This is a genomic window from Achromobacter sp. NPDC058515 (assembly GCF_042721735.1).
GTDB lineage: Bacteria > Pseudomonadota > Gammaproteobacteria > Burkholderiales > Burkholderiaceae_B > Achromobacter.
The window spans coordinates 130,794-188,464 of record NZ_JBHXNI010000007.1; the positions used below are offsets into that span (position 1 = coordinate 130,794).

Here is a 57,671-nt window from a genome sequence, read left to right on the forward strand (position 1 = left end):
AATGAGAGGTGTCTGACACCCATGAGAGAGGTGTCTGACACCCATGAGTTGCCGTCGCAAGCTTGAGGGCCGTCTCCCTTGGGTGTCAGACACCTGCGCGGTGTCAGACACCTGCGCGGCAGAGGCACTCAGGCGGCGGGCCTTAACGGCCGCAGGACGCCGCGCGACGGCAGGCGCAGGGAGATCAGCGCCGCCATCATGGGGTGTCTGACACCAATGAGAGGTGTCTGACACCCATGAGAGAGGTGTCTGACACCCATGAGTTGCCGTCGCAAGCTTGAGGGCCGTCTCCCTTGGGTGTCAGACACCTGGGCGGTGTCAGACACCTGCGCGGCAGAGGCACTCAGGCGGCGGGCCTTAACGGCCGCAGGACGCCGCGCGACGGCAGGCGCAGGGAGATCAACGCCGCCATCAGCAGCAGCACGCCGGCCGAGCCGAAGGCCACCCAGTGCGTGCCGAAGGCCTCGAATGCCCATCCGCCCAGCCAGGAACTGATCATGCCGCCCACCTGGTGGCCCAGATAGGTCAGCCCGTACAGCACGCCGACCAGGCGGATGCCGTAGACGTCGGCCAGGATCGCGGACGACAAGGCGATGCTGCCCGCCCACACGATGCCGCCGATGGTGGCCGCAGCATACAGTTCCCAATGCGCACCCACCATGACCAGCGCGAAAAAGCCCAGGCCCCGCACCAGATAAATGGCGGCGAGGATGTTGCGCCGCTCGACCTGGTCGGACATGCGTCCCAGCACCAGCGTGCTGAAGATGGCGACCAGGCCGATCAGGCCGATGCCCAGCGAACTGGTCGTGGCGTCGAAGCCGTGGTCCATCAGCATGGGCATGCCGTGCGTGCCCAGCAGGTTCATGCTGAAGCCACAGGCGAACAGGCCCAGCGCCACCTGCCAGAACGGCAGGGTGCGCAAGGCGTCGCCCAGCCTGGGCGACGCCGCCTTGGCCGCGGGCCGGGCGGCGGCCGATTTCTCGATGATCTGGTGGGGCAGCAGGTCGGTGTGTTCCGGCGCCTCGTCGCGCATGACAAGGAGCGCGACCGGCACCGTCAGCACGGCGAACAGCGCGGCAAAGCCCAGCAGCGTTTCGCGCCAGCCCATCGCCGAGATCGCGAAGGTCAAGGTGGGGGTCATCAGCGCAATGCCCGCCATCGAGCCGGTGGACAGGAAGAATAGCGCCATGCCGCGCTGCCGCGTGAACCAGCGGCTGATCACCGGCGTCAGCGCGACCGGGCTGGTGAAGGCCAGGCCGATGGACAGCGCCACGCCGAAGGACAGCAGGAATTCAAGGGGTCCGCGCGCGAAGACCGTCCAGATGGACGACGCCACGACGATGGCGGTGCCGGTCAGCAGCACGAAGCGCGTGCCGCGCGTGCTGACGAGATAGCCCGCCAGCGGCATGCCCAGCCCGTAGCACAGCATGCCGATCGCCACGATGCCGGACAAGAGGCTGCGCGAGAAGCCCAGTCCGTCCGCCATCGGCAGGAAGAACGGCCCGATGCCCATGCGCAGGCCGACCGTCAACAGGGTGAGTACCGTGGCGGCGCCGACGATGTTCCAGCCGAAATACCAGCCGCCCGACTCTTGCTTGTCCAATTTCTGTTCTCCTCGGTGTCTTCTTATGGCCGCTTGCGCGCCAGGGCTTACAGACACCGCAGGGCAGGCGCGGAGGAGAGCTCCGCTGTCGACACGGGTGGGAAGGACGAGGCGTGAATCGGCTTGTGCGTGCCGGCGGACTCAGGCCGCCGGACGCGTCATATTACTCCTGGCTATATGTTGATTCGAAGCGGCGCCGCAAATCCTGTTCGCTGAGCGGCCGCCACCGCCGTTGCGCGCCGTTCTAGCGCAGCACGTTGCGCACAAACCGCAGGCGGACGTCCCCGTCGTTGAAGTAGGCGTAGGGCTGCGCGCTGCTGTAGATCGCGAAATCGTCCGCGCCGATGCGCTGCGTTTTTCCCGAGAGCTCCAGCCGCAGCGCGCCTTCGATGACGTAGACCATTTCGTGCCATCCCTCGGGGTCGGGCTCGGCTATGTATTCTTCGCCCGCGGCCAACGACCATATCCAGAGCTGCGCCTCGCAGCTGGCGGGCGCGGCGCCCAGCAGCACGGCCTGGCTGCCGGGCAGCTTGCCGCGCCACGCCATCGCTTCGATCCGCCGCCGCTCGCGGGCGGGATCGCTGACCAGGTCGACGAAGCCCACGCCCAGCGGGCCCGCCAGCTTGTCCAGGCTGGCCAGGCTGATGTTGGCCGTGCCGGCTTCCAGCCCGGCGATCATGCGGCGGCTGATGCCGGACGCCTCGGCCAGATTCGTCTGGCTCAGGCCCGCCTGCTTGCGCAGCCGCCGCAGGTTCGTTCCCACATGGGTGAGGACGTCCGGCGTGGAACTGGTGATGTGCAGTATATTGCTCATAATTTCGTCGCGCTCAACATTCAGATAAGCCGTGGATTCCAAGACATCGATGTTCGCCCTGTCCCGCCAGGAAATCGCCCTGGTGCTGGTCACCATGCTGTGGGGAAGCACCTTCCTCATCATCCATATCGCCATGCAGCATAGCGGACCGCTGTTCTTCGTAGGCTTGCGCTTCACCATCGCCGGCCTGATGGCGCTGCTGCTGTTCCGCAAGCACATGGCGGGGCTGACCCGATACGAGGTCGGCGCCGGCATCGCCATCGGCAGCGCGCTGTTCCTGGGCTATTACCTGCAGACCCACGGCTTGCGCACCATCACCAGCAGCCAGTCCGCCTTCATCACGGCCCTGTACGTGCCCATCGTGCCGCTGCTGCAATGGGCGGTGCTGAAACGCCCGCCCGGCCTGATGAGCTGGGTCGGCGTGGGACTGGCCTTCACGGGCCTGATGCTGCTGGCGGGCCCCGAGGCCGGCGCGCTGAGCTTTTCCCCCGGCGAAGCCGCGACGCTGGCGGGCGCCGTGGCGATTGCCGCCGAGATCATCCTGATCGGCCTGTTTGCCCGCAAGGTGGACAGCCGCCGCGTGACATTCGTGCAGTTGCTGACGGCGGGGCTGCTGTCGTTTGCGCTGATGCCGGTGCTGGGGGAGTCGATCCCGGCGTTCTCCTGGCTGTGGGCGGGCGCCGCGATCGGCCTGGGGCTGGCCAGCGCCATCATCCAGCTGACAATGAACTGGGCGCAGAAATCCGTGTCGCCCACCCGCGCCACCGTCATCTACGCGGGCGAGCCCGTGTGGGGCGGCATCGTCGGACGCCTGGCGGGCGACCGCCTGCCGGCCCTGGCGCTGGTCGGCGCCGGACTGATCGTGGCGGGCGTCATCGCCAGCGAGGCGAAGTTCGGGCGCAAGAAAAAGCCGCAGTTAAGCGGTGTCTGACACCTCCCGTCTCCTTCGGTGTCAGACACCGCCGGGCATGCCGCGGCCCTAGGCCGCCTGCTCCAGGAACGCCTGCAAGGCCGGCACGGTGTTCAGCACGTGCTGGCGCATCGCCGCCTCGCAGCGGGCCGGGTCGCGGGTTTGCAGGGCGTCGATCAGTTCCTGGTGCGACTCGCGCACGCGCAGGACGCGGCCGGGCTGAGCCGCCCACAGGCGCATATAGGGTTCGACGACGGAATGCAGTTCGGATATCTGGCTCAGCAGGCGGGGCTGCCGGCAGAAGCTGCACAGGTATTCGTGGAATTCGCGGTGGGCGGTGGTCCAGTCCAGGTAGTCGCTGGAGCCCTGGTCCAGTTGCTCCAGCATGTTGGACAGCCGGCGGATGTGCTCGGCGCCCATATTGAGCACCGCGTTGCGCATGGCCAGGCCTTCCAGCACGGAGCGCATTTCAAAGACTTCCAGCATCTCTTGCTGGTTCAGCCCGCGCACCACGGCGCCGCGATTCGCGCGGATCTCGACCAGCCCTTCCGAGGCCAGCCGGCGCAGCGCGCCGCGCACCGGCATGCGGCTGGTGCCGATCTCGGCGGCGACGACATCCGGCACCAGGCGCTGGCCGGGCGCATAGCGGCCCAGCCGGATCTCGCGCTGCAAATGCAGGTACGCCTCGTCTTCGGCGCTGATGGCTGTCTTTTGAAATTGCAGCACTGTCGTCCCCGGGGTTGGAAAGCCGCCATGATAGATAACGGCAAAAATAACACAAACTGGATCCAATGATCCATGGATGCAAACACTAATAGTCGCGGACGGCGCGGTTGCGTCTAATGCAGGCCGGGGGACGCCGCCGCGCGCCCGCCTTGCCGGAACGGGCAACAGACCCGCCCGGCGCACCGCTTCCATAACGCGATCAAGGGGAATCCATGAAATTTCGTCTCATCCGGGCGCTGGCAGGCGCCGCCGCGATGGCCTTCGCGGCCCAGGCCGGCGCCCAGGCCACGGACTGGCCGCAGCATCCCGTGCGCATCGTCGTGCCCTTCCAGGCAGGCTCCGCCACCGACCTGATTTCGCGCCAGCTGGGCGCGGCGCTGTCGACCGAACTCGGCCAGCCTTTTGTCATCGAAGCCCGCCCCGGCGCCGCGGCCGCCATCGGCAGCGCCTCGGTCGCGCGCGCCACGCCCGACGGCTACACGCTGCTGATGGGCGGCCCGGCGGCCGTCGTCACCAACCGCTTCCTGCAAAAGCGCCTGGCCTACGACCCCGACGCCTTCGCGCTGGTGTCCATGGTGGCCTACACGCCCAACATCCTGCTGGCCAATCCGTCGCAGCCTTTCAAGACGCTGCCCGAAATGGTGGCCTATGCCCGCGCCAATCCGGGCAAGCTGACCTATGCCTCGTTCGGCACCGGCACGACCTCGCACATGGCGGGCGAAATGCTGAAGTCCATCGCCGGCATCGACATCCTGCACGTGCCGTACAAGGGCGCCGGCGAAGCCATCCCGGCGCTGCTGAGCGGCCAGGTCTCGATGTACTTCGACACCATCATGACCGGCCTGCCCCAGGCCAAGAGCGGCGCGCTGCTGGCGCTGGGCATGTCGAATTCGCAGCGCTCGGCGCTGGCGCCCGACATCCCCACCATCGCCGAGCAAGGCTACGCGGGCTACGACATCGCGCCGTGGTACGGCCTGGTCGCGCCCGAAGGCACGCCCGCGCCGATCCTCGACAAGCTCAACCGCGCCGTCAACAAGGTGCTGGCCGATCCGGCATTGCGCGGTAAGCTCGCCGAAGCCGGCGCCGAGCCGCGCGGCGGCAGCCGCGAGGAATTCGCCGCCTTCATCAAGGCCGAGATCCCGCGCACCAAGCAGCTGATCGACCAAGCCGGCATCACCCCGCAGTAATTTCCCTTACGAGTTCCAGCATCCATGTCCTCCCCCTTCGATTGGTCTTTTCCGTACGCTTCCCGAAAAATGCCGGTCCTGGCCGCCAATGCGGTCGCGACCAGCCAGCCGCTGGCTGCGCAGGCGGGACTACGCATGCTGCTGGCCGGTGGCAATGCCGTTGACAGCGCCATTGCCACCGCGATTGCCCTGACCGTCGTCGAGCCCGTGATGAACGGCATCGGCGGCGACATGTTCGCGCTGGTCTGGCACGACGGCCAGCTTCACGGCCTGAACTCCAGCGGCTGCGCGCCGGCCGCGTGGACGCCCGAGTACTTCAACGGACGCGACGCGATGCCGGGCACGGGCTGGGGCACGGTCACCGTGCCGGGCCAGGTCGCCGGCTGGAAAGCCCTGTCCGAGCGTTTCGGCAAGCTGCCCTTCGCCAAGCTGTTCGAGCCCGCCATCGCCTATGCCGAAGACGGCTTTGCCGTGTCGCCCACCATCGCCCGCCAATGGGCCACGCAGGCGCCCAAGCTGGCGGCGGAGCCCGGCTTTGCCGACGCATTCCTGCCCCAGGGCCGCGCGCCGCAGGCCGGCGAGTGGTGGCGCTTTCCGGACCAGGCCAAGACCCTGCGCGAGATCGCCGAAAGCGGCGGCGAGAGCTTCTACCGCGGCGAGCTCGCCAGGAAGATCGCCGACTTCGCCAGCCAGACGGGCGGCGCGCTCAGCGCCGTCGACCTGGCCGAGCATCGCGCCGAATGGGTCAAGCCCATTTCGCAGTCGTTCCGCGACTACGAGCTGCATGAAATCCCGCCGAACGGCCAGGGCATCTCGGCGCTGATGGCCCTGGGCATGCTCGAGCAATTCGACCTGGAAGGCATGGGCCGCGACAGCGCCGACTACTACCACGTCAGCATCGAAGCCATGAAGCTGGCGTTCGCGGACCTGCATCATCACGTTGCGGACCCGCGCCACATGCGCACCGACGCGCGCGCCCTGCTCGACCGCGCCTATCTGGCCGAGCGCGCCCGCCTGATCTCCATGGACCGCGCCAGCGTGCCCACCGCGGGCACGCCCGCCACCGGCGGCACGGTCTACCTGACCGCCGCCGACGCCAGCGGCACCATGGTGTCCTTCATCCAGTCCAACTACCACGGCTTCGGCTCGGGCGTGGTCGTGCCGGGCACCGGCATCAGCCTGCACAACCGCGGCCTGAACTTCGTGCTCAAGCCCGGGCACGCCAACCAGGTCGCTCCGCGCAAGAAGCCCATGCACACCATCATCCCCGCGTTCGTCACGCGCGGCGGCCAGCCCGTCATGTCCTTCGGCGTCATGGGCGGATCGATGCAGGCCCAGGGCCATCTGCAGATGGTCACGCGCCTGGCCGCCTTCGGCCAGAATCCGCAGGCCATGAGCGACGCGCCGCGCTTCCGCGTGGAAAACGGCCCGGTGGTCAATGTGGAATCGCACCTGCCGGCGGACGTGGTCGACACGCTGCGCGCGCGCGGCCACAACGTCGCGGTGGCCCCCGCCGACAGCCTGGAGTTCGGCTCGGCGCAACTGATCTGCCGCCTGCCCCAGGGCGGCTACGTCGCGGCATCCGATTCGCGCCGCGACGGCCAGGCGGTCGGCTTCTGATCGGCGCGGTCATATCCTTGCAGCGACGCCGGCCGATACTGCCGCGTTGCCGCAAGAAGGACCGAAATGCCTGACCTGGCCATGCCGCCCCCTGGAATACTCCGCCGCTTTGCGCTTGGCGCGGCGCTCGCCGCCGCGCTGTTCGCCGCGGCGCCCGCGCCCGGCCTTGCCGCCCTGCCCCTGGCCGTGGACGGCCAGCCCCTGCCCTCGCTTGCGCCCATGCTCGAGCGCGTCACGCCCGCCGTCGTCAACATCTCGGCGCAGTCCGATCCGCGGCAGGCGCCGGGGGCCGGCCCCGTCCAATCCCCGGCGTCCATCCGGCAGAACGTGGGATCGGGCGTCATCGTCGACGCGGGCCAAGGCAACATCCTGACCAACCATCACGTGGTGCGCGGCGCCTCGGCCATACGCGTGTCCTTGCAGGACGGGCGGACCTTCAACGCCACCGTCGTGGGCAGCGATCCCGATACCGACCTGGCGGTGCTGCGCATTCCCGCCCAGAACCTGCAGGCGCTATCGCTGTCGGATTCCAGCGACCTGCGCGTGGGCGACTTCGTCGTCGCCATCGGCGACCCCTACGGCCTGGGCCAGTCGGCCTCGTCCGGCATCGTGTCCGCGCTGGACCGGTCCAGCCTGCGCGCGGCCGGCTATCAGAACTTCATCCAGACCGACGCCTCGATCAATCCCGGCAACTCGGGCGGCGCGCTGGTGAACCTGAACGGCGAGCTGGTCGGCATCAACACCATGATCTACACGCCGTCAGGCGGCAACGTGGGCATCGGCTTCGCCATTCCGTCCAATCTTGCCGGCGAGGTCATGCGGCAGCTGCTGCAACATGGGCAGGTGCAACGCGGCGGCCTGGGCCTGGATACCCTGGACATCACGCCGCGCAATGCGCGCCAACTGGGCCTGGCGCCGGGTTCGACGGGCATCGTGGTGGCCCGCGTGGCGGACGGTTCGCCCGCCCAGAAGGCCGGCGTGCAGGCCAGGGACCAGATCCTGTCGATGGACGGCAAGGCCCTGGGCACCAGCGCACAGCTGCGCAATGCCGAAGGCCTGCTTCCCGTCGGCCGGCAGGTGCGCCTGACGCTGCTGCGGGCCGGCGCCAAGACGGAAGTCCTGCTGCGCATCGAGCCGGAGCAGAACGAACGCTTCCATGCCGGCTCGCTGGATGCGCGCCTGACAGGCGTGGAGTTCGCCGAAATCGGGCGCGAGCAGCGCCTGCAAGGCAACGACGGCGCGGCCGTCAGCGCCACCTATCCCGAGCGCGGCCCGGTTGCCGCAAGGCTGCAGCGCGGCGACATCATCATCGGCGTGAACCAGCGCCCCGTCAGCAAGCTGGCCGACCTGCGCGAGCTTCTGGCCGGCGCCGGCTCGCGGCCGCTGGCGCTGACCCTGCTGCGCGGCCGCAGCGCCTACACCCTGCAGGTGAATTGAGGCGCCTTGCGCCGGCGGCAGTTGAAGATTTTTCCCGGTACGGCGGGGCCGCGCGTGCAGCTACACTGAGGCGGCGCAGCAGCCCCGCGCCCCGCTTTCATACGACCCGTCTTCCGGCCACGGAACACGGGCCATGCAACGCAGTACCGGAGGCAACGTGAACAGCAACAACGATATGATCAATCTCTCGATCGAGCAGGTCCACGACCTGTCCGTCGACGTGTTGACCAGAAACGGTTTTTCGGCGCCGCATGCGGCCGCGATCGCGGAGGCGATCACCGCCGGGCAACGCGACGACTGCCAGTCGCACGGCATGTACCGCCTGATCGCGTGCGTGCAAACCTTGCAGGCCGGCCTGGTGGACCCCGCGGCGCTGCCGGCGCTGACGCACCCCGCGCCCGCCGTCGTGCAGGTCGATGCCGGGCGGGCCTATTCGCTGCTGGCCTTCGAGGAAGGCCTGCCGTACCTGGCGGAAAAGGCCAAGCGCAACGGCGTGGCCGTGCTGGCCATCAACAACTGCTTCCATTTCTCGGCGCTGTGGCCCGAGGTCGAGGCCATCGCCCGCCACGGCCTGGCCGGCATGGCCATGACGATCAGCCATAGCTGGGTCGCGCCCGCCGGCGGCACGCGGCCCGTGTTCGGCACGAACCCGTTCGCCTTTGCCTGGCCGCGTCCGGGCGACTACCCCTATGTGTTCGACTTCGCCACCAGCATGGTGGCGCGCGGCGAGATCGAGCTGCACCGCCGCACGGGCAGGTCCATCCCCGAGGGCTGGGCCATCGACCGCGACGGCCAGCCCACCACCGACGCCGCGGCCGCGCTGGAAGGCGCCATGCTCACGTTCGGCTCGTACAAGGGCTCCGCGCTGTCGACCATGATCGAGCTGCTGGCCGGCCCCCTGATCGGCGACTGGACCAGCCTGCAATCCCAGGCTTTCGACGCGGGCGCCGGCGGCACGCCGCTGCACGGCGAACTGGTCATCGCGCTGGACCCGGCCATCCTCGGCCGCGGCCAGCTTGCCGCGAACCTCAGCGGCGCGGAAGCCATGCTGGACGCAATCAGCGGCCAGGGCGCGCGCCTGCCGTCCGAACGCCGCTTCAAGGCCCGGGCCCGCAGCGAACAGGAAGGCGTCTGGGTCAGCCGCAAGCTGTATGACGAAGTGAAGCACCTCGGCATGCAACCCGAAAAGAACGCCTGAACAGGCGGACTATGCCGGCGCGGCGCCGCTGGACGATCGGATCCCTCGGCACATACGGCCGGCGCCGCATCAGGTCGGCCAGCTTTTCCAGCGCCTGCGCGCCCTGAGCGTCCGCCTGCGCGCGCCTCAGCGCGGCGCCGACATGCCTTGCGTCAATTGCTTGACCAGCCCCGGATGCCTGTCCTTTTCCTCGATCAAGGTATAGAGGGTGAAGGAGGCCAAGCGGGCGCCGGACACCGCGAACAGCGCGGTCAGCAAGGCCGGGCGGCCGTCGAGCTTGCTCGTCGCATCCACTTGGGAGACGCCGATGCCGTCAATCTTGAAGGTGCTTTGCCCGGTCTTCTTGAAGGTGGGCACGGCTTCCTGCTGCTGCAATTGAAAGCCTGCCGCCACGTTTCCCAGCGTAAACGCATCGTCATCGCCCACCGCGGGCTCCAGGGGCATGTTGACCACGATGATGGCCTGCCTGGTTGCGCGGTTCACGTATATCTTGCCGGCGACATCCGGCGTGGCGGGGTCCGCCGGAAATTCGCTTTCGATGAATCCGGCGGGAATGGCGACCTTCAGCTTTCCGTCCAGCACCCGCAGCGATTGCGGCGCCTGCGCCATTGCCGCGGCGGCCTGCGCCAGCGCGGACGCGCTCGCCGCGCCCATGACCAGCGCCAACGCCAATGACATTGCCGAGACCCACTTGCGATGCGTGTTCATAAGATTCCTGTCGGAGATTCGCAAGGATCCGATACTACAACGGCACGACCGCGCCGCCCGGGGGCGACAGTTCGTGATAGAGATCATCCAGATACGCCGCGACATCCTCGGCCGCCACATCCGCGGGAATGACGACATCTTCGGCAGGGACGCGTTTGCCTGATGCGATGCGATATACCAGCCAGCGCTCGGCGGTGCGCTGGATATCCAGTTGAAACCGTCCGTAGATATCGAACTTCATGGCGCCCTCCAGAACGGACAAGGCCCGCGCAACAACTTGCACGGGCCTTCAGTTTGCCATGATCGGAAGGAGCCGACCGGGGTTCGGGTGAGCGGACTGGGAGTGGAGCTAGGGAGGTGGCCGCTTTTTTCGCGTCTGTGGCCGGGTAAGACGCCCAATCCGCTCAATGCAACCGCGGCGCGAGGAACGGGCGGCGCGCTTGCCGCGCGCCGCCTGCTCACATCACGCGCTTAGAAGCGATGACGGACGCCGACCATGCCGACGGTGCTCTTCACGCCGTCGATGAACGCGAAGTCGGTTGCGTACGAACCCAAGGCGTACAGGTTGGTGCGCTTGGACAGGTTGTACGTGTAGCCCAGGCTGTACACGTTCATGGCGGAATCGCCACCCGTCAGCAGATCGCTGTCGGGGTCGGCGCGCTGCCACGAAGCCAGGATGGTGCTGGCGCCGAGCGGCACGGTCAGGCCAACCAGGTACGAGTTGGCCTTGAAGCCGTCGACGGCAACGTTGGTGCCGAAGCTCTTGGCGGTGGGGGTGCCGCTGCCGAATGCGTTGATGCCCTGGCCGGTGAACCAGCCGTCGCGCGTCTGGCCGAAAGCCAGCGCCAGCTTCAGGACTTCAAAGTCGTAGGCGCCGCCGATGCTCCAGGACTTCGGCGTGGCGTCGGTGCCCAGCTGGTTGGCGGGGTTCAGCTGGTCGTAGGTCAGGGCGACGTTCAGCGGGCCGTTCACATAGCGCGCGCCGGCCGTGATGCCGCGGGTGTTGTCGGCGGTGGCAAAGCCCGTCTGGGCGGCGGTCGTGTCGGCAACGTTGAACGAGTAGCCGGCGCCGAACTGGAAGCCGCCGAAGGACGGAGTCGAGTACTGCACCATGTTGTCGTAGCGGACCGTGTTCGCGGCGCTGAAGGCCACGCCGACGTTGGCCTGGCCGTAGCTGGCGGCGAACGGATCGATCGCGCCAAGGTACTTCGACGCAATGTTGGTCTGGCGGCCGAATTCCAGCAGGCCCCACGAATCGCTCTTCAGGCCGACGGTGGCCTGGCGGCCGAACAGGCGGCTGCTTTGGCCCGATTGGCCGTTGGCCGAATTGAAGCCGCTTTCCAGCGTGAAGACCGCGCTCAGGCCATCGCCCAGGTCTTCAGCGCCGCGCAGGCCCCAGCGCGAACCGCTGGACACGCCGTTGCTCATGCCGAACTTGGACTCGTGGTACCCATCGCCCTTGATGCGTTGGTAACCCACGCCGGTATCGATCAAGCCGTACAGCGTCACCGAGGTTTCCGCCTGCGCCGTGCCGGACAGCGCGGCAAAGATGGCAGTGACGAACAGAGTCTTTTTCATTACAGATTCCCATTGATTGAATAGACATGCGCATGTGGGTAGGCACTCAACACAAGCGGCGCACTCGGCGCATGGCAGGAACGAATTCTAGGGACGCTATATGTCAGTTCTTGAGACACAAGCGTAATCGTGTCCAAATCTGGAAATCAAGGAATATCTGTGGCGCGGGGCCGACAGGATGAAGCCGGGAAAGCAGCGCCGGCAGGCTCGTAATCTTGCTGTGCTATTTAAGAAGAAGGCCTGACGCCGGCGCCGAAAACCCCGCGCCCGCGGATCAATGTTCGCGAATCAGGGTCGTCGAAAATTCGTAGCGGCCCGCCGGATGATGCGAGCACGACACCTCGACGATCTTCCCCGCCTGGTCCTTGTAATGGCGCAGGATGAACAAGCCCGGCGACTCCGGCTCCGCCTCCAGCTCGCGCGCCACGGCGGGCGGCAAGGCACAAGCCGAGATCGTCTGCTCGACCGACGCGATGCGGCGTCCGTAATGTTCTTCGATCAGCTCGGAAACCAGGCGGTCGGGATGCTCGCGCGCCAGCTTGCGCACGCCCTTGTAGTGCGCATCCACGTACAGTTCCGTCCACACGACCGGCGGCTGGCCTTCGACGCCGCGCGTGGAAGAGAACTTCAGCCAGCGCGTGCCGGGCCCCACGCCCAGGCGGAGCGCCAGCTCCACATCCACCACCACCTCCTGGATCTGCCGGATGCTGCGCGGGCTGCGCGCCGCCAGCTGGACCAGGTCTTCCAGCGAACGCAGGGACTGGCTGAAACCGGACTTTGGCCGCGCCGCCATGACGACGGTGCCGCTGCCCCGGCGGCGGGCGATGAGGCCCAGGTCTTGCAACTGGCGCAGGGCGGCGCGGACGGTATGGCGGCTGGCGTCGAATTCCTCGGCCAACGCGTTCTCGGCGGGCAACACCGTGCCCACGGGATACGCATCGCTCGCGATCCGTCGCGCCAGTTCTTCCGAGATGCGGGTGTACAGCGTGATGGACATGGCAAGGGGACAGTTGGCGACGCCCTCCATTCTATCTGCTGCGCCCTGCCCGGCTCCGTATACGGGTAATCCCCGGCGTTGACGTCCCCATTCTTGCCTGCTTAAATGTACGTACAACTTTTCAAGAGCGTACATTTATGCCAATCTCCGTCCTCGAATCCGCCCTGTTCAAAGACATGTTCGGCACCGCCGCGATGCGCGCCGTGTTCGACGATGCCGCCACCGTGCGGCGCTACGTGGAAACCGAAGTGGCGCTGGCCCGCGTGCAGGGGCGGCTGGGCGTCATCCCGCCCGAGGCCGCCGGCGCGATCGAAGCCCGCGCCGACGCCGCCGCCATCGACATGGACGAGCTGCGCATCGACACCGAAATCGTCGGCTATCCCATCCTGCCGCTGGTGCACCAGCTATCCCGGATGTGCGGCGCCGAAGGCGAATACCTGCACTGGGGCGCCACCACGCAGGACATCATGGACACCGCCACGGTGCTGCAGGTGCGCGATGCGCTGGAGATCATCGACGCCGACCTTGCCGCGCTGGACGGCATCCTGGACAACCTGGCGCTGCGCTACCGCGATGCGCCGATGGCCGGGCGCACCCACCTGCAGCACGCCTTGCCCATCACGTTCGGCTACAAGGCCGCCGTGTGGCTGCTGATGGTGCGCCGCCATCGCGAACGCCTGGCGCAGCTGCGGCCGCGCGTGCTGATCGGCCAATTCGGCGGCGCCGCCGGCACCTTGGCGTCGCTGGGCGGCCAGGGGCTGGAAGTCCATGCCGCCCTGATGCAGGAACTGGACCTGGGCGCCACGCCCATCACCTGGCACGTCGCGCGCGACGGCCTGGCGGAAACGGTGCAATTCCTGGCGCTGGTGGCCGGCTCGCTGGGCAAGATCGCGGTGGACATCATGCTGATGATGACCAACGAGCTCGGCGAGGCATTCGAACCCTTCGTGAAGGGGCGCGGCGCCTCCAGCACGATGCCGCAGAAGCGCAATCCGATCTCTTGCGAGCTGATGTGGAGCGCGTCCAAGACGGTCCGCCAGCACGCGGGCCTGGCGCTGGACGCCATGCTGCAGGACTTCGAACGCGCCACGGGCCCTTGGCATGTGGAATGGTCCGCCGTGCCCGAAGCCTTTGTGCTGACCGCCGGCGCCCTGCACCAGGCGCGCTTCATGCTGGGCGGACTGGAAGTCGACACCGACCGGATGGCGCGCAACCTGGACCTGTCGGGCGGACTGATCGTGGCCGAGGCAGTGATGATGGGCCTGGCCCCGCACATCGGCCGCCAGACCGCGCACGACGTGGTGTACGACGCCTGCCGCAGCGCGGCCGTCTCGCGCCGCCGCCTGGCCGATGTCCTGAAAGAGGATCCCCGGGTAACGCAGCGCCTGGATGGCGCAGCCATCGAGCGCCTGTGCGACCCGGGCAATTACCTGGGGGCCGCCCCCGACATGGTGGACCGCATGCGCGCCCGCCCTTACACCGGGCCGGCCTGAACGGCAGCCCTACCCTGACTCTCAAAAAAATAGGACGGAGACAAATCATGAAGAACTGGATGGCGGCGCTGGCCGTCGCGGGCGCGTTCGCCCTGCCGGCGGGCGCCCACGCGCAAGACAACTACCCGACCCGGGCCATTACCTGGATCGTCCCCTTCGCCGCGGGCGGCCCGACGGACGCCATGGCGCGCAACGTCGCCAACCGTGTCGCCCAGGAACTGAAGCAGACCATCCTGATCGAGAACGTGGGCGGCGCGGGCGGCACCATCGGCGCGGCCAAGGCAGCCAAGTCCGCGCCGGACGGCTATACGTTCCTGGTCGGCCATATCGGCTACATGGCGGCGGCGCCGTCCCTGTACGCCCGCCTGCCCTACGACCCCGTCAAGGACTTCCAGGCCGTGTTCCGCTTTCCCGACACGCCGCTGGTGCTGCTGGTGGGCGAGTCCTCGCCCTATAAATCAGTGCCCGACCTGATCGCCTATGGCAAGCAGAATCCGGGCAAGCTGAACTTCAGCAATGCGGGCGTCGGGTCTACCTCGCACCTGGTGGCCGCAATGTTCGCCAGCCAGGCCGGCATGAACATCACCCCTGTCGCCTACAAGGGCGCCGGTCCCGCGCTGAACGACCTGATGGGCAATCAGGTGGACGCCATGTTCGACCAGACCAACACCGCCCTGCCCCAGACCAAGGGCGGCAAGGTCCGGGCGCTGGGCCTGACCTCGCCCAGCCGGATGGCCCAGTTCCCCGACGTGCCCACGATGGCGGAAAAAGCGATACCCGGCTTCCAGGTTTCCACCTGGTACGGGCTGTATGCGCCCAAGGGCACGCCGGACAAGGTGGTGCAGACCATGTACCAGGCCTGGCAGAAGGCGCTGGCCGACCAGGCCTTCACCGGCAAGATGGTGGAGCAAGGGATCCAGATGCTGCAGGCCGAGCAATATGCGCCCGCCGCGTTCCAGCAGTTCACCGCCGACGAAGGCCGGCGCTGGGCCAAGGTCATCAAGAACGCCGGCATCACGCTGCAATAAGGGAGCGGGAAATCATGCGCGTCGTGCTAGCCGCGGACATCGAAACCAGCATCGCCGATGCGCTGCAGGCCATCAGCCACACGCATCCCGCGGACTTCGTGCAGGCCTTGAAGGCGGCGCATGCCCGCGAAAGCAAGGCGCCCGCCCGCCACGCGCTGCTGCAACTGCTGGTCAACAGCAAGCTCAGCGCGCGGGCGCGGCGGCCGGTCTGCCAGGACACCGGCGTCGTGCATGTCTACGCAAGGATGGGCATGGACCTGCGCATCCGCCACGACGGCGCCGGGCCCACGCCCAGCCTGCAGACGCTGGCCAACCGCGCCGTGGCGCGGGCCTACGGCTGCGCGCAAAACCCCTTGCGCGCCTCGATGATCCGGGACCCTCTGGGCGCGCGCAGCAACACCCGCGACAACACGCCGGCCATCGTGCAGGTGGAGCTGGTCGAGGGCGACGAACTGGCGCTGACCGTCGTGGCCAAGGGCGGCGGCGGCGACGTCAAGACGCGCTACGCCATGCTCAACCCCAGCGACTCCGTGGCGGACTGGGTGATTTCGCAATTGCCCGGCATGGGCGCGGGCTGGTGTCCGCCCGGCGTGCTCGGCCTGGGCATCGGCGGCACGCCCGAGCAAGCCGTGGCCCTGGCCAAGCGCGCCCTGTTCAATCCGATCGACATGCCGGACCTGCTCGAACGCGGCGCCGCCACGCCGGAGGAACGGCTGCGCATCGACGTGCACCGGCGCGTCAACGCATTGGGCATCGGCGCGCAAGGCCTGGGCGGCGACACGACGGTGCTGGATGTGAAGGTCGCCACCGCGCCCTCGCATGCGGCGCTGCTGCCCGTGGCGCTGGTGCCCAACTGCGCCGCCACGCGCTTCGTGTCGTTCGACATGCCGGCTGCGGGGCCCGCGGCGATTCCCGCGCCCGACCCCGCGACGTGGGACGGCATTCCCGACGCGCTGCCCGCGCAGGAAGGCAGGCGAGTGGACCTGGATTCCCTCACGCAAGCCGAGGTCGCGCGCTGGTCCGCGGGCGACACGCTGCTGCTGTCGGGCAAGCTGCTGACCGGACGCGACGCCGCCCACAAGCGCCTGGCCGACCTGCTGGACCAGGGCGAGCCCTTGCCGGTGCCGCTGCGCGGCCGGGCGCTGTATTACGTCGGGCCAGTGGACCCGGTAGCCGGCGAAGCCGTCGGTCCGGCCGGCCCCACCACCGCCACGCGCATGGACAAGTTCATGCCGCAACTGCTGGCGCAAACGGGGCTGCTGGTCACCATCGGCAAGGCCGAGCGCGGTCCGCAGGCCATCGCGGCCATCAAGGCCCATGGCGCGGCGTATCTGAGCGCGGTGGGCGGCGCGGCCTATCTGGTGGCCCGCACGATCCGGTCGGCCCGCGTGGTCGCCTTTGCCGACCTGGGCATGGAAGCCATCTACGAGTTTGAAGTCCGCGACATGCCCGTCACCGTGGCGGTCGATGCGCGCGGGCGGTCGGTGCACGCCGTGTTCCGGCTGCGGGCCGCGCCCGCGGCCTGAATGCGAAGGCGGCGCTGTCCTCAGCGCTTGGGCAGCACGAACTCCACGCGGCGGTTCTGGGCCCGCCCCTGCGGATTGTCCGCGCCGTTCGCAAGCTTGTTCGGCTGGACAGGCCGCGTATCGCCCAGGCCCTTGACCAACAGCCGCGCCTTGTCCACGCCATGGCTTGCCAGCCATTGCTCCACCGCCTTGGCGCGCCGCAAGGACAGGTCCTTGTTGTAGGACGCGGCCCCCTTGGAGTCGGTATGCCCTTCGATGGCGACCGCGCCGGCGGGTACGGCTTTGACGGCGCGCGCGATGTCAAGCAGCGCCGGCTCGGCCGCGGGCCTGACGACTGCCTTGTCGAAATCGAACAGCACATCGCCCAGCATCGATACCGTCACGGCATTCTTGCCTTGCCGCACCGACAGGCCTTCGTGGCGGGCAGCCAGGCCGTCCACCTGCGCGTTCAGGTCCATGACGCCGCCGCCGGTGTCGGCGGGGAATCCCTTCAGGTCCAGGATCGTGGCCCGGAGGTCCAGGATTTCGGCCTTGTAGGGAGGCTCTTGCGCCAGCGAGCCGCCGGCGGCGGCCAGCAGCGCGGCCGCCAAAAGTGTCGATGCGCCCGGGAAGCCGGCCATGGCTATCGATCGGTGATCTTGATGGCGTCGATGGTCTCGACGCCCGGTATCGTCAGGGAAATCTCAGTGACTTCCTTGGGCGGCGCGGGAAACTTCCCCTGCCATGCCCCGGCGATGGGGGCATCCTTCGAGGTCCTGATCATCAGCTTGGGATTGGTCAGCGGCTTGTCGTTGCTGTCCTTGAGCAGCAGGTGCTTCTTGTTCCCGGCGATGACGTAGAAGCTGCTTTCGTAGGCGTCCTTGGTGATGGACGGATAGATCATCTCTGTCTTGTCCGGAACAATGGGCTTGAAGCGCACCTTGATGGACAGGATGTCGCCGCTGCGCACCGCTTCCACGACCTGGGCCTCCGCGGTGCCGCTCTCGGTCAGGCCGGCCGCCAGGGGCGCTTGGGCAGACGGCCCGGCCGGCGTTTGAGCCCGGGCGATTTGGCTGTATCCCGCCAGCATCGCGAGCGAACCCAGCGCACAGGCGGCGGTCTTTCTGATCGAAGTCACGTTAAGCATCCTTTGCTGTTCAACACCATTCGGGACGATGTGGCATGTACCCGGCCTCATGCTTTCAGCCTGATCCAGGGCCAGCGTAGGATGGTCCGACTTTTACGCGATCATTTCAGTTCGATATTTTTCCAAAAGGTTACGGAACCTAGCAGGGCGCCTGCCGCGCCTTGCCTGCCGCCACCGACAGGGCGCGCGGCACGCGCACGCCGTTCTTGACAGCCAGGATTTCGGCCATCACGCTCACGGCGATTTCGGCGGGCGTCTTGCTGCCGATGTAGACGCCGACGGGCGCGTGCAGACGCTGCAGCGATTCCTCGGTTTCATCGAAATGCTCGATCAGCCGCTGCCTGCGGCTGTCGGTATTGCGGCGCGAGCCGATGGCGCCCACATAGAACGCGGGGCTGTGCAGCGCCTCCAGCAACGCCAGGTCGTCGAGCTTGGGGTCGTGGCTCAGCGCCACGATGCAGGTGCGCGCGTCGGCGCGCATCGCCCGGACGGCGTCGTCGGGCATTTCCGTCGTGGTTTGCACGCCGGGCACCGACCAGGCGCCGAGGTATTCCGCGCGCGGGTCGCAGACCGTGACCGCGAAGTCGTTGAACAAGGCCATGGTGGCGACATACTCAGCCAGCGCGCCCGCGCCGATGAGCAGCATGCGGTACTGCGGCCCCAGCGTGCTGGACAGGATTGCGCCGTCAAAGCGCAAGGCCTCGGGCGCGGCGGCGGGCTCCAGCGTCACCGCGCCGGTGGCGCAGTCCACCGTGCGTTGCACCAGTTTCCCGGCTTCCAGCTGCCGCACCAGGGCATCGAGCGCGGCAAGGTCAGGGCCAAACTCCAGCAGCAATTCCAGCGTGCCGCCGCAGGGCAGGCCGAACCGGTGCGCTTCGTCCGCGCTCACGCCGTAGCGCACCAGTTGCGGCGCTTCCCGCGGAATGCCCGCGCCCCCGTGGACGCGGGTGTAGCGGAAAATCAGGTCGTCCTCGATGCAGCCGCCGGAGACGGAGCCCACGCAGCGCCCGTCCTCGCGCAACGCCATCATGGAGCCCGTGGGCCGGGGCGAGGAGCCCCAGGTCTTCACCACGGTGGCGAGCAGCAGCCGGTCGCCGTTGGCGCGCCAGTCGCGGGCGGCGCGCAGCACGCGCACATCAACGCTTTCCATGCAATGGACTCCTATACGGCATCGCGGACGGGCAGGCTGCGCACACGCTTGCCCGTGGCCGCAAAAATGGCGTTGCACAGCGCCGGAGCCACCGGCGGCACGGGCGGCTCGCCCACGCCCCCGGGCGGCAGCGCGTGATCGTCGTTGACCAGGTGGGTGCGGATCACGCGCGGCGAGGCATTGTGGCGCAGCACTTCATAGTCGTAGAAGTTGCTCTGCTTGACCCGGCCTTTCTCGAACGTGATTTCACCGACCAGCGCCAGGCTCAGGCCCATGATGGCGCCGCCCTCCATCTGGGCGCGGATGCGCTCGGGATTGATCTGCGGGCCGCAGTCCATCGCCATGTCCACCGCCACCACCCGCAGCCCGCCCTTATCGTCCACCGCCACTTCGACCACGGTGGCCGTATAGCTCATGAAGCTGTAGCAGAAGGCCAGGCCCAGCCCGTGCCCCTTGGGCAGCTCGCGGCCCCAGCCCGCGCCGCGCGCCGCGGCTTCGATCACGCCGCGCAGGCGGCCGGTGTCGTAGGGATAGCGCTCGGGCGATTCGGTGTAGTTCCAGGCGTCGCCCATCGTGCCCGGGTCGATCTTGCGCGCCGGGCCGATCAGGTCCAGCGCGTACTGCTTGTGGTCCTGGCCCGCGCGGTGCGCCAGTTCGGCAATGAAGCACTGCGCCGCGAAGGCATGCGGAATATTGGCTACCGACCGGAACCAGCCGATGCGCGCATGGGCGGCGACCTCCGCCGTTTCGACGCGCACATTCGGGATGAGGTAAGGCATGTTGATGGCCGACATGGCGGACTCGAACAGCTGCTGTCCCTTTGCCCCGTCCGAGAACAGCGACGCGATCGTGGGCGCCGCGCTGCGATGCAGCCACGACTGCATCTTGCCTTCCTTGCCGACCACCGCTTCAAGGCGCTCCACCGACACGGTATGCAGATAATCGTGATGAATGTCGTCCTCGCGGGTCCACACCAGCTTGACCGGCGTGCCCTCCGGCATGGCCTGGGCAACGATGGCGGCCTCGTCCACGAAGTCGGGCTTGGACTTGCGGCCAAAGCCGCCGCCCAGCAGCAGCACGTTCACCTTGACGTCCCCGGACTTGAGCTTCAGCCGCCGGGCCACGGCGTCCTGCGCCGCCGCGGGATTCTGGATGGAAGTCCAGACCTCGGCACGGCCGGCCTGGATACGCACGGTGGCCACCGGCGTCTCCATCGAGGCGTGCGCCAGGTGGGGCACGTAGTATTCGGCGGCGTATCGCTCGGCTTCGGGCGCCCGGCTCCAGGCTTGCGGCGCGTCGCCTTCATTGCGCATGACCTTGCCGGGCGCGCGGGACGCGGCTTCCAGCGTCTGCCGGTAGGCCGCCGAGTCATAGCCGCCGTTGGGGCCGTCGTCCCATTCCAGTTCCAGCGCCGCGCGGCCCTGCATGGCGGACCACGTATTGCGCGCCACCACCGCCACGCCGCCCAGCGGCTGGAAGGCCGGCGCGCCGCTCATGGCGGGAATTTCCACCACCTTGATCACGCCGGGCACGGCCAATGCCTTGGCGCTGTCCACGCGGCGAAGCTTGCCGCCCACCACCGGCGGGCGCGCCACCACGGCATAGACCATGCCGGGCAGGCGCATGTCCATGCCGTAGATGGCCTGGCCCTTCCCGATGTCTTCCAGGTCCACCAGACGCACCTGGTTCTTGCCGATGAAGCGGAACTCGGCGGGCGCCTTGAGCTTGAGCGCATCGCCCGAGGGCACCGCAACCCTGGCCGCGTCGGCGGCCAGCTCGCCATACCCAAGCCGGCGGCCGGTGGGCGTGTGCACGACTTCATGCTGCGCGGCGCGCACCTCGGCCACGGGCACCGACCAGCGGGCGGCGGCGGCCGCTTCGAGCATCTGGCGGGCGGCGGCGCCCACGCGGCGCATAGGCATCAGGAAGTGGCGCACGCTGCGCGAGCCGTCCACGTTCTGGTTGCCGTAGCGCGCCTCGTTGGCATCGGCCTGCACGACCTTCACCCTGTCCCAGACGGCTTCGAGCTCGTCGGCCACCACCATGGGAAGGCTGGTGCGCACGCCCGTGCCCATCTCGGCGCGATGCGCCACGATGGTCACCGCGCCGTCCGGCGCGATGGAGACAAAGGCCAGCGGGTCATCCACGGTGCCGCCGGGCATGCCGTCCGCGCCGTATTGCTTTGGCGCCGCGTCGGCCGCCCAGACGGCGCTGATGAGGCCATTGGCCGTCACGGCCAGCGTCAAGGCGCCCAGGCCCCCTTGCAGAAAGCCGCGCCGCGTCATTTGCAGAGAGGTCGTCATCATTGGCCTGCCTGCGCGAGCTGGGCCGCGGCCTGCTTGACGGCGGCGCGTATGCGCGGATAGGTGCCGCAACGGCAGATGTTGCCGCTCATCGCGTCGTCGATCTGCGCTTCGGTGGGCGCGGGCGTGGCCTTGAGCAGGCCGACCGCCGTCATGATCTGCCCCGCCTGGCAATAGCCGCATTGCGCAACATTGTTCTCGACCCAGGCGCGCTGCACCACCCGGCCGACACGGTCGGCCTCCATGCCTTCGATGGTCGCGATGGCACGGCCGGCCGCGGCCGAGACTGGCGTGACACAGGAGCGTATCGGCTGGCCGTCCATGTGGGCCGTACAGGCCCCGCACAGGGCCATGCCGCAGCCGAACTTGGTGCCTGTCATGCCGAGCTCATCGCGCAACACCCAAAGCAGGGGCATATCGTCGGGAACGGCGACTTCCTTGGCCTGGCCGTTGACTTGCAGTTGTGTCATGGCGGAATCCTGGGTTGAGTGGACAGAGGGCGGGCGCCGGCTGGCGGGCGGATGCAGTTCGCGCAGCAGGCACACTACTATCTTCAAGGAATTGATTAGTGCCAGTTATAGCCTTATTCAGTACCCCAGCGTTTTCCATGCCCCGCCCCTAGAGCGGCGAACGCTGCCGCGAGCGCTCGAAGTCTTGAACACTTAAATGAGTCCCCAATAGAAAAAATGGGGACTGCTAAAGCGGGCGCGCATATTCCCATTGACGATAAGCGATGCCTTACAATCCATTCCGCAAGAAAAATAGAATTCAATAGTCGACCTTGGAGACATAATGTTCCGGCAGCTTGCGAAGAAGTTCTTACTTGCAGTACCTGATGTTCGCCGAGTGATTTCCGAACGCGATTCCGCCTTGGCCGAGGTGATCAGGCTTCACGAAAAAATGGGCACGCAACGTGAAGTTATAGGGCAGCTCGAAGGGCAACGCGTGCCAGAACATGGCAAGGTTGTCTTCTCGCACTGGGGCGAAGACAGTATCGCCCAGTTCATATTTCGAGAATTCAAGCTCGGCCGCTATCTGGATATCGGGTGCTACCACCCGGCCTTGTACTCAAACACCATGTCTCTCTATCGGCAAGGGTGGACGGGCGTCAATGTGGACCCCAACCCGTTCATGATTGAGCAATGCCGAGCGCTTCGCCCCAAAGACGTAAGCGTCAACAAGGCGGTCGGCGCCGAGCGCGGCTTCATGGACTATTTCAATTTCCATGACTGGGCATCCAGCAATACGGCAAACAAGAAATTTGCCGAAGAAGTTGCCGCGGTCAGCCAGGTTGATGTCCCCAAGCCCACTTCCGTCGAGGTAATGACGCTTGAAGACATCATCAACGAATACTTCAAGGGAACGGCGCCGGAGTTTGTCAACATCGACGTAGAGGAACTGGACGTCGATGTCCTCAAGTCGGGAAATTGGGAGAAACAGCGTCCCCTCGTCGTTGCGGTGGAAGACATCAAGTTCATCGCGGACAGGCCCGGAGAGTCGCCCACCTACAGATTCATGCGCGACCATGGCTACACCTTGTTTTCCCGGTGCGTCTTCACCAGCTTTTTCATTGAAGACGGTTTCAATGAATCTGCCGCGAACTTTCCTTCGTAAGGAAGTCGCAACCAGAATCGCCACCCGCGGGCGATTGCCGTGCACGAAGAGAAAAGCCCCGCACTGATTACGGTCAGCGGGGGCTTGCCGGCAAGCCACACATTCACGGCCGCCTCGACAGCGGACAGCAGCCCCGGCGACGTTCCGTGTCGCCCTCGATCTCCATTGCGCCTCGGGGCAAGAAAGCCCGCTGGAGCGGGTGGTTCCGAATAGCTCTTACAATTCGGGCCAAATCAAAATACTTGCAGGCAAATGTCGAACATCAAGTACCGGCCCGAGATAGACGGGCTGCGCGCTATATCCGTGTTGGCCGTGGTTCTGTTCCACCTTGGCGTCCCCGGCGTTAGCGGGGGATTCGCTGGGGTGGACGTTTTCTTCGTCATTTCCGGGTTCCTGATCACGACCATCCTGAAGGCCGAGCTGGATAGCGATTCGTTCTCGCTCTTGTCGTTCTATGGCCGGCGCATCCGCCGCATCCTGCCTGCGCTTCTGGTCATGCTGCTGGTGTCGCTAGGGGCCGGGTACTGGCTGCTGGCGCCCGGCGACTACGCCACCATGGGCCGCAGCGCCGTTGCCGCAGCGGCGTCCGTCAGCAATATCTTCTTTTACTTAAACACCGGCTACTTCGACGCGTCGGCATCCACGATGCCGCTGTTGCATACCTGGTCCCTCGCAATCGAAGAACAGTTCTACGTCGTCCTCCCGATCGCGCTGGCGATTATTTACAGACTGCGCAGGGGGAGGTACGCCCTCACCGCCCTCGTCTGCCTGTTCAGCCTGAGCTTTATTGGCGGCTTGCTGGCGCTTTCACACAACCCGAAGGCGGCGTTCTATCTCCCGCAGTACCGCGCGTGGGAACTGGCAGCCGGGTCAATCCTCGCGTTTCTTCCGGTGGCCAAGACCAACCGGTCGGCTGCGGCGGTGGGCCTTGCACTCGTCCTATCCGCCGTTCTCGCCCTGGACAAAGCCACCGCGTTCCCCGGCTTCGCCGCGCTGCTGCCGGTCATTGGCGCATGTTTGCTGCTTCGCTACGGATCGCAGCCCGGGCTCATCCGATCCGCGCTCTCTGCGCCGCCGATGATATTCATTGGGAAAATTTCGTATTCCCTCTATCTTTGGCATTGGCCTGTCATCGTCCTGTGGAAACACTACACAGGCAATGCCTCCTTGTCAGCCCAAGATCAGATCATGCTCGGCGCCATATCGTTCGGGCTAGGCTGGCTATCCTGGCGCTGGGTGGAGCAGCCATTCCGCAGGCAGCGGCATTCAGAACATAGGACGGTGGGAGCCGGCATCGGAGCGTCTGTCCTGGTCGGCATGGCTGCTCTTACCGTTGCCTCCACTCACGGCTTCCCTTCCCGCATCCCCGCCGACCTCGGCAACCTCGGCAACCGGGATGCCATGTGGGCGTGGGATTGCCCCGCAGTAGTTCAGGACGGCCCATGGAAGGGATTGTGCCAAGCTGGAGGGCCATGGGGCCAATCGAAAATGCGCCTTGTGCTGACGGGCGACAGCCACGCAGAGCACTTCATGCCCTATATCCATGAGGCGGCCAAAGCCAACGGCGTATCCGTGGCGCTGTTCCGCGCCTGCCCGCCCATCTTCACCGATACTGGAACAAAGCGATTCGTCCGGCTTGGCCCGGACTACACGGCTGGCTGCACCAAGACGCACGATCAGCTTCTAGCCCAACTCGCGGCGTCCGACGATGTGTCCGGCCTGATCATCGCGTCCGCCTGGGCCGGGCATGCTCTTTGGTCCTTTCGCGGCGACTCGCCACCCGAATCCATTGGGACCCCTGCGGCAAAAAGCGGCGGGCTCCAGGCCTTAAAAGACGGAATGAATGAGTTGCTGCCCGAGCTGGAAAAGCTGGGAAAGCGGGTAATCGTGATCAGCGACATGCCATCCTTTGATGCAGCCCCCATCCATTGCGCGATTGGAAACAGATCCGGATTGCTGCGTCGGTCCTGCGGCGCCGATGCCACAAAGATATCTCCCGCCACATTCGGCATGTGGCAAGCGCAGTCACAAAGGATGCTTCAGGAAGTCCAATCCCGGCATCCTGAGGTTGCGTTCATCTTCCCTGGAGATGCCATGTGCACCGCCTTAGGTTGTGACACCTATCAAGACGGTCGTTTCCTGTACCGCGACACGGATCATCTGCGCCGCGATTTGGGCCCCACGGTAAATCGACATCTGGCCGACCGGATCGGGCTGACTGACGCCCTCGGATTGATCATCCCTCCTGCGCAATAGCCGGCCTGGCATCCTCTGGCGATCGCGAAAGCGGCTGGGACGACCTGGACAAAAGGACACGCATTGGCGACGCTGCACCTGATGGTCGGACTGCCGGGCTCCGGCAAAACAACGCGGGCGAAGGAATTGGAAAGGGCCTTGCCGGCTATTCGGCTGACGCCGGATGAGTGGCATCTTCGGCTCTTCGGTCAAGATCTGGACGATCCCGAGCACGACTCCAGGCACAGCGCCATAGAAGCACTGCTCTGGGAGATAGCCGAGCGCGTACTCATGCAGGGTCTTGATGTGATATTGGACTTTGGCTTTTGGTCTCGGGCTGAACGCGACGAGTTTCGCAGGCGTGCCCTGTCATTGAGGGCCAGCCCCGTCATTCATTATGCGCCAACGACGACCGGAGAGATTCTGACCCGGTTGGCGGCCCGGAACGCGGCGCTTCCGGCCACCGCATTCCGCATCTCGGAGGAGATGATCTTGAAATGGGCGAAGCTGTTTGAGCCGCCTGCGGATGATGAACTCGCTGCATCGGAAGCTTGAAGACTGGCTCACCCGTAACCTGCCGTTCACAACCCGTTGATTTAATTATTAGTTCTGGCGCGGCAGGAGGGGCTCGAACCCCCGACCCCGGGCTTAGAAGGCCCGTGCTCTATCCAGCTGAGCTACTGCCGCGCGGTGTGTAGACGCCCGGAACCTGTCCGGGCGCCGCATTTTACCTTGTTGCGGCGAAAGCGGGGCGGCCCCTATTCTTCGCCGATATCCGTGTGCGTGGAGACCCACAGCACCACCGCGTCTTCCGGGCTCAGGCTGATCACCCGGTGCCCCATGCGGCTGTCTATATAGAAGCTTTCGCCGGCTTTCAGGCGGGCGGGTTCGTAGAACTCAGTGTAGAGCTGGACCTCGCCCTCCAGCACATAGACGAATTCCTCGCCGCCATGGCGGCTCCAGTCCTGGAATTCGTCAAAGGAGCGCGCCTTGACCCGGGTATGGAACGGCATCATGCGCTTGTGCGACAGCGCGGTGCACAGCAGCCGGTGGTCGTAGTATGGGGTTTCGTACTGGCGCCCTTCTCCCTGGCGGCTCAGGCTGCGGCGGCCGGTTCCCATGTGGGCGTCGGATGCCGTGAAGAGCTCGGCCACGTCCAGGTCCAGGCCCGCCGCGATCTTGATCAGGTTGTCATAGGTGGGCGACAGCAGGCTGTTTTCGATTTTTGACAGAGTGGACGCGGACACGCCGGTGGCCGCGGCCGCCTGCTTCAAAGTCCACGCGCGCGCCTGGCGCAGGGCCCGCAGCCGGTGCGCCAATACGCTCTGTTTGTTGCCTTGCATCTGTATACCCTGTCATGCCCGCGATTGACGCTCACGCCACCAATCGCGCGCCTGGTAAGACCAATAAGTCAGTTGAACCGCTGCCGTGCCCACGCCGCCGCCGTTCCAGGCCAGCCCGAAAGGTTCGAACAGCTTGTAGCGCTGGGTGTCGCCCGTGATCCCTTCGGCCACGACGCGTCCGCCGATGGAGGCGGTGTTCATGCCATGCCCGCCGAACGCCGTGCAATACCAGACATCGGGCGACAGCAGGCCGATCTGCGGCATCAGATGCCGCGCGTAGGCCATGCGTCCCGACCACGCCGCCTCCACGCGCAGCCCCTGCAATTGGGGATAGACGCAGAGCAATTCGCGGCGCAGGGACTCGGCCAGATCGGGCGGGTCATCGACACGGGTGGTGATTCTACTGCCCCAGCCGATGCGGCCGCCATCGAGGACGCGGTAATAGTTGCCGGCGCGCCGGTCGTCGCCTATGGCGGCGGTGGTGCGGATGGCGTCCAGCACGCGGTCGCCCAGGGGCTCGGTCAGCATGATGTAGGTGGCGATGGGCAGCATCGCGCGGCGCAGCGCGGGCACGACGTCGCCGGTATAGCCGCCGGTGGCCAGCACCACGGTGCGGGCGTCGATCTGCCCCTGTTCCGTCTTCAGGTGCTTGACCGCGCCTTCCAGCGTGGCCTGGACGACGGGGCAATCCTCGTGGATGCGCACGCCCAGCCGGACGCACTCGCGGGCCAGGGCGCGGGCGTAGTTCAGGGGATGGAAGTGAAAGGACGCGGGGTCTTCGATGCCCTGGTGATAGACGTCCGACACCAGCCTTTCTCGGACCTGGCTGCGGGTCAGGAGACGGACCTCGCGGCCGAAATCGCGCTGCTGGCCGTCGCACCACTGGCGCAGCGCGTCGGTCGCCTCGTAGCGCACCACCCTCAGCCGGCCGTCCACCTGGTGCGCGTCGGCAATCGCCAGCTCCCGGATGTTGGCGCGGATGATCTCGACGCCTTCCATCGACAGGCGGTAGAGCTGGCGGTAGTGGTCTTCGTCGACATGCTTCCTGATGGCGTCGGCGCCAGCGGAAAACGCCGGCGACACCGAGCCGCCGTTGCGCCCGGATGCCCCCCAGGCGATGCGCCGCCCCTCCAGCAGAGTGACGTTGCGCCCCCGGCGGGCCAGTTCCAGCGCGGTGGACAGGCCGGCCAGCCCGCCCCCCACCACGCATACGTCCGCGCTGGCCACGCCGGCCAGCGGCGGGTAGTAGGTTTCGCCGTCGGCGAGCGTGCGTTTGTAGTAGGTGTCGATGTACTCGGAGACCATGGCGTCGGCTCAGTGCAGGCTTGCGCCCTGCAGGCCCCCGGTCAGGCGCTTTTCCAGCCAGTTGGCCAGGCGCAGGAGCGGGTAGCAGTAGATGAAGTAGATGGCGGCGATCATGCCGTAGATGAACAGCGACTTGGCCGGGAAGGTGATGATGAACACCTCGCCCTGGCGCGTCAGTTCGGTGATGCCGACCACCGACAGGATGGCCGTGCTTTTGATCAGCATGACGTAGACGCCGCTCATGGGCTGGACGATCAGGCGCATGGCCTGCGGCAGGATGACCAGCCGCAGGATCTGCAAGGGGCGCAGGCCCAGCGTCATCGCCCCTTCGGTCTGGCCGCGCGGCACCGCCTGGATGGCGCCCATGACGATCTCGGCCACATAGCAGGACGTGTAGACCGACAGGGACACGAAGGCCGCGGTGCCTGAGTCCCAGTGCAGCAGCTCGATGCCGGAGCTGGGCAGCACGAAGTAGAAGATGTAGAGCTGCACCAGGAACGGCGTGCCGCGCAGGATGTGGATGTACAGGCCCAGGACCTGGTGCACGCCGCGGATGCGGTAGCTGCGGATGACCCCGATGACGAAGCCCAGCAGGGAGCCGGCGATGATGGCCACGAAGGAAATCTTCAGCGTTTCCCAAAAGCCCTTCAGCAGGAAGGGCAGCACGACGCCGGCGGTGGAAAGATAGGAATCCAGCATGCTTACCTCGCGTTCCAGGCCGGACCCGCCAGCCAGAGGCTCACGCCCCGGGACAACAACAGCATGACGCCGTAGATCAGCAGATAGCCCGCGGCGATGGTCAGGAAGGCTTCGTTGGGCACGATGCGGTCGCTGTTCATCTGCACGCCGGCCGCGACCAGTTCAAACACGGTGATCAGCGACAGGAGCGAGGTGTCCTTGATGAGCACGGCGGTCTGCCCCAGCAGGGGCGGCAGCGTGTTGACAAAGGCCTGCGGCAGCACGACGTAGCGCAGGCGCTGCTGGTAGTTCATCCCGCAAGCCTTGGCGCCTTCGACCTGGCCCCGCGGCACGGATTCGATGCCGACGCGGATGATCTCGCTCATGTAGGCCGCGTGGTGCAGCGTCATGGCCATGATGCCCAGCACCATCTCGCTCCAGCCCTTGGCGCCCGGAACCAGCATGGGCACGGCGTAATAGACCAGGTAGATCTGCACCAGCAAGGGCGTGGACCGGATGAATTGCACATAGGCCGCCACCGGGCGCCACACCAGCGCGCGGGGCGACATATGGGCAAGCGCCAGCGGAATGCCGGCCAACACCGACAGCACGAGGCTTGCGCCCGCCGCGATGAGGGTGTTGGCCAGGCCGGTGGCAAATTGGCCCGTGTACTGGCTGACGATGCGCCAGTTGTAGAAGTCGATCAACCAATCCATGGGCTTCTTTGCCGCCTATCAGTGGTCTTTTTTCCAATCGGTGGAGTACCAGTACTTGACCTGTTCCGGCAGCGTGTTGTCGGCGGTCTTCAGGGTCTGCCAGTTGTCCAGCCAGAACTTCAGGCGAAAGGCGTTGGGGCCGACGGCGAACGCCAGCGGCTCGCGCACCATGACGCCGTCCAGGACGCGCAGGTTGCCGAAGTCGACCAGGAACTGGTTGGCGGTGGAAAGCGACATGATGCCCGCGTCCAGCCGGCCGCTGGACAGGGCCTGGCCGACCGGGGCGCTGCCGCCCGAGAATTCCTTCATGGTGGCCTTGGGCAGCATCTTCTTGCCGACTTCCGCGTACGTGCTGGCGCCCAGCACGCCGACGTTGACGCCTGCCTTGTCCAGCTCCTGGAAGGACTTGTACGGGGAATCCTTGGGCACGACGGCGACGGTGTCGGCGTAGAACATGGGCGCCGAGAACAGCACCTGCGCCGCGCGCTGCGGCGTGGGCGTCATGTCGGCGGCCACCATGTCGGCCTTGCCCGACAGCAGCGCCGGCAAGAGGCCCTTCCATTCATAGTCCTGCAGCACCAGCTTCACGCCCAGGTCGTCGGCCATGCGCTTGGCGACTTCCACGGCAAGCCCGGTGCGCTTGCCCGATTTGTCCATGAAGCTCATCAGCGGCCCGGAGGTCTGCACCGCGACCCGGAGTTCGCCGCGCTTGATGATGTCTCCCAGCTCGTCCGCCTGTGCCGGCAGGGCCGCGGTGGCGGCCGCCAAGGCGACGCCGGCCACGCCCAGCCATTGTTTGATTTTCAGCATTTCACACCCCTTGTGGTGATAGGACTCATGTCATTCCGGGCAAAGCACATCGCGCCGGCAGCGCCCGGATCGGTCAAACCGGCCTTGTTGCCGGCAGGGGCCGCGCACGCGCGAACGCCCCGCCTGGTTGCTTCCTTGCTGCTTGGACTACAGAATCTTCTCCAGGAAGGCGCGGGTGCGCGCTTCCTTGGGATGGCCGAACACCTCGTCCGGCGTGCCCATTTCCACAATGCGGCCGGCGTCCATGAAGAGCGCCCGGTCGCCCACGTCGCGGGCGAAGCCCATTTCGTGGGTCACCACTGCCATGGTCATACCGTCGCGCGCCAGGGCGCGCATCAGTTCAAGAATGCCGCCCACGGTTTCGGGATCGAGCGCCGAGGTGGCCTCGTCGAACAGCATGAGCTTGGGGTCCATGGCCAGCGCGCGGGCGATCGCCACGCGCTGCTGCTGGCCGCCGGACAACTGGCTGGGATAGCGGTCGCCGTATTCCGCCATGCCGACCCGGCCCAGCAGTTCGCGGGCGTAGCGTTCGGCTTCGGCGCGGCCGCGGCCGCGCACCACGCGCTGGGGTAGCGCCACGTTGTCCAGCGCGGTACGGTGTTGGAACAGGTTGAAGTGCTGAAACACCATGCCGACCTCGGTGCGCCAGCGATTGACGTCGGTGCCCGGGTCCGTGAGCGACAGGCCGTCCACGCGGATCGTGCCGCTGTCGATGCTTTCCAGGCCGTTCAGGGTGCGCAGCAAGGTGCTCTTGCCCGAGCCGGACGGCCCGACCACGACCATGACTTCGCCGCGGTTCAGTTGGCAGTCCACGCCGTCCAGCGCCAGATGCGGGGGCTGCCCGTCGCGCTGGTAGGTCTTGGAGACAGCCTGGACAACGAGCAGCGGTTCCGCCACGGATTCACCTTCAAATGAGTCCTGCGCTGGTGTCGGGCGCCAAGATAGGGCCCGGCCAAAAAATATTTCGCATTTCACGTCATAGTTTCGTATAGTAAATTTTTTTCCAGAATCGCCACTTAGGCATAACCCTTAAGCGAAGGCACTCCCTTCGCGGGCCCTCGAAGGAACCGGCATGGACACTCCCCAAGACATCCTGCGCAATCTCGGACTGAATCCGAGCTCGCTTACGGGCGGCACGCTGACCGCGCGCAGCCCGATTGACGGCGCCGAACTGGCCCAGGTGCATGAGCACACGGTGGCGCAAGCCCATTCGGCCATCACCCGCGCGCGCCAGGCCAGCCTGGCGTGGCGCGACGTGCCGGCTCCGCGCCGGGGAGAACTGATACGCCTGTTCGGCGAGACGCTGCGCCAGCACAAGCGCGAACTCGGCCGCCTGGTCAGCCTGGAAGCGGGCAAGATCGTGGCCGAGGGCGAAGGCGAAGTGCAGGAAATGATCGACATCTGCGACTTCGCCGTAGGCCTGTCGCGCCAGCTGTACGGCCTGACCATCGCCTCGGAGCGCCCCGGCCACCGCATGATGGAAACCTGGCATCCGCTGGGCGTGGTGGGCGTCATCAGCGCGTTCAACTTTCCCGTCGCCGTGTGGTCGTGGAATGCCGCGCTGGCGCTCGTGTGCGGCAACGCCGTGGTCTGGAAGCCCTCGGAGAAGACCCCGCTGACCGCCCTGGCCTGCCAGGCGCTGTTCGCCCAGGCCGCCCAGCGCTTCGGCGACGCCCCCGCCGGCCTGTCCGAAGTCCTGATCGGCGGCCGCGAGGTCGGCGAGGCCCTGGTGGACTCGCACTCGGTGGCGCTGGTGTCCGCCACCGGTTCCACCCGCATGGGCCGCCAGGTGGGCCCGCGCGTGGCGCAACGCTTTGGCCGCGTGCTGCTGGAGCTGGGCGGCAACAACGCCATCATCGTCGGCCCCACGGCCGACCTGGACATGGCCGCCCGCGGCATCGTGTTCGGCGCCATCGGCACGGCCGGCCAGCGCTGCACCTCCACGCGCCGCCTGATCGTCCACGAAAGCGTGGCCAACGAACTGGTGCAGCGCCTGCACAAGGCCTACGCCAGCGCCCCCATCGGCAATCCGCTGGACGAAGGCAATCTCGTCGGTCCGCTGATCGACCGCGTCTCCTTCGACGCGATGCAGGCCGCGCTGACCGCCGCCCGCGAGCAAGGCGGCAAGGTCGCGGGCGGCGAGCGCGTGCTGGCCGACCAGTACCCGGACGCCTGGTACGTGCGCCCGGCCATCGCCGAAATGCCCGGCCAGACCGACGTGGTGTGCCACGAAACCTTCGCGCCCATCCTGTACGTGATGCGCTACAAGGAATTCGGCGACGCCCTGGCCCTGCAGAACGGCGTGCCTCAAGGCCTGTCTTCCGCCATCTTCACCAATGATCTGCGCGAAGCCGAGACCTTCCTGTCGGCCTCGGGTTCGGACTGCGGCATCGCCAACGTCAATATCGGCACCTCGGGCGCCGAGATCGGCGGCGCGTTCGGCGGCGAAAAGGAAACCGGCGGCGGCCGCGAGTCGGGTTCGGATGCGTGGCGCAACTACATGCGCCGCGCCACCAACACCATCAACTACTCGCGCCAGCTGCCGCTCGCCCAGGGCATCAAGTTCGGCGAATAAGCCCGCCGCGCCCGCTTGAAGGCCCCGCGCATTGCCGGCAATGCGCGGGGCCTTCTTCATTGCAAGCCTGACGCCAGGGCCCGCCTGCCGGCGCCCTTCTTCCGCGCATGGATGTATGAGCGCCCATACATACAATTAGCCTGGCTTACAAACTGTTGCCGGGGACGATGCTACATTTCCTGGTCACAAGAACCACACACGTCCTCAATGACCACACGTCGCCCTCTACACCGCACTTCCGCCGCCCGCCTCCTTGCCGCCGCCCTGGCCCTGGGCGCGGCCGGCTCCGCTGCAGCAGGCGTGTCGTACCGGCTGGACCGTCCGTCCGCCGCCCCCGGCGAAACCGTCACCATCGAGGCCGTGTATTTCAACGAAGGCAGCGCGCGCGTGGACTGGCAGGCGCCGCCCGAACTGGTGCTGCAGTGGCGCAGCCAGGACGGCCAGATCGTGCGCAGCCTGGCCAAGCTCAAGAGCGGCCCCGACAACTACAGCGTGCCGGTCAACAATTTCGCGCGCATGGCATGGAGCGCCGTCGTGCCCACCACCGCCCACGGTCTGCAAGCCGTCACCATCGAGGGCCAGCCCTCGATGATGGCGCTGGACGCCACCGGCCGCGACAGCGGCACCCTCGCCAGCACGCCCGCCCAGACGCCCGTCGTCGACGCCCGCAGCGGCCAGCCCGTGCCTCCCGCCGTCGTCGCCGCCGCCGGCGCATCGCCCGACAGCGGCCCGGCGCCCGCCTCCGCCGTCGAGCAGACCGTGGAGCAGACCGAATTCGACCGTTTCCGCAGCTCCTTCTCGGCATATAAGCCGGTGTACTTCAGCGTCGGCACGCGCGGCCTGACCACCGCCCGCTTCCAGATCAGCGCCAAGTACCGCCTCCTGAAACCCCGAGGCGGCCCGGACACCTGGCACGACGACTTCTACCTGGGCTACACGCAGACCTCGCTGTGGGACCTGGATAGCGACTCCAAGCCCTTCATCGACACCACCTTCAACCCCAGCGTCTTCTGGCTGTCCGACGACATATGGAAGTCCGATAACCAGAGCATGCGCTTCGGCATGAACACCGGCGTCGAGCACAACTCCAACGGCAAGGACGGCGAAGACTCCCGCTCGCTCAACGCCGGCTACATCGAGCCGCGCTTCCACTACCGCTTCGACGGCGGCAGCACGCTCACCTTCGCCCCCAAGGTCAAGGCCTACTTCGCCGTCGCACAAGAGAACAGCGACTACTCCGACTACGCCGGCCACGTCGACTGGCAGCTGCGCTGGGCGCAGGACGGCGGCGCGGTGGTCTCCGCCATGTACCGCCAGGGCGACCAGAAGCGCCGCACCACCCAGCTCGACTTCGCCTGGCCCCTGCGCCGCACGTTCCTGAACTGGAACGGCTACCTGCATCTGCAATACTTCAACGGCTACGGCGAAACCCTGCTCGGCTACAACCAGCGCAACGAATCCCAGTTCCGCGTGGGGCTGTCGCTGATCCCGTAAGCAAAGCCAAGGCAAGCCCAGGGCCCAAACCCCGGCCAGCCTACTCCCAAATGCCAAAAGAGTTCGGCGACGGCATCATGAGCGGCAAGTTCCTGCCCTACAAGACGTACTGAAACGCGGCTAGTCCTCGACGGCCAGCTCTTCCCAGGCCAGTTCGCGGGTGCGCTCCAGCGCCGCGGTGACCTGGGCCGCGGCCTCGCGCACCGCCTGGACCAGCGCCTGGCCATTGAGCAGCCTGGCGGTGACGCCGGCCATGAACACGTCGCCCGTGCCGTGCACCGCCGGCGGAATGGCGATTTCAGGGTGCGTCACCACGGTGGCCTCGTCGCGCGTCACCACGGCCAGCTGCAGCGTGCCGGGCGCGGCCGCCATCGGCGCGGCGCTGGTGACGACGATCCATCCGGGCCCCTGCGCGATCAGTTCCCGCGCCGCCGCCACCACCTCGTCCATGGAGGACAACGGCCGGCCCGCCAGCAGTTCCAGTTCGAAGTGGTTGGGCGTCATGCCGTCGGCCAGCGGCACCAGCAGGTCCCGGTACTGCGCGACCAGTCCTTCGTTCACATACAGGCCGTCGTTGCGGTCGCCCATGACCGGATCGATATGCACCCGCAGGTCCGGCCGGGCGGCGCGCAGCGCGGGCAGCCAGCGGGCCAGCAGATCGGCCTGCCCGGGCTGGCCCAGATAGCCGCACACGACGGCGCGCGCCACGCGGCTCACGCCGCGCTCGTCCAGTCCCTGCAGCAGGCCCTCGAACCATTCCAGCGGCACCGCGCCCCCGTGCAGCGTGGGATAGTGCGGCGTGTTGCTCAGGATGACGGTGGGCACCGCGATCGCCCGCAGGCCCGCCTTGCGGAAAATCGGCATGGCGGCGTTGTTGCCGACATAGCCATAAACGACCTGGGATTGTATGGAGACGATGTCCACCTGCGCGGTGTAGGCGGGCAGCGCTGCGCCCGGGACGGGGGCAGCGGGAGTTGCGGTCATACGGCTTGCTCCTGAGAGGAACGCGGGTTGCGGCGCCGGCCCGGCGCCGGGCCGCCGGATCCGCATTATTCTAGTCCGCGTCCGGGCGGAGCCTACGCGTCCCCGGGGCGCGCCGCCACCAGCCAGCCCGCGCCTTCCTGCACGGCCCCGGCTATGCCCGACAGGTGCGGGTCGAAGGGATAGGCCAGCGACGACACGATCTGGCATTGCGCCAGCTGCGGATGCTCGGCGTTCAGCAGGTACTGGACGCCGCCCGCCGGCGACGGCACGCGCAGCAGCAAGGTGTCGCCGCGCGCCAGCCAGGCGTTGCCCAGGGCCCGCGTGGCCGGCGTGTCGGTCCGCCAATGGGCGGGCGGCTGGACCTCGCTGACCGCGTGTTCGGGCGCGGCCACCTCCAGCAGGAAGTAGTGGCGCGGCAAGGCGCGCGGATGCCCGACCTCGGATTGCGCCAGCCGCGCGAACACCGCGGCCGCGGGCGATGCGTCCAGCACGACGACGGAGGCCCCCGCGCCATGCCAGCGGCCCGCGGGCCGGGCCCGGGGTTGCAGGTCCAGGCTGTTGCTCAAGCGCCAGAGCGCGATCATGGGCCGTTTCCTTCATCTATGTCGATGAGCCATAGCTCGATCATCGCGGCATACCTTCCGAACTGGCTGAGCAGGAGCGGCACCCGACCATGCAGGCGGCGCTTGGGCTGGCACAGCCAGAGATGCGCCCGTTCGCGGTCGCCGAACACCATCTCGGCCAGCCACGCGATCCGCAGCGCCCGGTGCAGCACGCGCAGGTCCGCCAGGTCCAGGCCGAGCCCGCGAGCCGGATCGCGCGACCGCGCCGAGCCGGTCTCGGGCGCCAGCGGAAACCAGCGCCGCGTGTCATCGGAAAATGTGGCGCGCAGGGCCTGCAGCAGCGCCGCCGCGCATTGCACGCTGCTGGGCGGACCCGCCCAGCCCAGCGCCTGCTGCAAGCGCGCATCCAGCGCCAGGGCTACCGGACGGACGCCGCCCGCGGCGGGTCGGACGCCGGCCTCAGGGCGCGCGCGCGACAGCCGGCTTGGCCGCCGGGGCGGCTGCGGTTTGTTCGAACGCGGCGTTGAGCGCCGCGCCATCGATGCTGACGGTACCGGCATTCAACAACCCCTCCATATAAGCGCGCGCGGCCAGGTCCTGACGTTGGGCGCGCAGGGCATCGCGCAGCTCTTCCTTGACCTCTTCAAACGGCGCCACGCTGGCCGGGCGCACATCCGCCAGCTTCAGGATGTGAAAGCCCGCGGCGGACTGCACCGGCGCGGACACCTCGCCCGCCTTCAACTGTTCGATCGCGGGCCGCATCTCCGGCGTCAGTTGCGCCAGCGGCACGTAGCCGATGTCGCCGCCCTGGCCGCGCGTGGTGGCGTCCTGCGAGAAGTCCCGCGCCAGCGCGGCGAAGTCGCCCTTGGGCGCCTGCGCGCGCTTGGCCAGGTCCAGCGCCTGCTTGCGCGCGGCGGCGACGGCCTCGGCGTCGCCCAGCGCGGCGGGCAGGAATATCTGGCCGACCCGGTACATCGCGGGCCGGGCCAGTTGCGGCTTGGCGCGCTCGTAAGCCGCCTGCAGATCCGCCTGCCCCGGGTAGTCGTCCGGCGCGCGGCTGACCGACTCCAGGTAGCTCTGCAGCACGATCCGCTCCTGCGCCGCCTGGAACGCGCGCTTGAGTTCCGGCTTGTCCTGCCAGCCCTGCGCGCGAGCCTGTTCGATCAGCGCCTTCTCGGCCAGCCTGGCGCGCAGCCACTGGTCCAGCCCGGCGCGGTTGTCCTTCAACTGGGCCAGGGACTGGGGCGGCAGGGCCTGCAGCTGGCGCAGCAGTTCATCGCGGTCCACCTGCACCGCGCCGAGTGTCGCGATGGCGGGCGCCTTGGCGGGCGCGGCCGACGCGACGGGCGCGGCGGCGGCGGCCGGCTTCGCCGTGGCCGGCGCCGTTTCGCTGCTTTGCGCGTCGTTGCCGCGCATCAGCGCCACCGCGCCGGCCAGCACGGCAATCGTCAGGACGGCGCCGGCCACGCGCAGCGTGGTGGAGGATTTCAGGATCGTGGTCATAGTCGGAACCTTTGCATGCATCACATCAAATACGCCGTCGCGAGGAGGCTGGCGCGCCGGGCGCGCGGGAATCAGCATCCCGCCGGCCCGGCGCCGGCCCCCGCAGGCGCCTAGTGCGTCGCCGCTTGCGCGGCGGCGTTTTCTTCGCGCGCATCGCCCTCGGCATCCGCGGCGGGCGCGTCGGCGGCCGCCTGCGCGGAGGCGTTCGCACGCAGGAACAGCAGGAATTCCTGCAGCAGGCGGTCCCACAGTTCGGTCGTGGCGCGCAGATAGGTTTCCGACACGCCGCCCGCGACGATGACGTCCAGCTCCAGCACCAGGAACGCGCCCTGCACGGAGAGGCGGGCAAACCGCTTTTCCACGTTCCAGCGCTCGGCCAGGCCCGCCGGCAGTTCGCCCTGCACGCGCAGCGCGCAGCTCAGCGTGTAGTCCAGATACTGGCCGTCCTGCTGGCCGGGATTGCCCATGCGCGCCGCGAAGCCGACGCCCTGGCTGGCGCTCAGCAGCTGCACCATGCCGTTCTGCTCGGACAGGGTCACGCGGTAGCCCAGGGATTGCAGCAGCGCTTGCAGGCGCTCGGCGTTCACATCAAGAATCAGGCTGGATTCGGTCATTGCGGTATTCCTAGAGGTAGAGATGAAACAGTCTTGTCAGATTACGGATTGGAAGTTGCAGCGGCTTGACTCCGGGGCGCCTGCGCGTCGTACAGCTTGTCGCCGTAGGCCTGCGCCTGCTCCTCGAACCGCACCCGCGCCTGGCCCGCGAAGGGCTGCTTGATGGCCAGGATGTCGCCGGTGCTGATGCGTTCGTAGGCGTTCAGGATTTCCTTGCCGGCCTCGTACATCTCGCGGTTCTTGGCGACGCAGGCCTTGGCCTCGTCGTCGCGCTGCGCCAGGTTCTTGGCCAGCGTCTGGCGTTCGGCCTCCTTGGCGCGCGCCAGGGTCAGCAGCTCGTCATAAGCGCCTTTGAACTTGCCGAGCTGCGCATGGGTGGCCGCGACCTGCGCCTGAGCGCTTTCCATCACGGCCTCCTGCTGCCCGGCCAGCTTGTCGGCCTGCCCGCGGGCCTGGGCCAGCTCGGCGCGCAAGGTTTCCAGTTCCTTGCGGGCGGCGTCGCGCTGCGCCTCGGCGGCCGCCTTGGCCGCGTTGACCTGCGCCTGCTCGCTCTGCAACTGGGAAAGCTGCTGGGTGGTGCTGCGCAACTGGGCGCGCAGGCGCTCCTCCATGGTTTCGGCGTGCGCGCCGCCGGCCAGCGTGAGGCCGGCGGCGCACAGGGCGACGGCGGCGGCTAGCCGCCGGCCGCGCCCCGCCGCCGACGCGTGGCGGGATTCATCCCATACGGTGTGCATGTCCATGGCGTCAGAACCTGGCGTTGATTTCGAACTGCATCGTGTCGATAGCCAAGGGCGGACCGTAGATTTCCTTGGTGCTCATCCAGCGGAAGACGCCGTAGACGTTCTTCTCGAAGGCATAGCCGCCGCCGATGTAGTAGCCGCGCGCGTTGGTGCCGCCCTGGTGGAACGACGAATCGTTGAAGGCGTCGGGCAGCGCATCCGGCTGGATGTACTTGTAGCCGACGAAGGCCAGCCAGTCGCCCTTCTCCTTCAGGTCGTACGACCGGCCCAGCGTGGCTTGCAGCATCCAGGCGTTGGGACCGCTTTCGATGTCGCCGTTCTCGCCGAAGTTGTTGACGATGTAGCCCTGCGAGCGGCTCATCATCTTGCTCTTGCTGTAGGCCAGGTTGCGGATGTAGTTGCCGTTCAGGCGCAGGCCCAGGCCGTCGAACACGCGCGTATCCCAGCGCATGTTCAGGTCCAGCAGGTCGAACTTGGAGGCCAGCCCCACGAACTGCGGCTGCGCGGTGTTGCCCGGGTTGAGCGGGTCCGGCGCGATGTTGCGCAGCAGGAAGAGCGTGTTGCCCTTCTGCATGAAGGCCGGACGCGACCAGTCGGTGTCGCAGTTCTCGTCCCCCGCCCACGGCGAGCAGGAGCTGGAACGCTGGCCGGCGATGTTGTCGAAGTGGTAGTAGGCCACCGCGCCGCGCAGGCTGTTCTGGCTGTTGACCTTCCAGTCGGCGCCCACCTGCGCGCCCAGCAGCCATTTGTTCTCGGTGGGGCCCTCGGACATCGATCCCGAGTTCCAGCCGTTGTTCGCGTATTCCGTGGCGAAGGCGCCCAGCGTGCCGAACAGCGTGACGTCGCGGCCCTGCAGCGGGTGCTTGAAAATCGCGGCGATGCCGTCGAAGTTCAGGTCGTTGGAGAACAGGGTATCGGTGGATTCGAACGGATTGCCGATGCGCCCGCCCGTCACCGTGGCCCACTTGGCCGGACGGTAGGTCAGGTAGGCCTGGTCCAGCCAGATGTCCTTTTTGCCCATGCCGCCGCCCAGGGTCTGGGTGGTCGACACCGGGCTGTCGTCGCTGCCCGTGGCCAGCCGTATGCCGGCCGTCCAGGCTTCCGAGATGTCGGCGCGCACGCCCAGGCGGGCGCGGATGCGCAGCTGGTTGCGGCGGTCTTCGCGCGTGTTCAGCATGGGCGGGAAGGCGGTGCTGGTGTTGGGGTTGACGTCGTACGGCCCCTTGGCGTTCAACTTGGCGAAATCGGTGATTTCATTGCTGTTGCCGCCGTTGTAGAAGCGCGATTCGTCGCGCACCCGCACGTCGCCTTCGACCGTGATGCGCGACACCCAGTCGGGGAAGGTGTTGGGCTGGGCCCAGTTTTCTTCCTTGGCCTGCACCATGACTTCGGCCTTGACCTCGTCGCGGATCTGGTCGCGCACGGTCTGCGGAATGTAGGGCACGCGCACGTCGCCCGCCTGCGCCACGGCGGCGCCGCGGTCCGGCGTGGCCTGGCGGGCGGCCTTGGCTTCGGCTTCGGCCTGCGCGACCAGCGCCTCGGCCTGTTCGGGCTTGAGCACGCCTTGCTGCACCAGCAGGCGGATCAGGTTGATGGTGGCGTTCTCGGACGGCGCGGGCGCGCTGTGCGCCGGCAGCGCGACGGCGCCCGCCGCGGCCAGCGCCAGCGATGCCGCCAGCCGGTTCATTTGGAACTTCATTCTCTAGTCACTCCGGGATCAGTTCAATTCGGTGGTTCAGGAGGGGCGACGGCCGGTCAGCGATGCGCGTATCGGCATGCTGGCCGAGGCCGGCGGACGTTCATCCAGTCCCGGCACGGCGCGCAGGGCGGCGACCACGCGGGCGTCGACATCGGCGTCGCCGCTGCCGCGGACCAGCTCCACCCGCGTGACCTGGCCGGACGCCGTGAGCCAGATGTTGGCTTGCAGGCGGAAGGTCAGGTTGCGGGTGCGCTCGTCCTCGCGCAGGATCTTCTGCAGCGCGTAGGCCAGGTATTGGCTGTAGGTGGCGTTGCCCGCGCGGCCGCCGCCTCCGCCGGCCATGCCCTTGCCCTGGCCCGCGCCGATGTTGAACGCGTCGCTGCCGGCCTGCGCATCGCCGTCGATCTGCATCGGGTTGGCCAGGTCGTCGGCGGGACGCGGGGGCGCCTCGTCCTGGGGCTTGGGCGGCTCGGGCGTGGGCTGCGGCTCGGGTTCGGGCGTGGCCACCGGCTCTTCCTTGGGCTGCTCGGGTTCCGGCGGTTTCTCGGGCTCGGGCGGCGGCGGAGGCGGCGGGGGCAGCGGGATGATCGCGGTGACCTTGGGCGCATCGCGCCGGACGCCGGACATGTCGTTGGCCCAGCGCCAGAGCGCATAGGCCGCGACGGCCACCGCCACCGCGACGGCCGCCAGCTTCAGCCAGCGGCGCGCCGGGTGCGGAGCGCGCGAGGAATCGGATGCGTGTTGCGGCATGACGTTAGCCTCGGCCCCTATTGCGGCTTGCCGGTGACCAGCCCGACCTGCGCAAGCTCCAGGCGGCGCAGCAGATCCAGCACTTCCACGACCTTCTGGTACTGCACGGCGGCGTCGCCGCGCACAATGACCGGAAAGTCGGGGTTCAGCGCTTTCTCCGTGCGCAGCCGGTCTTCCAGCTCGGGCAAGGTGACCGGATAGGCGTCCAGGAATACCTGGCCGGCGTCGTTGACGGAGATCGCCTTGGTCTTGGGCTGCGACAGGGCCATGGTGGAGCTGGCCTTGGGCAGATTGACCTTGATGCCGGCGATCTGCGCCGTGGCGGTCAGGATGAACATGACCAGCACGACCATCAGCACGTCGACCAGCGGCGTGATGTTGATGCCGTCCACGGGCGCGTCGTCGTCATCGTCCTGGGATGCGGATACGGAAGCCATGGATCCTCCTTACGCCTCGGCGGGCGCGGGTTGCGCATCGCGCACGGCCGGGCGGCTGGCCGCCTGCGCGCGCACTGCGGGGTGGTGGGCGGCTTCCTGCGCCTGCGTCTCGCCGTGCACTTCGGCCAGGCGGGTGACGAATTCGTCGACGAAGACGCGCATGTCGGCGCTGACTTCCTTGTTGCGCGAGACCAGGCGGTTGTAGCCAAACAGGGCCGGGATGGCGACGAACAGGCCCATGGCCGTGGCCAGCAGGGCGGCGGCCATGCCGGGGGCGATGGCGTTGATGTTCACGTCGCCGGCCATGGCCGTGCCCAGGAACACCACCATGATGCCCAGCACGGTGCCGAGCAGGCCGATGTACGGGCCGCCGGCGATGGCGTTGGACAGCGAGCCCAGCTTGGAGCCCAGCACCTGGTTTTCCTTGGTGCGCACGGCGTCCATCGACGCGCGGATGGCTTCGATGGTGGCGGCCGAGATCGAGCTGGTGTCGGCGCCCTGCGCGCGGCGCGTGCGGATTTCATTGATGGCCACGCGGTACAGGCGCCACAGAGAAGCGTGTTCCAGGCGGTTGGCCAGCGCGGCGTCGTCGGCCAGCAGCTCCAGGCGCTGGCCGACCTTGGCGAAGGACTCGCGGAAGGCTTCGTTGGCGCGCGCCAGGCGGGCGACGTGGCGGCTCTTCTTGATCATGATGATCCAGGACTGCACCATCATCAGCACCAGCACGCCGATGATGATCCAGGCGTCGATCGGCACGGCCTTGAGCAGGAAGCCCATGCCGCCGAAGCCGAAGCCGGATTGCTCCTCGTCGGCGCCGTAGGCGACCAGGCGGGATTCGGCGCCTTGCGAGGCGGCGTCGGCGTAGATCAGCGCGGCGGGGCGCGCCACCTTGGACAGGCGCACTTCGTCGATGGCGCCCACGAACGGCGCGTAGACGGCAGGCGCCGGCGCGGCGGCTTCGGCCGGCGCGACAAAGGCGTCGGCGCCCGTCGCGGGAGCCGCGGCCGGGGCCGGCGCAACGGCCGGCGCGGGCACGTCGCCGCCGAGCGCGGCGGTGGTGTTCAGCGGCGGCAGGCTGGCCGCCAGCGACGCGGAGGCGCGGCCGTTGACGTACAGGTTGACCTGGCTGCCGTCGGCGGTGACCGCCAGATGCTGCCAGGCGGCCGGGGTCAGCGGCTGGCCGGGCTGGCTGCGCTGGCCGTTGACTTCCACGAAGGGCACGCCCTGGCTGATGCCGATCAGCAAGGCGTTGCCGGCGTCGCGGCGGGCATAGATGAGCTGTTCGCCGGCCGGCTGGTCGGCGCGCACCCAGGCGCTGAACGTGAAGGCGCCGGCGGCGGGAACGGCCAGCGAGGGGCTGGCGGGAAGCATCAGCGGCGTCGTGCCCGCGAACTGCGCGGCGCGGCCGATCACGCCATCCACCGCGGCGCCCGTCGGCGTCTGGCCATGGTTGCTATAGGCGGTGGTGTCGCGGGGCGGCGCTCCCGCGGCGCCGTCGAAGTGATAGACCAGCGTGTAGTTCGGGTCGAAGCTCAGCTGGCCGTTGGCCGATGCCGGCGCCTTCTGGTTGCCGTAGTACATCCAGATGTCCTGGCGCTGGCCGTCGGCCACCTCGGGCACATCCACCCACACGAGGGCCATGCCCAGCAAGGGGTCGAAGGCTTCCAGCTGATGGTTCAGCACGGTCTGGTCGTCGCCCGCGACAAAGCGGATGTCGGCGCCCTTCTCGTTGATGCCGTCGAAGGTGAAGTTGCCTGTGTGCAGGCGCACCAGCAGCGGCGTGCGGCCGGCCGGGCCGCCCAGCGGCATGCCCTGGGCGGTGCTGTCGACGGTGATTTGCTTGCGGTACTGCCAGTCTGGCTGCCACCAGGCGTGGGCGGCGGACGGCAAGACGCCGGCCAGCACGGTCAGTAGGAGCATCAATAAGCGTTGCATGGTTAGGACTCCGGGATGAATGCGGTTTTCGCGTGCGCTCAGAAGCTGGCGCGGACGCTGAAGTTCAGGCGGGGATCGTGTTTGCGGGTATTGGGGCCGTCCTTGAGCGGATAGCCCCAGTCCAGCGAGCCGGACAGCCAGTCCAGCATTTGCAGGCGGGACCCCAGGCCGACGCTGGCCAGCGAGTAGCTGGCATCCTGTTCGGGCAGCGGATCGCGCAGGCGCAGCGTGGCGGCGTCGGCGAAGGCGTAGAAGCGCCATTCGTTGACATTGCTGCCCAGCCAGCGCGCGAGCGACGGCGAGCGCCACTCGACCGAGCCCAGGACGCCGTCGTCGCCCGTGCGTTCGGCGGCCAGGTAGCCGCGCACGCTGGTGGCGCCGCCGGCCGAGAACTGCTCGTTGGACACCAGCGCGCCCGAGGCGAGCTGGAACGAGCCGCGCAGGCCAAGCTGCCAGTCTCCGAACAGGTTCTGCGTATGCGTGCCGTCGCCGCGCAGCAGCGCGAAGCTGGGGTTGGCCATGTAGCGCTTGTTGTCGAACTCCTGCCAGTCGCTGCCCTGGTTGAAGAACGAGCCGCTGGCGCCGACGATGGACAGGCCCAGGCTGCTTTGCGAGGACTCGGAATAGCGGTAGCCGTTGTAGGCCAGCGTGAACGGCAGGTACTTGATCGGGATCTGGTCTTCGTTCGCGCCGAAGCGGGTGGATTCGTCGAACTTCTTGTAGTCCAGGCCGATCGACAGCGAGTTGCTCCAGTCGCCCTGCGGGTCCATCGCGTAGGTGGCGGAAACGCCGAACGAATGGCCCTTGCCCAGCACGTTGGTGCCGCCGATGGTGGCCACGTTGCTGTCGCTCTTGTAGCCCGAGAACTGCAGACTCCAGCGGCTGGACAGCGGCATGGAATAAGACCCGGACCAGACCTTGGCGTTGTCGGTCTCCTGGGGCGCCGTAAAGAAGGTCAGGCTGACCGAATGGCCAAGCTGCCAGAGGTTGTCGTAGCCCAGCGACGCCGTGCTGCGCAGCCGCGAGGTGTCGGCGCTGTAGTCGTTGTTCAGGCCCAGGCTGGCGTGCCAGGGGCTCTTGTCCTCGACCTTCAGGTCCACGTCCATCGTGCCCGGCACGCGGCCTTCCTTGACCAGCGGCACCACCTGGCGGCTGGCGCCCTTGTTCAGGTTCGTCAGCTCGGCCTGCGCCTGGTTGAAGTTGGGCACCGCGCCCTCCTGCAGGGCCGGCACGTCGTCGCGGATCGCCAGGGGCGAATAGTGCTTGGCGCCCACGACGCGCACGCGGCCGACCTTGGTCTCGGACACTTGCAGGAACACGATGCCGTCGGCCACCTGCTGCTCGGGCAGGTCCACGTACACGGACTGATAGCCGCGCTCCTGGTAGATGGCCTGCAGCGCCTCGCGCGCCGCCTCGATGTCGGCCAGCGTGCGCTCCGGTCCCAGGTAGGGGTAGACGGCGCGCTCGATGTCGCGCGCCTCCAGCACGGTGTTGCCGCGCACGATGTACTCATTGATGTTGACGCGGCGGCCGTCCGACGCTTCGGGAGCCGCGGCCGGCGCGGCGTCCCGGGCCGGCGCGCCCTGCGCCCAGGCCGCGTTGATGGCCAACGCCAGAACGATCGCTTCCGGCGCGCGGCGCAATATGGCGCGCAACGCGCTACCCCTACTTTCGAAATCATGCATAGCGATGCACTCAGTTCCTTGTGTGAAAACCGGTCTGGCACCGGCCGCTACCGTGCAGTTCGCTTGCGACAATCCCGTTACGGTTTTTCCCCGCAACCCCGCGACTACAGCTTCTGCTTGTTACTAGACGTACTGGGAAGGCGAAGACCGCGCGTTGTAAGAAAAACTTCATGAAAAAGAATCGGGCGCCCTGCCGCGACGATTCTGGCGGCGCGACATGACAAGGACGCACCGAGAAAAAAAGGCCGGCGAATCCGCCGGCCTTTTCGATGACGCTGATATGACTGCCGGCGGACCCGCCGGCGCGCCCTACATCGCCAGCCTGCGCTGTTCCTCCACGCTCAGCTTCGCGGTCTCGCTGGCGTCCAGCGCCCCCGCCCCCAGCACCTGCACGGCGCTGGCCGCGTCGTACTTCGGCGCGGCGGCGGCGGCGCCGGCTTGCGGCAGCGGGGCCGCGCCGGCCACCGGCTCCTCGCCATACCCCAGGATCTGCACGCTGATCACCGAAGGCTGGTTCTGGCGGGCGGCGTTCTGCGCGCGCTGCGCCGAGTCCTGCGCCGCGTTGACGGCGGAGGTTGCGGCGGCGCTGGCCGAAGAAAGCGCCCCGGTGTTGACGGACGCCGTCACCGGCACGCCCGCGCTCTCGCCCTGCACCTGGATGTTGGCCGCGTTCACCACATGCAAGGCGCCCATGTTGACGTTGCCCGACACGCGGATGCCCGCCTCGCCCGCATCGATGGTGCCCAGCGGCGCGTACAGGTCCACGTCGCCCGCCGGCACTTCCGGCAGCGGCGCCAGCGTGGCGATGCCCGCGCCGGTGCTGGGCGCGTTGGGCGACAGGGTCACGTTGCCGACCAGGTCGTAGACGCGCTTGGGCGGGGTGTAGAGCACGGTGGTCTTGGATCCCCGGCCCGCGTTGATGTCGCCTTGCGACGACCAGGCGACGATGTCGCCGCCGAAAGTCGTCATCACGCGGCTCTGGCCCAGCAGGATGTTGCCCAGCGCATAGAGCTGGATGCTGCCCGCGCCCTGCGTGATGATGCCGGCGCTGGCCGGCGGCGCCGCGCCTTCGACGCCGAACACCTGCTGGCCGCCCGGCGTCATCAGCTGGATGTCGCCGCCGAAGGCGCTGCGTATGCCCGCCCCGCCGTACAGGGTGATGTCGCCCTGGTAGGCGCCGGGCGCCGCATCCGGGAACAAGGCGGCGATGGCCTGGCGCGAACGCAGGTAGCTGCCGCTGCGCGGGCCCGCCTTGTCGTTGTACTCGCGCCCGCCCGAGCGCAGTTCGGCGAAGTACGCCTGCCGGGCGAAGATGCGCTGCTGCTCGGCCGGCAAGGCGGCGAAGTAGGCGCGCGCGTCTTCGGCGCTGCCGGCAAAGCCGTAGCGCTGCGTCAGCCACAGGAGCAGCTCCGCCTCGTAGGTCTTGAACGCCAGGCCCTGGTCCACCAGCGGGCGGGCGGGATCGGCCGCCTTGGACGGATCCAGATAATGCGCCAGGAAGGCCGCGTAGTCCGGCCCCTTGGCGCCCACGCCCGCCTGCACCGCGATGGAGGCCCCGGCGCGGCGGTCGCCCGGCAGCACCGCGCCCAGGCTGGTGATCGATGCGCGGTCGGCCATCAGCACGTTGCGGCCCGCCGAGATCTCCAGGGTGCCGGGGCCGGCGACCTGGAAGGAGCTGTACAGGATGTCGCGGCCCGCCGACACCAGGGACACGTCGCGCGCATCGCGGTGCAGGAACAGATTGCCGGTGGAGGTCGCCGGGAAGCCGGAGCCGCCGAAGCTGAAGCCATTGCTGCCGGGAACCTCCATCGCCGTGCCGATATCGGTGCCCGAGGCCACGATGTCGCGCCCGGCCATCATCCAGACCGGACCCGACGCCTCGTACCAGATCTGCCCCTCGTTCGGGCCCTTCAGGACGGTAATCGTTTCGCCGCTGCGCAGCCCCACGATGTCGCCGTCGCGGGCGTAGAAGCGCGTCACCGCGCCCGAGCCTTCCGGAGCTGCCGTGGGCGCATTGAAATAGAACAAGGGAAAGTAGGTGTTGCGGCTGCCGGCAAAGCCGTTGGCCCCCTGGTTGCTCAAGGCGGCAACCTGGCTGGCTTCCGTGCCGTATCCGGCAAAGGCCGGCGCCAGCACGCTGGGCACGCTTGCCGGGTCGGCCCCCGACCGGTTGATGGCATAGCCGCCGGCGTAGATCGAATCGCCCGCCAGCATTTCCAGCTGCCCGCGCGCGCCGGGCGCCAGCGACAGCGCGTACGGAAGGCCGGTAGCCTCGCTGTTCAGGTACCCCGCCGACAGGCCTGCGTAGATGCTGCCGCCGTAGGCGGTGGCGCGCAGGATCGAGGGATACAGGTAGCGCGCATCCGAGGCTGACGTGTTGCGCCCCGTCTGCAGCGCCAGGCCCTGCGCGCTGTGCGAGGTCTGGCGGCTGGGCGTCAGGTTGCCGCCCGCGCTGGACAGTTCGATGGCGGTGTTCTCCGTCCACATCGAGAACCAGCTGTAGCCGCCGCCATTTTGCAGCGTGCCGTCGCGCAGCCGGAACGGCGTGCTGTTCGTCAAAGCGACGCGGCCCGGATCGCTGGCGCCGCCGACGACCAGGTCGCCTCGCGTGTCCAGGCGGATGACCGCGTCGCCCGGTATCAGCGCCATGCCGCCCGTGGCGCTGGCCAGCGTGGACACGTAGGGGTCGTAGCCGCGGCTGTCCTTGGCGTCCTGCTGGTTGGCCTGGTTGCCGTACTGCAGGTCCAGCCCGCCGATCGCGCCGCCGGCCAACTGGACATGGCCGCGCAGGTTGATCAATGCGCCTTGCAGGTCGATGGCGGGATCGCCGTAGTATGGCGTCGTCCCCCCGGTGGACGACACGCGTCCGCGCGCGCTCTGCGTGGGGTTCAGCCCTCCGCCGATGCGGATGTCGATATCGCCGCCGCCCGTCAGCGTCATGCCGCCGTCGGCCGCGATGCGGCCCGTGCCGCCCACGGCCACGATCAGGCCCTGGCCGCGCGGATTGCTGAGCGATCCGCGCGACTCGATGTTGCCGGCGTCGCCGTCCGTGCGCACGCTGACATTGCCGCCGCCCAGCGCGCCAAAGCCCGTGAAGCCCACCAGCAAGGGCGTGTTGTCTTTGAACTCGGCGGGCGCGCGCGCGTAGCTGCCGAAGTTGATCCACCACGCCGTGGGCGTATCGCCGCCGTTGGCGCTGCCCGTGCCCTGGCGCCAGAGCCAATTGCCTATCCCCACGCTGGCGTCGACCACTCGCCCGTCATAAGTGCCGGCCACGGTCTTGCCCCACACGTCGCCGCGCAGCGCGCCGCCCGCGTACAGGCTCAGGTTGCCGCCGGCCTCCGGATACCATGCCTGGTAGCCGGCGCCGGCCGTCACGAAGGGCTCGTACGTCGTCGAATGGGCATCGCCCAGCACCGTGCTGCCGTAGCGGCCGCGCGGCAACTGGTAGCCGGGCGCGACGTCGGCGGCCTGCGTGCCGGCCGTGTAGACGCCATAGGCGGACATCAGGCTGATGTCCCCGCCCGCCGCCAGCTCCAGATCCCCCGTGCCCGTGCGCAACACGCTGAAATTCTGCGAATGGGCCAGGACGCTGGTCGACGCTTTGTTCTCCACGCACTGGTCCGGGAAGTCGGTGCAGATGCCGAGCTCCGCGTCCGACACGGGCGTGCCCTCCGGGTACCCCCACCAGTTGTCCTTGGCCCACGACCAGGGCGACGGCGCCACGCACAAGCCCTCCACCGCGTCGCACAGCCACAATAGATCGTCCGGCACCGGCGTGCCGGGCTCGAAGCCGGACGGCTCCGCGTCGGGCCCCCAGAGCAGGCTGGCGCCCTTCAGCAGGCTGGCGCTGTAGTGGCTGTCGGCCAGCGTCAGCTTGCCCGCGCCCAGCCCGGGCAGGACCCGGCGCGGATCGGCCGCGTCCAGATCCGCGCCCGCCACCAGCTGCACCGACCACGACTGGCTGCCCGCGGGCAGCATCTGGGCCAGCGCCCAGTTGCGCCGCTGGTCCGTCGCGGTGCCGGGGCGCAGCTCCACATAGTCCGTGCCCGCGGGGAACACGAGTTTGGCCTGCGACGGGATCAGCGCGCCCTGCTTGAGCGTGATGCTGCCCGCCATCAGCAGCACATTGGGCTCATAGGCCTGCGTGGTGTGCAGGTTGGGCAGGGCCAGGTTCGCCGGCCAGGTGAACGCCTTCATCGCCGTGCCGCTGGCCAGCAAAGTGCCGGCGCCCAGGTGCGTGCCGACAGGCAGGTCCACCGCCTGCCTGAGGATGCTGCCGGCGGCGTACAGCAGTTGGCCGGACGCATCGCGCACGTCTCCGGACAGCACCGTGCCCGCAGGCAGCGACAACACCTGGTTCAGCGCGGCCTCGACCGGCAGGCGCGTGCCCGCCGCCAGCGTCGTCGCCTGCAGGGGCAAGGGGTAGTTCAGCGTCTTGCCGCCCGGAAATTCCGTGCCCTCGGCCAGCTCCACGCCGCCGCGCGGCAGCACCACGTCGCCGCCGAAGGGCTGCGCGCCCGGCGTCAGGACCCAGCCGTTCTCGTCGTCCGGCGTCGCCGGCGGCGGCGCGAAGCCGTCGTTGATGCTGCCGTAGATGTCCAGGTTGCCCTTGGCGCGCAACGTCAGCGCGCCCGCCTCGCCCGAGCCGTAGACCGAGGTCATGGGCGAACGCGGGTTCAGGCTGGCGTAGCGGTAGCGCGACAGGTCCAGATCGCCCTGCACGACCAGGTCGCCATCGGCGGTCTTGCTGACGATTTCCACGCCCGGCCGCAGATGGAACACGTCGCGATAGCCCGCGTTGTTCAGTCCCGCCAGCTTGGCGTTCAGCAGGTTGCCGTTGGCCAGCGCATTGCCGATGAACAGCGCGCTGTCGTCGTGCTTGGCATCCAGGTACGCCTGATCGATGGTCTGGTAGCCGCGGCCGCTGGCCCGGTCCGCCGCGTTGCCGGCAAGCGCGTCGTCATAGCGCTGCATCGCGATCAGCGCGATGGACTTGGCGCCCTCGATGGCGACCGGCCCCCGCGCCTCGATGGCGATGTCGCCATGCGTGGCGGCGGAACCCGGGACGCCGCCCCCGTTGATCCCCGTATCGCCGGCGGCATCGATGCGCGGCGCCAGCAAGTCCAGCGTGCCGCGCGAAGCGCCGTCGTGCTGCCCCGCCCCCGCGCCGGGCGTGGCGGACGTGCCGTGGCGCAGGTCGATGCGCGCGCCGCCCGCCAGCGTCAGCACGCCGCGGCCGGAGTTCAGCTCCACCATGGCGCGGTTCGGCGCGTCGATGATCTTGCCGTAACTGTCCACGCGCAGCACGGCGCCGTGCGCGTCCAGCACGGAGGTCGCGGCCAGGGTCAGGCCATCTCGCGCGGCCAGACGGATCCGGCCCACGCGTTCGCCGCTGGCGTCCACGAGGCCCGCCACGGCGAGGCTGCCGCCATCGATGGACAGGCTGATGTCGTTGGCGCGCAGCACGTCGCCGATGATGAGGCTGCCCTGCTTGACCTGGAAGCTGCGCGCACCCGTCACGCCGCCCTCGTTCAGCCGCTGGTTCAGCGCGTCGAAATCCGCGCTCAGCGCGCCCGCCGCGCCCAGATGCTGCGCGCGAACGTCGATGCTGCCCGCGCGATACGGCGCCAGCGTGCCGCCCGCGTCGTAATGGCCCGTGGCCGCGCCCAGGATGCGGCCCTGCAGGTCCACCGTGCCCGCTGCCGCCGCCAGCGCGTCTGCCCGCAGTTGGCCGGCATTGTTCTCCTGCGCGGATAGATCGATCAGCGAACCCGCTACCTGGCGGATGCTGCCCAGGCTGCTCTCCACGATCACATCGCCGCCCCAGCTATAGCGCGTCACGTCGTTGAACGCGATGGCGCGGCCCGCCACGTCGATCTGCGAGGCGCCCGTCAGCAGCACGCCGTCGCGGCCCGCAAGCGTCAGCTTGCCGCTGGGCAGCACGACCCTGCCGTCGACCACCACGTTCGATGCGGCCAGACTCAACTCCGCGCCCAGCTCCTGCACGGCCGCCGCCGGCGCGCCCGGCAGCGCCGACACGCGCAGCTCGCCTCCGGCCGTTATCCGGTTGATGGAGCCGGCCTCGCCGGTCAGCAAGGGGGTGTTCAGGTTCAGATTGCCGCCGCTGTATGCATAGCCGCTGCCGCTGACGTAGGCGCCCTGCGACTGGTGCACGGCCAGGCTGCCGCGGTGATTCGACGTGATGCGTTCCGTGGCGGTCAGGTTCACATTGGCAAAGCCCAGCGCCACGCGGGCGTTGTCGTCCACGCCGCTGGGCTGGGCGCCCTGGCTGTAGCCGAACACGATGCGTTCGGCGTCCACGCGCAGCGTGCCCCTGCCCGTGCCGGCCCCGCCCGCCACCACGGCGCCGGGCGCCTGCGTCGCGCCGCTCCAGATCAGGTTCTGCGTGCGGATGCTGGCCTCGTCGCCTGCGTCGCCATACCCATAAATGGCGGGCGTGCCCAGCGCCAGCGTCGCCAGGCTGTACTTGCCCGTGACCGGATCGCGCGTGTCCAGCGCGACGGTGCCGTAGAAGTTCATCGACTCGCGCGCGGTCAGGGTCAGGACTTCCAGCGCGGGCGCGCCGGTGCTGGCGTCTCCGCGCAGCAGCCGGCCCAGGATGTCCTGGTTCAGCGTCAGCCCGTTGGGCAGCAGCCCGCTTGCGGTCGCCTGCGCCAGCGCGCCGGCGGTGCCTACATTGACCGCCCCGACAGCCAGCGTCAGGTTGCGCGTGCCGTACCGCACCTGCTCGCCCAGGTCGAACGCGCCATTGGTGGCGGCGGCGATGGTGCCCTCGGAATACAGGCGCGTCACGCCCTGGCAGGGCTGCGCCGCGCAGGTGCCGATGCGGATGGCGCCCGGCGCCAGCGCATCGGGCGCCAGCACATCCAGGCGGCCGTTCGACACGGCCAGCAGTCCGGCGCCGCCGGGCTGGAAGGCATAGCCGCTGGTGGAGTCCACCGACGGCGCCCCCCGGCCCAGCGTGGAAATGCCGGCGCCGGCTTCGATCTCGATCGTCCGCGACGAGATCAGCACTTCGGGCGCCGCCAGTTGCGCGCCGGCGCGCAGCGTCGCCGAGTTGGCCGCGCCCTGGAACGTATAGAAGCGCCCGCCCTGCCCATACATCACCACCGGCAGGGAGCCGATCACCAGGCGGCTGGCGCCCAGCGCCGTCAGCGCGTCCGCCTCGACCGAGACGCCGGAATAGCCCGCCGTGGGCGCCTGGCCCGCGGCCAGGATCTCCACCTGCGAGCTTCCGCCGTTGAGCGCCGCAGCGCCGCCGAAGCCGCCCTGCGCGGCCTTGAAGTTCGCCAGCCCCTCGAAGCTGAGCGCTTGCCCGTCCTGCGAACCCGCATGGATAGCCAGCCGCAGCGTGCGGGCGTCGGCGGGCAGCATCGCGCGAGGCACGCCGCGCGTCACCGCGTCCGCGCGCACAAAGCTGGCGTAGCTCATCTCGTTGTATTGCGAGTAGGTGCGCAGCACGTTGGCCGGGGTCAGGATCACCGGACTGGCCAGGCTGTCCGCCACGCCGGCGCCGGCGGTGGACAGCGTGCCGCTGGCGGCCCACGACTGATTGCGCATCCGCACCGGCGCCGTGGCCGCGCCCGCGGCCGCGCCGCCGTTGATCTCGACGCGGAACGCGCCTGGCAGCAAGGCGTAGGTGGACGGCATCAGGGTGTAGGTGCCCGCCGGCAGTCCGGGCACGCCCGCGCCCAGCGTGATCTGCCGCCCGATGCCCGGCGCCGACGCGCCGGCCTCGCCGCCCACGGGTGCATAGCCCGGCTGCGCGCCGGGCACGATGGCGTAGACGGGGTTGCTCTCCAGTCCCGGCAAGGTGAAGCCGCCGTTCGGATCGATACGGACCAGCGGCGAATAGCGCGCGTCGGTAGAGCCGCCGCGGCCCGACACGAAGCCTGCGCCCGTCAGTTCGCCGCCGCCGGACAGGTCCAGCACGGACCCCGGCAAGGCATCCACGTCGCGGAACGCCAAGGTGATGCCCGTGCGCAAAGACGCGCCTTGCCCCACGCCGGTGGCGCCACCCACCCCCACCAGCGAAACGTCCGCGCCATTGAACTTGTACGACACGCCATCCGTCGTGCCGCCATAGGGCATGACCAGGCCCGCGCCGCTGACGGACGTGACGCTGCCCGGCAGCAGCGTCAGGCGCTGCGTACCCAGGGTCGAGCCCACGTCGCCCAGCACGATCGCGCCCAGCGGCGCGCGCAGCACGCCGCCCTGCTCCACGGTGGCCGCCGCCAGCCGCAGCGTGCCGAACGCCGAGTACGGCGTCGCGGGCGTCGCCCCCTCGCGCCGCCCAACGCGCAGCGTGCGGTCCGGATCGAACACATTGCTGCCGGACACCGGATTGCGCATATAGCCGGCCACCACTTCCGCCTCGGCGCCCGTGCCCGGGTAGATCTGCGCGGCGGCCAGATCCAGGTCGCCCCGCGTCCAGACGCGCGTGCGCGGCTCGTTGTCGTTGTGGCGCAGGAAACGCAGATCGGCGCCGCTGTCGAGCACCACCCGGTCAAAGCCGGAACGCTTCACGGACAGCGCCCCGCCCACGCTGCGGTTGATGACGCCCTGCGTGCCGAACGACAGGCTGTTGCCCACTTCCAGCAGGCTGCCGGCGCGCACCGTAAACGCGCCGCCGCCCACGTCGGGCGCATCGCCGAACAGCACGCGCGGCCGTGTCATGCCGTTGGTGGAAAAGTACTCGCCAGGACCGGACAGGCGCACATACGGCGCCGCGAGGTTCACGCGGGTCTGTGCGTCCGCCTGCGGCGCCAGCGAGAATGCGCCGGCGTACAGGCGCAGGCTCTGCCCCACCGCAACGTCGACGTCGCCATCGAAGGACATCAGGCCGTTGGACAGCAGACCCAGATGATCGAAGCCGCCGCCCGCCAGCAGGCGCGCCGTGTCCAGGCGCGCATGGCCGTAGCGCAGGCCTTCGGCGCCTTCGCCGGGCGCCAGCTCGGCGCCCAGCGCGTTGTCCGCGCCCGCCGCCAGCACCAGTTCGCGCGGCACCTGCACGGCCTCCCCCGCAACACCCTCGCCCCAGGTCCGGTACAGCGGCGTTTCCAGCGCGATGTCCAGCGTGCCGCCCGAAGCGTTCGCGCCGCCTGCGCGCGCGATGAATGTCCCGTCCAGATGCAGGCCGTTGTACGAGCTGAGCGATATCCGGCCGCCGTCGCGGTTCAGCTGCACCGGGCCAACCCCGTTTACGTCCACGATCGCGCTTGCGCCGGACGCGTCCAGCACCGCGCCGGGGCGCACGATCACATACGCGTCGGAGGACGTCGCGGTCGCCCGGTAGTGGTCGATCTCGCCGCCGATCACGATGACGCCGCCCGCCTCCGCCACGCCATAGCGGCGTCCCCGCGTATCCACGCCCGTTTGCGCGCGGCCGGCCACGTCCAGCACCGCCTGTTCTCCAATCCAGATCGAACGGTCGTGCACCTCGCCGCCGGCGATCTCGTTGGACTCGGCCACATCGATGTCGCCCAGGCGGAGCTGGCGGATATCGATCCTGCCGCCGGCCGCACTCAGGCCGCCCAGCACCGTGATCTGCCCCGCGCCGCGCAGTCGGATGGCTTGCCCGGGGTCCACGTTCACCCGCGCGCCGCGGCCGATGACCAGTTCCGCATCGGCATCCACGCCGGCCAGGACGATGCTGCGGCCGCTTTGCAGCGACAGGCTGGCCCCGCGCCGCTGCGTGACCGTTCCCGCGAGGGAATCATGTTCATAAACCGGCGGCAGCCAGGTTTCCAGGACCACGGACGGGTCCGTGCCGGCCGCCAAGCCCGCCGCGCCCACCACCGGCCGATACACCGGCATCAGTACGTCGATGCGCGCGTCCTCGGCCACCTTCAAGCCGTTGCGGCCGGTCACCTCGTAGCGCGCATAGCCTTGCTGGAAGAATGGCGCAGCCAGCGTCAGCACGTCCGCGTCGGCGCCCGCCTGCGGCGCGCCTAGCACGACCTTGCCCGCCGACACCGCCAGGGTTCCGCCGCCTTCCACGCCATAGCCGCGCAGCTCGGCGCCCAGGCTCAGGCGGCCGCCGGCGCCGGTGCTCGCGGCCACGATTTCCACCGTGGTGTCGCCGCCCTTGCCGCCCGTCAGCTTGCCTTTCGCGCGCTGCGCCGCGCCCGAGCTCACGTCGATCACGCTGCCGGCAGCCAGCGCGATATCCCCGCTGCTGCGCAACGATACCGTTCCGCCGTTCAGATAAGGCAGGCCGCCCGTCCGCTCGGGCGACATGGCCAGGTTCGACCACAGGCCCGCCGCGTCCAGCCTTGCGCGCGCGCTCAGCGCCACCCCGTCGTCCTCGCCGGCGGCGCCGGCAAACGTATCGGCCGCGTCCGCCGACGTCCCTTGCTTTAGCACATTGCCCAAGCGGATGCTGCCCGCGCGCGCCGTCAGCGTGGCATCCACCGACACCTTGTTCGCGTACAGCGTGATATCGCCGCCCGGCGCCACGGCAAGATCCGCCTGCACCGCGATCTCGCCGGCGGCGATCTTGATGGCGCCCAGTCCGAAGCCGTTAAGCCGCGCCGTATCAAGATGCAGGATCCCCGCCCGGTCCTCGGGCAGCGCGGTGTTCAGGTCCAGGCCGGCGGCAATCGCCGCCGCGCGGTCGGACAGCACGACCTGCTGGACCGTATCTTCGTTGCGCCCCAGTCCGTATTGCAGCGCGCCGGTGGCCTTGACGTAGTAAGGCGTATAGGTGCCCACGACCAGCTGCGCGCCGCGCGCCGCGGCGCGTTGCGATTGCTGGTAGCCGTCCAGGCCGGCCTGCGGCGCGGCGCTCTGGCGGTCTCCCTGATAAGTCTGGCCGACGAGCTCGCCTTCCAGCACGGCGCTTGCGGTGCCGATGAGCAGCCTGCCCGCATCGCGGCCGACGGTGTAGCCGGTCTCGAATCGTTCGCGCGGGGCAATCAGCGGGTTATAGAAATAGCGCGTCTGCCCCCAGCGTTCGCTATGCGCCTCGTATCCCTTGTACAGGCCGGCGTAGGCCAGGTCGCCCGGCGCGCGCGACGCCTCGTACAGCCTGCCGTCCACGCCGCGCAGCCACGTCTGCCGGATCATGCCGTCCTGCACGTCCAGCGTGCCGCCCGACACGTTGATCTGCGAACCGGCTCGCGTCACGACGTCGCCGCCGGTGAATTCCACGTTGCCGCCCTGGGCCATCCATTCATTGACGGCATGCCCCTGCGTGCCCAGATAGCCGCTGACTTCCAGCAGGCCGCCGGCCGTGTACCAGCGGTCGGTGGCATAGCCGTTGGTGCCCGCCGGCACCAGCACCAGGTCGCGCGCGTCGACCCAGATGTCGTTGTTGTTCAGCTTGGCGCTGTCCCGGTTGATCGGGGCGTCGCGCTGTTCGCTGCCCTGCACATTGATCTTGACGTTGTTGTTTTCCATGGCGACGGGCACGCCCACCGCGCCCGCCACGTCCAGGATCGCGCCGTCGCGCAGCAGGCTGCGCTGCGCGGCGTGCACGGCGATCTGGCCGCCGGTGGCCAGGGTGATGGAGCCGGACGCAAAGTCCACGGTCCCGGAACTGCTGATCTCGACGCGGGACAACTCGCGGCGGTCGGCGCCGGCCGCCACCAGGGGGGCGTCGGTCTGCGCCACCACCGGCACGCGCAGGCCGTCGCGCTGGCTGTCCAGCGCCAGGGCGCCGCTGCGGTCCAACAGAATGGCCGTGACGCTGTCGGCGGCCAGCGTGACCGTGCCGCCCTCGCCCGCCGCGTTCAGATGCACCGTTCCCCGCGTATCCACGGACGTGCTGGACAACACCACGCCGGCCTGGACCACCTCGCCGCCCGTCAGCGTCACATCGCCCGTGGCGGCCTGGATCAGGCCCGTGTTCGCGACGCGGCCGGCCTTGCCCGCGGGCGCCACTTCGTTGCCCTTGGTCGTGGACGCGAGATTGCCCGACGTGCCCTGCCCGCGCTTGATCACGAAGCTGTCGCCGGCCGCCAGCAGCGCCTGCCCGCCCGGCGTGTCGATCGTGCCCGCGTTGGCGGTTTCCTTGCCCAGCAGCAGCACATAGCCGCCGCCCGAGGTGGATGTGGCCGGCGTCGCGGTCCGGATGACGGCGCCCGCCTGCACCTCGACGCGGCCCAGCGCGTCCTTGAACGTGGGCTGCGCGCCGTTGTCCGCGTACAGGCCCTTGTCGCGGAACTGCTGGTCGCCGATGTCGGCGGCCGCCGCCACCAGGTTGCGCGCATTCACCTGGCTGGTGCCGGTGAAGATCACGCCGTTCTGGTTCACCACCAGCACGGTGCCGTCGGCCTTGATCGCGCCGTGGATCTGACTGGGCTTGGCGGACGCGCCCACCACCCGGTTCAGCACCGCGTCGTCCGCGCCCTGCTTGAATTGCACCGTGGTGTTGCGGCCCACGTTGAAGGTGTCCCAGTTCAGGATCGCGCGCGACTGGGTCTGCTCGATGGTGACGACCTGCCGGCCGTTCTCGACTCCCGGCTTCGCTGCCTTGGCGCCTTCCCATTTCGCCAAGCCGCCCTCGGCCGCCCACAGCCCGCCCTCGACAAGCCCGTCCGGCACGCCGCCGCCATTGCCGG

General features: G+C 68.3%; 43 protein-coding genes and 1 tRNA gene (1 of these 44 only partly in view). 13 read left to right on the forward strand and 31 right to left on the reverse strand.

Going from position 1 to position 57,671, the window contains the following annotated elements; all coding sequences use genetic code 11:
* Positions 1–343: 343 nt before the first annotated feature.
* Complete coding sequence (locus tag ACFWP0_RS14420; RefSeq protein ID WP_377843021.1) at positions 344–1,603, reverse strand: MFS transporter; 1,260 nt, start codon at positions 1,601–1,603, stop codon at positions 344–346.
* A 244-nt stretch (positions 1,604–1,847) separates the two neighbouring features.
* Complete coding sequence (locus tag ACFWP0_RS14425; protein ID WP_377843023.1) at positions 1,848–2,417, reverse strand: helix-turn-helix domain-containing protein; 570 nt, start codon at positions 2,415–2,417, stop codon at positions 1,848–1,850.
* Positions 2,418–2,466: 49 nt separating this feature from the next.
* Here ACFWP0_RS14425 and ACFWP0_RS14430 point away from each other — a divergent pair, with 49 nt between their 5' ends.
* The gene (locus tag ACFWP0_RS14430; protein WP_377843385.1) at positions 2,467–3,348 is read left to right on the forward strand and encodes a DMT family transporter; all 882 of its coding nucleotides are present in this window, start codon (positions 2,467–2,469) and stop codon (positions 3,346–3,348) included.
* A gap of 48 nt (positions 3,349–3,396) precedes the next feature.
* Here ACFWP0_RS14430 and ACFWP0_RS14435 read toward each other — a convergent pair whose 3' ends face one another.
* The gene (locus tag ACFWP0_RS14435; protein WP_377843026.1) at positions 3,397–4,053 is read right to left on the reverse strand and encodes a GntR family transcriptional regulator; all 657 of its coding nucleotides are present in this window, start codon (positions 4,051–4,053) and stop codon (positions 3,397–3,399) included.
* 212 nt (positions 4,054–4,265) lie between these two features.
* Here ACFWP0_RS14435 and ACFWP0_RS14440 point away from each other — a divergent pair, with 212 nt between their 5' ends.
* The 4 genes from ACFWP0_RS14440 to ACFWP0_RS14455 all read left to right on the forward strand — a co-directional run bounded on the left by ACFWP0_RS14440 (position 4,266) and on the right by ACFWP0_RS14455 (position 9,495).
* A complete protein-coding gene (locus tag ACFWP0_RS14440) occupies positions 4,266–5,240 on the forward strand; it encodes a Bug family tripartite tricarboxylate transporter substrate binding protein (RefSeq protein ID WP_377843029.1) in 975 nt (324 codons plus the stop codon).
* A gap of 24 nt (positions 5,241–5,264) precedes the next feature.
* On the forward strand, positions 5,265–6,860 hold the full coding sequence (gene ggt / locus ACFWP0_RS14445; protein WP_377843032.1) for a gamma-glutamyltransferase: 1,596 nt from the start codon (positions 5,265–5,267) through the stop codon (positions 6,858–6,860).
* 66 nt (positions 6,861–6,926) lie between these two features.
* Entirely contained in the window at positions 6,927–8,297 is a 1,371-nt protein-coding gene (locus ACFWP0_RS14450) for a trypsin-like peptidase domain-containing protein (protein ID WP_377843035.1), read from the forward strand.
* 133 nt (positions 8,298–8,430) lie between these two features.
* Entirely contained in the window at positions 8,431–9,495 is a 1,065-nt protein-coding gene (locus ACFWP0_RS14455; protein ID WP_377843039.1) for an Ldh family oxidoreductase, read from the forward strand.
* A 126-nt stretch (positions 9,496–9,621) separates the two neighbouring features.
* Here ACFWP0_RS14455 and ACFWP0_RS14460 read toward each other — a convergent pair whose 3' ends face one another.
* The 4 genes from ACFWP0_RS14460 to ACFWP0_RS14475 all read right to left on the reverse strand — a co-directional run bounded on the left by ACFWP0_RS14460 (position 9,622) and on the right by ACFWP0_RS14475 (position 12,778).
* On the reverse strand, positions 9,622–10,203 hold the full coding sequence (locus tag ACFWP0_RS14460; protein ID WP_377843042.1) for a hypothetical protein: 582 nt from the start codon (positions 10,201–10,203) through the stop codon (positions 9,622–9,624).
* Positions 10,204–10,237: 34 nt separating this feature from the next.
* On the reverse strand, positions 10,238–10,444 hold the full coding sequence (locus ACFWP0_RS14465; RefSeq protein ID WP_377843044.1) for a hypothetical protein: 207 nt from the start codon (positions 10,442–10,444) through the stop codon (positions 10,238–10,240).
* 230 nt (positions 10,445–10,674) lie between these two features.
* Positions 10,675–11,781 (reverse strand): porin, encoded by a 1,107-nt coding sequence (locus tag ACFWP0_RS14470; protein WP_377843047.1) that lies wholly within the window; start codon positions 11,779–11,781, stop codon positions 10,675–10,677.
* Positions 11,782–12,055: 274 nt separating this feature from the next.
* The gene (locus tag ACFWP0_RS14475) at positions 12,056–12,778 is read right to left on the reverse strand and encodes a GntR family transcriptional regulator (RefSeq protein ID WP_377843050.1); all 723 of its coding nucleotides are present in this window, start codon (positions 12,776–12,778) and stop codon (positions 12,056–12,058) included.
* A 137-nt stretch (positions 12,779–12,915) separates the two neighbouring features.
* Between ACFWP0_RS14475 and ACFWP0_RS14480 the strand changes: the two genes are divergently transcribed.
* From ACFWP0_RS14480 to ACFWP0_RS14490, 3 genes are read left to right on the forward strand one after another with little or no spacing between them, the layout of a single operon-like run.
* Entirely contained in the window at positions 12,916–14,271 is a 1,356-nt protein-coding gene (locus ACFWP0_RS14480) for an adenylosuccinate lyase family protein (protein WP_377843052.1), read from the forward strand.
* Positions 14,272–14,318: 47 nt separating this feature from the next.
* Entirely contained in the window at positions 14,319–15,299 is a 981-nt protein-coding gene (locus tag ACFWP0_RS14485) for a Bug family tripartite tricarboxylate transporter substrate binding protein (protein ID WP_377843055.1), read from the forward strand.
* A 14-nt stretch (positions 15,300–15,313) separates the two neighbouring features.
* Entirely contained in the window at positions 15,314–16,825 is a 1,512-nt protein-coding gene (locus ACFWP0_RS14490; RefSeq protein WP_377843057.1) for a fumarate hydratase, read from the forward strand.
* A gap of 20 nt (positions 16,826–16,845) precedes the next feature.
* Here ACFWP0_RS14490 and ACFWP0_RS14495 read toward each other — a convergent pair whose 3' ends face one another.
* From ACFWP0_RS14495 to ACFWP0_RS14515, 5 genes are all read right to left on the reverse strand, one after another.
* Positions 16,846–17,445: an OmpA family protein gene (locus ACFWP0_RS14495; RefSeq protein WP_377843059.1), complete on the reverse strand. Its 600-nt coding sequence runs from the start codon at positions 17,443–17,445 to the stop codon at positions 16,846–16,848.
* 2 nt (positions 17,446–17,447) lie between these two features.
* A complete protein-coding gene (locus tag ACFWP0_RS14500; protein ID WP_377843062.1) occupies positions 17,448–17,942 on the reverse strand; it encodes a hypothetical protein in 495 nt (164 codons plus the stop codon).
* A gap of 148 nt (positions 17,943–18,090) precedes the next feature.
* A complete protein-coding gene (locus ACFWP0_RS14505) occupies positions 18,091–19,101 on the reverse strand; it encodes an XdhC family protein (RefSeq protein ID WP_377843065.1) in 1,011 nt (336 codons plus the stop codon).
* An 11-nt stretch (positions 19,102–19,112) separates the two neighbouring features.
* Positions 19,113–21,407: a molybdopterin cofactor-binding domain-containing protein gene (locus ACFWP0_RS14510; RefSeq protein WP_377843068.1), complete on the reverse strand. Its 2,295-nt coding sequence runs from the start codon at positions 21,405–21,407 to the stop codon at positions 19,113–19,115.
* On the reverse strand, positions 21,404–21,874 hold the full coding sequence (locus ACFWP0_RS14515; protein WP_377843070.1) for a (2Fe-2S)-binding protein: 471 nt from the start codon (positions 21,872–21,874) through the stop codon (positions 21,404–21,406). The genes ACFWP0_RS14510 and ACFWP0_RS14515 overlap by 4 nt, the downstream gene beginning before the upstream one ends.
* Positions 21,875–22,196: 322 nt before the next feature.
* Here ACFWP0_RS14515 and ACFWP0_RS14520 point away from each other — a divergent pair, with 322 nt between their 5' ends.
* The 3 genes from ACFWP0_RS14520 (at position 22,197) to ACFWP0_RS14530 (ending at position 25,808) form a co-directional block, all read left to right on the forward strand.
* A complete protein-coding gene (locus tag ACFWP0_RS14520; protein WP_377843073.1) occupies positions 22,197–23,018 on the forward strand; it encodes an FkbM family methyltransferase in 822 nt (273 codons plus the stop codon).
* A gap of 252 nt (positions 23,019–23,270) precedes the next feature.
* Entirely contained in the window at positions 23,271–25,274 is a 2,004-nt protein-coding gene (locus tag ACFWP0_RS14525; protein ID WP_377843076.1) for an acyltransferase family protein, read from the forward strand.
* Between the two features lie 63 nt (positions 25,275–25,337).
* On the forward strand, positions 25,338–25,808 hold the full coding sequence (locus ACFWP0_RS14530) for an AAA family ATPase (RefSeq protein WP_377843078.1): 471 nt from the start codon (positions 25,338–25,340) through the stop codon (positions 25,806–25,808).
* A 55-nt stretch (positions 25,809–25,863) separates the two neighbouring features.
* On the opposite strand, the gene ACFWP0_RS14535 is transcribed toward ACFWP0_RS14530, so the two are convergent.
* The 7 genes from ACFWP0_RS14535 to ACFWP0_RS14565 form a co-directional block, all read right to left on the reverse strand.
* Positions 25,864–25,940, reverse strand: a tRNA-Arg gene (locus ACFWP0_RS14535).
* 71 nt (positions 25,941–26,011) lie between these two features.
* The gene (locus ACFWP0_RS14540; RefSeq protein WP_377843081.1) at positions 26,012–26,596 is read right to left on the reverse strand and encodes a helix-turn-helix domain-containing protein; all 585 of its coding nucleotides are present in this window, start codon (positions 26,594–26,596) and stop codon (positions 26,012–26,014) included.
* 12 nt (positions 26,597–26,608) lie between these two features.
* Positions 26,609–27,901 carry an NAD(P)/FAD-dependent oxidoreductase gene (locus tag ACFWP0_RS14545; protein ID WP_377843084.1) on the reverse strand — a complete coding sequence of 431 codons (1,293 nt, stop codon included), beginning with the start codon at positions 27,899–27,901 and terminating at the stop codon, positions 26,609–26,611.
* Positions 27,902–27,910: 9 nt separating this feature from the next.
* On the reverse strand, positions 27,911–28,600 hold the full coding sequence (locus ACFWP0_RS14550) for an amino acid ABC transporter permease (protein ID WP_377843086.1): 690 nt from the start codon (positions 28,598–28,600) through the stop codon (positions 27,911–27,913).
* Positions 28,601–28,602: 2 nt separating this feature from the next.
* On the reverse strand, positions 28,603–29,295 hold the full coding sequence (locus ACFWP0_RS14555; RefSeq protein WP_377843089.1) for an amino acid ABC transporter permease: 693 nt from the start codon (positions 29,293–29,295) through the stop codon (positions 28,603–28,605).
* Positions 29,296–29,313: 18 nt separating this feature from the next.
* Positions 29,314–30,105 (reverse strand): ABC transporter substrate-binding protein, encoded by a 792-nt coding sequence (locus ACFWP0_RS14560; protein ID WP_377843092.1) that lies wholly within the window; start codon positions 30,103–30,105, stop codon positions 29,314–29,316.
* A 147-nt stretch (positions 30,106–30,252) separates the two neighbouring features.
* The gene (locus tag ACFWP0_RS14565; RefSeq protein ID WP_377843095.1) at positions 30,253–31,002 is read right to left on the reverse strand and encodes an amino acid ABC transporter ATP-binding protein; all 750 of its coding nucleotides are present in this window, start codon (positions 31,000–31,002) and stop codon (positions 30,253–30,255) included.
* A 175-nt stretch (positions 31,003–31,177) separates the two neighbouring features.
* Between ACFWP0_RS14565 and ACFWP0_RS14570 the strand changes: the two genes are divergently transcribed.
* The gene (locus ACFWP0_RS14570; RefSeq protein ID WP_377843098.1) at positions 31,178–32,680 is read left to right on the forward strand and encodes an aldehyde dehydrogenase family protein; all 1,503 of its coding nucleotides are present in this window, start codon (positions 31,178–31,180) and stop codon (positions 32,678–32,680) included.
* Positions 32,681–32,887: 207 nt separating this feature from the next.
* Entirely contained in the window at positions 32,888–34,174 is a 1,287-nt protein-coding gene (locus tag ACFWP0_RS14575) for a phospholipase A (RefSeq protein WP_377843101.1), read from the forward strand.
* A gap of 120 nt (positions 34,175–34,294) precedes the next feature.
* On the opposite strand, the gene pdxK is transcribed toward ACFWP0_RS14575, so the two are convergent.
* The 12 genes from pdxK to ACFWP0_RS14635 form a co-directional block, all read right to left on the reverse strand.
* Positions 34,295–35,158, reverse strand: a complete 864-nt coding sequence (gene pdxK, locus ACFWP0_RS14580; RefSeq protein ID WP_377843104.1) for a pyridoxine/pyridoxal/pyridoxamine kinase — start codon at positions 35,156–35,158, stop codon at positions 34,295–34,297.
* 92 nt (positions 35,159–35,250) lie between these two features.
* Positions 35,251–35,742: an RES family NAD+ phosphorylase gene (locus ACFWP0_RS14585; protein WP_377843107.1), complete on the reverse strand. Its 492-nt coding sequence runs from the start codon at positions 35,740–35,742 to the stop codon at positions 35,251–35,253.
* Positions 35,739–36,119: an antitoxin Xre/MbcA/ParS toxin-binding domain-containing protein gene (locus ACFWP0_RS14590; protein WP_377843110.1), complete on the reverse strand. Its 381-nt coding sequence runs from the start codon at positions 36,117–36,119 to the stop codon at positions 35,739–35,741. The genes ACFWP0_RS14585 and ACFWP0_RS14590 overlap by 4 nt, the downstream gene beginning before the upstream one ends.
* A gap of 61 nt (positions 36,120–36,180) precedes the next feature.
* Positions 36,181–37,224, reverse strand: a complete 1,044-nt coding sequence (locus tag ACFWP0_RS14595) for a peptidylprolyl isomerase (protein WP_377843113.1) — start codon at positions 37,222–37,224, stop codon at positions 36,181–36,183.
* A gap of 110 nt (positions 37,225–37,334) precedes the next feature.
* Positions 37,335–37,838 (reverse strand): YbjN domain-containing protein, encoded by a 504-nt coding sequence (locus tag ACFWP0_RS14600; protein WP_377843116.1) that lies wholly within the window; start codon positions 37,836–37,838, stop codon positions 37,335–37,337.
* A gap of 41 nt (positions 37,839–37,879) precedes the next feature.
* Complete coding sequence (locus tag ACFWP0_RS14605; protein WP_377843119.1) at positions 37,880–38,578, reverse strand: DNA repair protein; 699 nt, start codon at positions 38,576–38,578, stop codon at positions 37,880–37,882.
* A gap of 4 nt (positions 38,579–38,582) precedes the next feature.
* The gene (locus ACFWP0_RS14610; RefSeq protein WP_377843122.1) at positions 38,583–40,277 is read right to left on the reverse strand and encodes a putative porin; all 1,695 of its coding nucleotides are present in this window, start codon (positions 40,275–40,277) and stop codon (positions 38,583–38,585) included.
* Positions 40,278–40,313: 36 nt separating this feature from the next.
* On the reverse strand, positions 40,314–41,027 hold the full coding sequence (locus tag ACFWP0_RS14615; RefSeq protein ID WP_377843124.1) for a TonB C-terminal domain-containing protein: 714 nt from the start codon (positions 41,025–41,027) through the stop codon (positions 40,314–40,316).
* A gap of 17 nt (positions 41,028–41,044) precedes the next feature.
* Positions 41,045–41,464, reverse strand: a complete 420-nt coding sequence (locus ACFWP0_RS14620; RefSeq protein ID WP_006222018.1) for a biopolymer transporter ExbD — start codon at positions 41,462–41,464, stop codon at positions 41,045–41,047.
* A gap of 9 nt (positions 41,465–41,473) precedes the next feature.
* Positions 41,474–43,399 (reverse strand): DUF2341 domain-containing protein, encoded by a 1,926-nt coding sequence (locus ACFWP0_RS14625; protein ID WP_377843127.1) that lies wholly within the window; start codon positions 43,397–43,399, stop codon positions 41,474–41,476.
* A gap of 38 nt (positions 43,400–43,437) precedes the next feature.
* Complete coding sequence (locus ACFWP0_RS14630; RefSeq protein ID WP_377843129.1) at positions 43,438–45,084, reverse strand: ShlB/FhaC/HecB family hemolysin secretion/activation protein; 1,647 nt, start codon at positions 45,082–45,084, stop codon at positions 43,438–43,440.
* A gap of 309 nt (positions 45,085–45,393) precedes the next feature.
* A protein-coding gene (locus ACFWP0_RS14635; protein WP_377843133.1) for a filamentous haemagglutinin family protein crosses the window boundary here: on the reverse strand, positions 45,394–57,671 show its 3' portion. Its footprint extends 379 nt past the window's final position; 12,278 of the gene's 12,657 nt are visible here — the last part of the coding sequence; the start codon falls outside the window, past its right edge — the gene reads right to left on this strand; the stop codon is at positions 45,394–45,396.

Coding starts and splice junctions, on each gene's coding strand:
- ACFWP0_RS14610 (WP_377843122.1), bottom strand. CDS start 40,277: ATGAAGTTCCAAATGAACCGGCTGGCGGCATCGCTGGCGCTGGCCGCG.
- ACFWP0_RS14455 (WP_377843039.1), top strand. CDS start 8,431: ATGCAACGCAGTACCGGAGGCAACGTGAACAGCAACAACGATATGATC.
- ACFWP0_RS14495 (WP_377843059.1), bottom strand. CDS start 17,445: ATGGCCGGCTTCCCGGGCGCATCGACACTTTTGGCGGCCGCGCTGCTG.
- ACFWP0_RS14620 (WP_006222018.1), bottom strand. CDS start 41,464: ATGGCTTCCGTATCCGCATCCCAGGACGATGACGACGACGCGCCCGTG.
- ACFWP0_RS14575 (WP_377843101.1), top strand. CDS start 32,888: ATGACCACACGTCGCCCTCTACACCGCACTTCCGCCGCCCGCCTCCTT.
- ACFWP0_RS14480 (WP_377843052.1), top strand. CDS start 12,916: ATGCCAATCTCCGTCCTCGAATCCGCCCTGTTCAAAGACATGTTCGGC.
- ACFWP0_RS14510 (WP_377843068.1), bottom strand. CDS start 21,407: ATGATGACGACCTCTCTGCAAATGACGCGGCGCGGCTTTCTGCAAGGG.
- ACFWP0_RS14520 (WP_377843073.1), top strand. CDS start 22,197: ATGTTCCGGCAGCTTGCGAAGAAGTTCTTACTTGCAGTACCTGATGTT.
- ACFWP0_RS14505 (WP_377843065.1), bottom strand. CDS start 19,101: ATGGAAAGCGTTGATGTGCGCGTGCTGCGCGCCGCCCGCGACTGGCGC.
- ACFWP0_RS14595 (WP_377843113.1), bottom strand. CDS start 37,224: ATGACCACGATCCTGAAATCCTCCACCACGCTGCGCGTGGCCGGCGCC.
- ACFWP0_RS14490 (WP_377843057.1), top strand. CDS start 15,314: ATGCGCGTCGTGCTAGCCGCGGACATCGAAACCAGCATCGCCGATGCG.
- ACFWP0_RS14425 (WP_377843023.1), bottom strand. CDS start 2,417: ATGAGCAATATACTGCACATCACCAGTTCCACGCCGGACGTCCTCACC.
- ACFWP0_RS14525 (WP_377843076.1), top strand. CDS start 23,271: ATGTCGAACATCAAGTACCGGCCCGAGATAGACGGGCTGCGCGCTATA.
- ACFWP0_RS14570 (WP_377843098.1), top strand. CDS start 31,178: ATGGACACTCCCCAAGACATCCTGCGCAATCTCGGACTGAATCCGAGC.
- ACFWP0_RS14440 (WP_377843029.1), top strand. CDS start 4,266: ATGAAATTTCGTCTCATCCGGGCGCTGGCAGGCGCCGCCGCGATGGCC.
- ggt (WP_377843032.1), top strand. CDS start 5,265: ATGTCCTCCCCCTTCGATTGGTCTTTTCCGTACGCTTCCCGAAAAATG.
- ACFWP0_RS14605 (WP_377843119.1), bottom strand. CDS start 38,578: ATGGACATGCACACCGTATGGGATGAATCCCGCCACGCGTCGGCGGCG.
- ACFWP0_RS14430 (WP_377843385.1), top strand. CDS start 2,467: ATGTTCGCCCTGTCCCGCCAGGAAATCGCCCTGGTGCTGGTCACCATG.
- pdxK (WP_377843104.1), bottom strand. CDS start 35,158: ATGACCGCAACTCCCGCTGCCCCCGTCCCGGGCGCAGCGCTGCCCGCC.
- ACFWP0_RS14515 (WP_377843070.1), bottom strand. CDS start 21,874: ATGACACAACTGCAAGTCAACGGCCAGGCCAAGGAAGTCGCCGTTCCC.
- ACFWP0_RS14555 (WP_377843089.1), bottom strand. CDS start 29,295: ATGGATTGGTTGATCGACTTCTACAACTGGCGCATCGTCAGCCAGTAC.
- ACFWP0_RS14540 (WP_377843081.1), bottom strand. CDS start 26,596: ATGCAAGGCAACAAACAGAGCGTATTGGCGCACCGGCTGCGGGCCCTG.
- ACFWP0_RS14630 (WP_377843129.1), bottom strand. CDS start 45,084: ATGCATGATTTCGAAAGTAGGGGTAGCGCGTTGCGCGCCATATTGCGC.
- ACFWP0_RS14485 (WP_377843055.1), top strand. CDS start 14,319: ATGAAGAACTGGATGGCGGCGCTGGCCGTCGCGGGCGCGTTCGCCCTG.
- ACFWP0_RS14470 (WP_377843047.1), bottom strand. CDS start 11,781: ATGAAAAAGACTCTGTTCGTCACTGCCATCTTTGCCGCGCTGTCCGGC.
- ACFWP0_RS14560 (WP_377843092.1), bottom strand. CDS start 30,105: ATGCTGAAAATCAAACAATGGCTGGGCGTGGCCGGCGTCGCCTTGGCG.
- ACFWP0_RS14465 (WP_377843044.1), bottom strand. CDS start 10,444: ATGAAGTTCGATATCTACGGACGGTTTCAACTGGATATCCAGCGCACC.
- ACFWP0_RS14625 (WP_377843127.1), bottom strand. CDS start 43,399: ATGCAACGCTTATTGATGCTCCTACTGACCGTGCTGGCCGGCGTCTTG.
- ACFWP0_RS14615 (WP_377843124.1), bottom strand. CDS start 41,027: ATGCCGCAACACGCATCCGATTCCTCGCGCGCTCCGCACCCGGCGCGC.
- ACFWP0_RS14600 (WP_377843116.1), bottom strand. CDS start 37,838: ATGACCGAATCCAGCCTGATTCTTGATGTGAACGCCGAGCGCCTGCAA.
- ACFWP0_RS14545 (WP_377843084.1), bottom strand. CDS start 27,901: ATGGTCTCCGAGTACATCGACACCTACTACAAACGCACGCTCGCCGAC.
- ACFWP0_RS14585 (WP_377843107.1), bottom strand. CDS start 35,742: ATGATCGCGCTCTGGCGCTTGAGCAACAGCCTGGACCTGCAACCCCGG.
- ACFWP0_RS14550 (WP_377843086.1), bottom strand. CDS start 28,600: ATGCTGGATTCCTATCTTTCCACCGCCGGCGTCGTGCTGCCCTTCCTG.
- ACFWP0_RS14460 (WP_377843042.1), bottom strand. CDS start 10,203: ATGAACACGCATCGCAAGTGGGTCTCGGCAATGTCATTGGCGTTGGCG.
- ACFWP0_RS14450 (WP_377843035.1), top strand. CDS start 6,927: ATGCCTGACCTGGCCATGCCGCCCCCTGGAATACTCCGCCGCTTTGCG.
- ACFWP0_RS14475 (WP_377843050.1), bottom strand. CDS start 12,778: ATGTCCATCACGCTGTACACCCGCATCTCGGAAGAACTGGCGCGACGG.